This is a genomic window from Yoonia sp. MH D7 (genome assembly GCF_054439475.1).
Genome location: NZ_JBTJCF010000001.1, coordinates 3,250,264 through 3,294,065, shown reverse-complemented (window position 1 = coordinate 3,294,065; position 43,802 = coordinate 3,250,264). Strand labels below are relative to the sequence as shown.

The 43,802-nt window shown below is 56.3% G+C and carries 37 protein-coding genes (1 of these 37 running past the window's edge); 22 read left to right on the top strand and 15 right to left on the bottom strand.

Translation table 11 applies throughout. The features are described 5' to 3' along the window. The 5 genes from ACXLHR_RS16365 to ACXLHR_RS16345 form a co-directional block, all read left to right on the top strand. A partial coding sequence (locus tag ACXLHR_RS16365; protein ID WP_458792433.1) for a hypothetical protein occupies nucleotides 1–289 on the top strand: 289 nt, incomplete at its 5' end. A 200-nt stretch (nucleotides 290–489) separates the two neighbouring features. Continuing rightward, nucleotides 490–1,083 (top strand): membrane protein YczE, encoded by a 594-nt coding sequence (gene yczE / locus ACXLHR_RS16360; protein ID WP_458792432.1) that lies wholly within the window; start codon nucleotides 490–492, stop codon nucleotides 1,081–1,083. Nucleotides 1,084–1,310: 227 nt separating this feature from the next. Further along, a complete protein-coding gene (locus ACXLHR_RS16355) occupies nucleotides 1,311–2,045 on the top strand; it encodes a pseudouridine synthase (RefSeq protein WP_458792431.1) in 735 nt (244 codons plus the stop codon). Between the two features lie 110 nt (nucleotides 2,046–2,155). Next, nucleotides 2,156–2,350 (top strand): hypothetical protein, encoded by a 195-nt coding sequence (locus tag ACXLHR_RS16350; RefSeq protein ID WP_458792430.1) that lies wholly within the window; start codon nucleotides 2,156–2,158, stop codon nucleotides 2,348–2,350. A 121-nt stretch (nucleotides 2,351–2,471) separates the two neighbouring features. Continuing rightward, on the top strand, nucleotides 2,472–3,638 hold the full coding sequence (locus tag ACXLHR_RS16345; protein ID WP_458792429.1) for an APC family permease: 1,167 nt from the start codon (nucleotides 2,472–2,474) through the stop codon (nucleotides 3,636–3,638). Nucleotides 3,639–4,060: 422 nt separating this feature from the next. On the opposite strand, the gene bluB is transcribed toward ACXLHR_RS16345, so the two are convergent. From bluB to ACXLHR_RS16325, 4 genes are all read right to left on the bottom strand, one after another. Continuing rightward, nucleotides 4,061–4,684 (bottom strand): 5,6-dimethylbenzimidazole synthase, encoded by a 624-nt coding sequence (gene bluB, locus ACXLHR_RS16340; protein WP_458792428.1) that lies wholly within the window; start codon nucleotides 4,682–4,684, stop codon nucleotides 4,061–4,063. Nucleotides 4,685–4,798: 114 nt separating this feature from the next. Further along, nucleotides 4,799–5,368, bottom strand: a complete 570-nt coding sequence (locus ACXLHR_RS16335) for a DJ-1/PfpI family protein (RefSeq protein ID WP_458792427.1) — start codon at nucleotides 5,366–5,368, stop codon at nucleotides 4,799–4,801. Nucleotides 5,369–5,908: 540 nt separating this feature from the next. Beyond that, on the bottom strand, nucleotides 5,909–6,943 hold the full coding sequence (locus ACXLHR_RS16330; RefSeq protein ID WP_458790674.1) for an IS110 family RNA-guided transposase: 1,035 nt from the start codon (nucleotides 6,941–6,943) through the stop codon (nucleotides 5,909–5,911). A gap of 206 nt (nucleotides 6,944–7,149) precedes the next feature. Then, on the bottom strand, nucleotides 7,150–8,301 hold the full coding sequence (locus ACXLHR_RS16325) for a benzoate/H(+) symporter BenE family transporter (RefSeq protein ID WP_458792426.1): 1,152 nt from the start codon (nucleotides 8,299–8,301) through the stop codon (nucleotides 7,150–7,152). On the opposite strand from ACXLHR_RS16325, the gene ACXLHR_RS16320 reads away from it, so the two are divergent. Then, the gene (locus ACXLHR_RS16320; protein WP_458792425.1) at nucleotides 8,300–8,446 is read left to right on the top strand and encodes a hypothetical protein; all 147 of its coding nucleotides are present in this window, start codon (nucleotides 8,300–8,302) and stop codon (nucleotides 8,444–8,446) included. The two genes, ACXLHR_RS16325 and ACXLHR_RS16320, sit on opposite strands and share 2 nt — an antisense overlap. A gap of 355 nt (nucleotides 8,447–8,801) precedes the next feature. Here the strand turns inward: ACXLHR_RS16320 and ACXLHR_RS16315 are convergent, their stop codons facing one another. From ACXLHR_RS16315 to ACXLHR_RS16305, 3 genes are all read right to left on the bottom strand, one after another. Further along, nucleotides 8,802–11,093, bottom strand: a complete 2,292-nt coding sequence (locus ACXLHR_RS16315; protein ID WP_458792569.1) for an Ig-like domain-containing protein — start codon at nucleotides 11,091–11,093, stop codon at nucleotides 8,802–8,804. A 117-nt stretch (nucleotides 11,094–11,210) separates the two neighbouring features. Continuing rightward, nucleotides 11,211–13,478, bottom strand: a complete 2,268-nt coding sequence (locus ACXLHR_RS16310; protein WP_458792424.1) for a beta strand repeat-containing protein — start codon at nucleotides 13,476–13,478, stop codon at nucleotides 11,211–11,213. A 782-nt stretch (nucleotides 13,479–14,260) separates the two neighbouring features. Then, a complete protein-coding gene (locus tag ACXLHR_RS16305) occupies nucleotides 14,261–16,543 on the bottom strand; it encodes an adenosylcobalamin-dependent ribonucleoside-diphosphate reductase (RefSeq protein ID WP_458792423.1) in 2,283 nt (760 codons plus the stop codon). 201 nt (nucleotides 16,544–16,744) lie between these two features. On the opposite strand from ACXLHR_RS16305, the gene ACXLHR_RS16300 reads away from it, so the two are divergent. Then, nucleotides 16,745–17,173 carry a DUF1489 family protein gene (locus ACXLHR_RS16300; RefSeq protein ID WP_458792422.1) on the top strand — a complete coding sequence of 143 codons (429 nt, stop codon included), beginning with the start codon at nucleotides 16,745–16,747 and terminating at the stop codon, nucleotides 17,171–17,173. 73 nt (nucleotides 17,174–17,246) lie between these two features. Here ACXLHR_RS16300 and hisG read toward each other — a convergent pair whose 3' ends face one another. The 3 genes from hisG to hisS are packed head-to-tail and all read right to left on the bottom strand — an operon-like array spanning nucleotide 17,247 to nucleotide 20,496. Then, nucleotides 17,247–17,936 carry an ATP phosphoribosyltransferase gene (gene hisG / locus ACXLHR_RS16295; protein ID WP_458792421.1) on the bottom strand — a complete coding sequence of 230 codons (690 nt, stop codon included), beginning with the start codon at nucleotides 17,934–17,936 and terminating at the stop codon, nucleotides 17,247–17,249. Then, a complete protein-coding gene (locus tag ACXLHR_RS16290) occupies nucleotides 17,936–19,015 on the bottom strand; it encodes an ATP phosphoribosyltransferase regulatory subunit (protein ID WP_458792420.1) in 1,080 nt (359 codons plus the stop codon). The genes hisG and ACXLHR_RS16290 overlap by 1 nt, the downstream gene beginning before the upstream one ends. Continuing rightward, the gene (hisS, locus tag ACXLHR_RS16285; RefSeq protein ID WP_458792419.1) at nucleotides 19,015–20,496 is read right to left on the bottom strand and encodes a histidine--tRNA ligase; all 1,482 of its coding nucleotides are present in this window, start codon (nucleotides 20,494–20,496) and stop codon (nucleotides 19,015–19,017) included. Before hisS ends, ACXLHR_RS16290 begins: the two co-directional genes overlap by 1 nt. A 116-nt stretch (nucleotides 20,497–20,612) precedes the next feature. Between hisS and ACXLHR_RS16280 the strand changes: the two genes are divergently transcribed. Continuing rightward, nucleotides 20,613–20,816: a SlyX family protein gene (locus ACXLHR_RS16280; protein WP_458792418.1), complete on the top strand. Its 204-nt coding sequence runs from the start codon at nucleotides 20,613–20,615 to the stop codon at nucleotides 20,814–20,816. Between the two features lie 27 nt (nucleotides 20,817–20,843). Here ACXLHR_RS16280 and ACXLHR_RS16275 read toward each other — a convergent pair whose 3' ends face one another. Continuing rightward, on the bottom strand, nucleotides 20,844–21,587 hold the full coding sequence (locus ACXLHR_RS16275) for a hypothetical protein (protein WP_458792417.1): 744 nt from the start codon (nucleotides 21,585–21,587) through the stop codon (nucleotides 20,844–20,846). A 90-nt stretch (nucleotides 21,588–21,677) separates the two neighbouring features. Further along, a complete protein-coding gene (gene dnaE, locus ACXLHR_RS16270) occupies nucleotides 21,678–25,178 on the bottom strand; it encodes a DNA polymerase III subunit alpha (protein WP_458792416.1) in 3,501 nt (1,166 codons plus the stop codon). On the opposite strand from dnaE, the gene ACXLHR_RS16265 reads away from it, so the two are divergent. The 8 genes from ACXLHR_RS16265 to ACXLHR_RS16230 all read left to right on the top strand — a co-directional run bounded on the left by ACXLHR_RS16265 (nucleotide 25,177) and on the right by ACXLHR_RS16230 (nucleotide 34,772). Next, nucleotides 25,177–25,617 (top strand): ArsR/SmtB family transcription factor, encoded by a 441-nt coding sequence (locus tag ACXLHR_RS16265; RefSeq protein WP_458792415.1) that lies wholly within the window; start codon nucleotides 25,177–25,179, stop codon nucleotides 25,615–25,617. The genes dnaE and ACXLHR_RS16265 overlap by 2 nt on opposite strands. 172 nt (nucleotides 25,618–25,789) lie before the next feature. Beyond that, nucleotides 25,790–27,145: a xanthine dehydrogenase small subunit gene (gene xdhA, locus ACXLHR_RS16260; protein WP_458792414.1), complete on the top strand. Its 1,356-nt coding sequence runs from the start codon at nucleotides 25,790–25,792 to the stop codon at nucleotides 27,143–27,145. Beyond that, nucleotides 27,142–29,430 (top strand): xanthine dehydrogenase molybdopterin binding subunit, encoded by a 2,289-nt coding sequence (gene xdhB, locus ACXLHR_RS16255; protein WP_458792413.1) that lies wholly within the window; start codon nucleotides 27,142–27,144, stop codon nucleotides 29,428–29,430. Before xdhA ends, xdhB begins: the two co-directional genes overlap by 4 nt. A 67-nt stretch (nucleotides 29,431–29,497) precedes the next feature. Then, a complete protein-coding gene (locus tag ACXLHR_RS16250; RefSeq protein WP_458792412.1) occupies nucleotides 29,498–31,015 on the top strand; it encodes an ABC transporter ATP-binding protein in 1,518 nt (505 codons plus the stop codon). Then, nucleotides 31,002–32,084 carry an ABC transporter permease gene (locus ACXLHR_RS16245; RefSeq protein WP_458792411.1) on the top strand — a complete coding sequence of 361 codons (1,083 nt, stop codon included), beginning with the start codon at nucleotides 31,002–31,004 and terminating at the stop codon, nucleotides 32,082–32,084. The genes ACXLHR_RS16250 and ACXLHR_RS16245 overlap by 14 nt, the downstream gene beginning before the upstream one ends. Continuing rightward, the gene (locus ACXLHR_RS16240; RefSeq protein ID WP_458792410.1) at nucleotides 32,084–32,998 is read left to right on the top strand and encodes an ABC transporter permease; all 915 of its coding nucleotides are present in this window, start codon (nucleotides 32,084–32,086) and stop codon (nucleotides 32,996–32,998) included. The genes ACXLHR_RS16245 and ACXLHR_RS16240 overlap by 1 nt, the downstream gene beginning before the upstream one ends. Before the next feature lie 46 nt (nucleotides 32,999–33,044). Beyond that, the gene (locus ACXLHR_RS16235; RefSeq protein WP_458792409.1) at nucleotides 33,045–34,127 is read left to right on the top strand and encodes a BMP family ABC transporter substrate-binding protein; all 1,083 of its coding nucleotides are present in this window, start codon (nucleotides 33,045–33,047) and stop codon (nucleotides 34,125–34,127) included. 186 nt (nucleotides 34,128–34,313) lie between these two features. Next, a complete protein-coding gene (locus tag ACXLHR_RS16230) occupies nucleotides 34,314–34,772 on the top strand; it encodes a tRNA (cytidine(34)-2'-O)-methyltransferase (protein ID WP_458792408.1) in 459 nt (152 codons plus the stop codon). Nucleotides 34,773–34,774: 2 nt separating this feature from the next. Here the strand turns inward: ACXLHR_RS16230 and ACXLHR_RS16225 are convergent, their stop codons facing one another. After that, entirely contained in the window at nucleotides 34,775–35,818 is a 1,044-nt protein-coding gene (locus tag ACXLHR_RS16225; RefSeq protein ID WP_458792407.1) for a YeeE/YedE family protein, read from the bottom strand. Between the two features lie 254 nt (nucleotides 35,819–36,072). Between ACXLHR_RS16225 and ACXLHR_RS16220 the strand changes: the two genes are divergently transcribed. Then, entirely contained in the window at nucleotides 36,073–37,143 is a 1,071-nt protein-coding gene (locus ACXLHR_RS16220; protein WP_458792406.1) for an NAD(P)/FAD-dependent oxidoreductase, read from the top strand. 106 nt (nucleotides 37,144–37,249) lie between these two features. Here the strand turns inward: ACXLHR_RS16220 and ACXLHR_RS16215 are convergent, their stop codons facing one another. Next, nucleotides 37,250–39,745 carry a GcvT family protein gene (locus ACXLHR_RS16215; protein ID WP_458792405.1) on the bottom strand — a complete coding sequence of 832 codons (2,496 nt, stop codon included), beginning with the start codon at nucleotides 39,743–39,745 and terminating at the stop codon, nucleotides 37,250–37,252. 214 nt (nucleotides 39,746–39,959) lie between these two features. Here ACXLHR_RS16215 and panC point away from each other — a divergent pair, with 214 nt between their 5' ends. The 3 genes from panC (at nucleotide 39,960) to ACXLHR_RS16200 (ending at nucleotide 41,904) form a co-directional block, all read left to right on the top strand. After that, nucleotides 39,960–40,763: a pantoate--beta-alanine ligase gene (gene panC, locus ACXLHR_RS16210; protein ID WP_458792404.1), complete on the top strand. Its 804-nt coding sequence runs from the start codon at nucleotides 39,960–39,962 to the stop codon at nucleotides 40,761–40,763. Further along, nucleotides 40,760–41,572 carry a 3-methyl-2-oxobutanoate hydroxymethyltransferase gene (gene panB / locus ACXLHR_RS16205; RefSeq protein ID WP_458792403.1) on the top strand — a complete coding sequence of 271 codons (813 nt, stop codon included), beginning with the start codon at nucleotides 40,760–40,762 and terminating at the stop codon, nucleotides 41,570–41,572. Before panC ends, panB begins: the two co-directional genes overlap by 4 nt. A 176-nt stretch (nucleotides 41,573–41,748) precedes the next feature. Beyond that, nucleotides 41,749–41,904 carry a hypothetical protein gene (locus ACXLHR_RS16200; protein ID WP_458792402.1) on the top strand — a complete coding sequence of 52 codons (156 nt, stop codon included), beginning with the start codon at nucleotides 41,749–41,751 and terminating at the stop codon, nucleotides 41,902–41,904. Between the two features lie 52 nt (nucleotides 41,905–41,956). On the opposite strand, the gene ACXLHR_RS16195 is transcribed toward ACXLHR_RS16200, so the two are convergent. Continuing rightward, nucleotides 41,957–42,943 (bottom strand): 2-hydroxyacid dehydrogenase, encoded by a 987-nt coding sequence (locus tag ACXLHR_RS16195; protein ID WP_458792401.1) that lies wholly within the window; start codon nucleotides 42,941–42,943, stop codon nucleotides 41,957–41,959. A gap of 112 nt (nucleotides 42,944–43,055) precedes the next feature. Here ACXLHR_RS16195 and ACXLHR_RS16190 point away from each other — a divergent pair, with 112 nt between their 5' ends. Both ACXLHR_RS16190 and ACXLHR_RS16185 read left to right on the top strand, forming a co-directional pair. Then, nucleotides 43,056–43,556, top strand: a complete 501-nt coding sequence (locus ACXLHR_RS16190) for an SH3 domain-containing protein (protein WP_458792400.1) — start codon at nucleotides 43,056–43,058, stop codon at nucleotides 43,554–43,556. A gap of 4 nt (nucleotides 43,557–43,560) precedes the next feature. Then, nucleotides 43,561–43,802: the beginning of a cation diffusion facilitator family transporter gene (locus ACXLHR_RS16185; RefSeq protein ID WP_458792399.1), read on the top strand. The gene runs 664 nt beyond the window's last position; 242 of the gene's 906 nt are visible here — the first part of the coding sequence; the start codon lies at nucleotides 43,561–43,563; the stop codon falls past the right edge of the window.

Sequence of the window (43,802 nt, the reverse complement as noted above, 5' to 3'; positions counted from 1 at the left end):
CGGTTCGTCGAAGCGGTCACTGGTGCAGCCGCAGCGAAGGTCGGAAAAGTCCGCAGGCTATAAATCCGACCACCCCCAAATTTCGCGGTCGCAGCGAATGGCCGGTCTGACGGGCCGCACTGCGGCATGGCCGAGCGTGGGCGAACGGCTGCTAAGGGCCGCTCGTGCCACCAATCAAAGCCACGATCGGGTGAATGCTGCGCTGCATCCGATGGCGGCAATGAGCCTATTTTTACGAATGCAGCGGTGTGCAGGATTTTGGCTGCTGTGTTTCGACGAAGCAACCTGAAGGATGAGAACCACAACACTGGAACTGTATGCTGAGCAACATAGCTAGGACGCGTGTTTTGCGAATGTTAGTCTTGCCCTGTCCTGCCCAAACGGGCACAAATCTTACTCATTTAACAATTTTGCGTGGATCCAGCTTTGAGTTTTCTTTCAGTCACGTCCGTTCCAAAGCTCCGATGGAGTTCGCCATCGGCTCTCACAATGAAACCGCCATTGGCGTCAGTCGCATTTCTCGTGATTGGCCTGGTAGTATTTGGCCTTGGAGAAGCATTGCTGGTCACAGCCGGCGTTGGCGTGAGTCCCTGGACCGTATTTGCGGAAGGCGTGACCAATATGACAGGTTGGAGCTTGGGGTTTGCGAGCTTTATCATCAGCGCATGCGTCTTGGTCTTGTGGATTCCACTCAAGCGAACACCTGGGATCGGAACGATCCTCAACGCGATCATAATATCGTTGGTCCTGGAATACGTGCTGCCCTATTTGCCAACATTTGAGTCGTATGTTGCGAATGCCATGCTGGCACTGCTTGGTGTGTTGGTGACCGGGTTCGGCGGGGCGATTTACCTGATCGCAAACTTAGGCCCAGGGCCTCGAGATGGTCTCATGACCGGTCTTCAGGCAATCACACATCAACCCATCGCACTCGTGCGCATGTTTCTTGAGTTGACTGTCGTTGCGATCGGTTGGGCCTTGGGCGGCACGCTTGGCTTGGGCACGGTTTTCTTTGCCTTGGGTATCGGACCAGCAATGGCAATTGGGATGCAGATTTTACAACTTCGCAGCACCGCAGATTAACATCTGCCGAAAGGGCGAGAAACTTGGTGCGGGTTATCGCCGATCAATGTCGCCTTAGAGCCCATTATGTCGAATGCCGCGGAGCGTACAAATGTGCCCTTCAAAAAGAACACAAATTTCATTAAGTTCACCGTGTTCCCTATCAACTGCCCCTCAATCCTTCTGCCCCACCCCTCGGTTGGATCCTCATCTCCGTTATCGGACCTCTAATTGAGGAGCAAAGAACAATGGCCAAGATTTCAATCTCGCGCGTCGACAAGCTCCTGTCTTCTATGGGCTATGGGTCGCGCAAGGAAATGGCGCAAATGGCTAAGGCCGGCGGTTTAATCCTGGACGGCGCTGAACTGCTGGACGTCACTAAACGCATCCCAGTCACTCCAGACTTGACGACCCGGATGAAGATCGACGGCGAGGCGCTCGATCCCGTCGCGGGCATGGTGATCCTTTTGAACAAGCCTTTGGGCATGACCTGTTCCCACAAGGAAGGCGGTGCATTGGTGTATGACATTCTACCCCAGCGCTGGAAATCGCGTAATCCGGCGATCTCGACCATCGGTCGTTTGGACAAGCAGACGTCCGGTCTTTTGTTGCTGACCGATGATGGCGACCTGCTGCACCGTGTCATCAGCCCCAAACGCCACGTCAAAAAGACCTACCGCGCCAAGCTGGCCCGCCCGCTCAATGGCACCGAGGGCGACTTGTTTGCCTCGGGCCATTTGATGTTGGATAACGAGGACAAGCCGCTGGCGCCTGCCGAATTGGAAATGATTTTGGGGACCGAAGCTATACTCAGTGTGACCGAGGGCCGATATCATCAGGTCCGCCGCATGTTCGCTGCCACCGGCAACCACGTCGAGGAACTGCGCCGCGAACGTCTGGGCGGTCTTTCACTTCCTAAAAGCATGGTTCCCGGTCAGTGGAAGCTGTTGAGTGAAGAAGAGATCGCCTTGATCTTTCAGTAGGCCAAAGGCGGCGTGATCTCGCATGAGAGACTGAATGACACCTAAGTTTGTGGAGGTCATGCCTTTGGTTTCTCTGTGGTTAAACCTCAGCTAGGGCAGTGGAGCAGCCGTTGGACGGCCTACTGCGAACGTCGGCCAAGTCCGCCTTGTGTGAGTTCAAGTCGGCTGAAATGCTGCACCCTGCACTAATGTCCGCAATGCGGGTTGCTGGGGCGGCATTCGAGTACCCTCGCGAACGGCAGCAATGGGCCGGTCCACGTTTGGGGCGTGCGATGGGTCTGGCGAATATGCTGCGATCGATCTAATGGCGACAGAGAGCCCTCTTTACCGATTTTCTGCGGCATGGCGAAGGTCGTCAATGATTGAAGCGTCGCGCAACGCCGATTGCTGTATCGCTTCCCACCTGCCCCCGATAAACATGCGATTATGCTGAATGTGTTTATTGTTCTTTTCACCGTCCTCGCTGGCGGAGTGCTACTCTATCCTAAGCTGGCCAATTGCCAGGTTTGGCGTGCAGCGATCACCCCATTGGCTTCGATTATCGGTAGCGGGTTTCTGGTGCTCGGACCAATCCTGAATGCCTCGTTCGGTCAATACGCACCCCTGATCATGGCGGCACTCTGTGTCCTTGCCTACGCCTTCGGTGGCGCAATTCGATTCAATATTGCAAGGCTGGCACAGATCAATAGTGTGCGCAGCAAAACAGAAGACAGGTTAGAGGCGATTGCGTCTTGGGCCTTGGCATTCGCCTACATCATTTCAGTTGCATACTACTTGAACCTGCTTGGATCATTTACGGTCAGCCTGATCCCCTTTGATGAGCCCTATTATGCGAAGCTGGTAACAAGCGCAGTATTCTTGATCATCTTGATTGTCGGATGGACACGGGGGTTCCACGCTCTCGAGCGGATGGAACAAATCTCTGTTGGGGTGAAGCTATCGATCATCATCGGGCTTCTTTTTGGCCTTGGATGGTTCTTTGTGCAAAAAGCCGCGCTGGGTGGCCTTGTCGCCAATCCGCCGACGGTTGGCGGATGGCAAGCCTTTGCATTGACAGCCGGATTGTTGGTCACGGTTCAGGGTTTCGAGACGTCACGCTATCTCGGAGATGAGTATAGCGCGCACATCAGGATAAAGTCGATGCGTCTTGCACAATGGACGGCGACGGCCATCTATATGATCTATATCCTCTTGCTCAGTTACGTCTTTCTACCAAGCGGGTTGGAGCTTGATGAAACTGCCATTATTGACCTGATGGCAACCGTCGCGCCCATCCTGCCATGGCTTCTGATTGTCGCCGCAATCAGTGCTCAATTCAGCGCTGCTGTTGCCGATGCAGGTGGGTCTGGTGGGTTGTTGAGCGAGTTAACAGCCAAGTATATATCGCCGCGCGGTGGTTATACTGTTTTGTGTGCAGCTGGTTTGTGCCTGACATGGACCATGAGCGTGTTTGAGATCATCAGTTATGCTTCTCGCGCCTTCGCGCTCTACTACGCGCTCCAGGCATGTATTGCGGCAAAGGGCGCGTTTTACGAGGATACGAGCAGTCGCAAGGGGATAGCATTCGCAGTGTTGGGGTTGGCCGGATCCTAATAGCCGTTTTCGGATCAGCGGTAGAATAGTCTAAAGCGGACATCGGTGCAGGTGCGGCGAATTCACACTTAGTCCGCATTGTGTGAATCCAGACGACACTCGATTTCGCGATTGCGGCGAAAGTCCGCAATGACGGGCCGCACTTCAGCATCTTGAGGTGGACGTGAACGGCAGGTTTGGGCCGTCCGTAACGACGTGATCTGGACAGAACCGTCTTAATGCTGCGAGGCGGAGAATGGGAGGTGAGAGCCCACTTTAACAAATGCTGCGCGTTGCACGATTGTCCGCTATCATGAGGCCTTCCAAAAACCTCCAACAACCACTTAGGTTTTGAACGGGGTTATTGGCAGCGTCAATCGGGGCGGTTTTGGCGTGTTCCAAAAAGGAGCTTATTGGGGAGATTTTAAGAAACGACCATGATGTCATTTTATCTGCCACGAATGTCTCGTATTCTTCTGCCAGTCAACTTCATGCAACAACGATGTGTCTGAACTCTTTTCAGGATAGCCCAGACATAAGTAGGCAGTCAGCGACCAGCTGGGCGGGACAGTAAGCGTCGCTGCGACTTCTGCAGGATCCAAAATAGAAACCCAACCCATTCCGATATTCTCTGCTCGTGCAGCAAGCCATAATGTATGTATGGCCATCACGGTTGAATACGTTAATGTTTCGGGCATCGTTTGTCGTCCTAGACCTTTTCCTTCTTCAACTTTCTTATCTGTGAACACAGCAAGATGAACTGGCGCCTCGCGTAAACCAGCCAGCTTAAGCGCATGATAACTCTGTCGCTGGCCAGCCGTATAGGATTCCGCCGCTAAAGAGTTACAGGTTTCGAAATTCGCAATGATGTCCTCTCGCAAATTAGGTTTTTCTACCTGCAACACGCGCCAAGGGCGTGCATTCCCAACGGAGGGAGCGCAATCCATCCTCTGTCGTAGCTTTTCAAGAAGTTCCGTATCTATCGGATCCGTTCGAAAGTGCCGGACATCGCGCCGCCACCTAAGTAGGTCGTCAAACGCAAGACGATGCATGTCAGTAAATTCCACAGTTGCGGCCCTCGCTCTTCAGCGTAGGCCTAACAATATTTACAACACCTGAAAAGGTGTTCCAAAAACGAGCGTTTTTGAGAAGCCTGAAGGACTCTCTCGCCATTAACACGTTTATGCGTGTTCAGCAGCCATCATACCTTTGAACTGAGCTAAGGTTTCTTTCGGTAAGCCAGCAGCTTCAAACACAGCAGCAGTGAAACTTGCTGGTGCTGTGCCGGGTGCGGTAATTAAACGCCCAGACGAAATTGCTGACGGACTCGCCTGATAATGCGTATCCCCCGCATAGTCAGCCGCGTTTTGCTTTAGGAAATCGGCATCGTTTGAAGTATGCGGCGCATCATTTAGTAAACCTGCACGAGCTAATGCCAACGTTCCGCCGCATATGCCTGCAATATATGTGCCGCTCTCATGCAGCGTCTTGAGGAAATCGCTAATATTTGGCGCCTTTTCTGTTTCCCAGACAGTGCCACCGACGACTACAGCTACGTCTGGCTGCCAAGCTGAAAGCGCATCTAAGTCCTGAGAGACAACAGCGGTAAGCCCTCCTTGGGAAGTCAATTGCCCAGCTTCAGGTGAAAAATATTGCACATCCAGTCCATAAAATGGACCACCAGTTCCACCAATCAAAGCATATTCCCAGTCTGCGAACCCTTGCGTGAGAACGACTGCAATTTTTGCCATGAACATATTCCTTATCTGGTGCTTAATTGGAACATAGAGGGAACACTTAACCTTCGCAATGCCCATCTAGTTCGGTAGTTTTAGACTTCTTTCAAATCATCAAAATCCTCCCAAAAACGACCGTTTGTTGAACGGCCCGACTAACCCGACATTAACGCACGTGCTGCAATTGTCGGCTAAGTCCACACAGTGTGAATTTGCTGATCACCTAGTTTAGCAGGCGCAGCGAATGTCTCCTTCCATGGGCCGCACCGCAGCATAGTTGTGGGCCGCTTAAAGTCGGCTTCTCTAATTGGGCGTTTGGGTCAAGCTCATTTTCCTTCTTTCTTTCTTCCGGGTCTTTGTCACTCATCCGGGTCACGCTTCTCTTCGCAGTCTGGTTGATGCCGTGATGGCACCGCTGCACGCATATGTCGGATCGGACGTGGAGAGCCTTGCTTTGGGACGCGCTTCACGTTGCGCAGCAGACATTTTCGGCTTCTTCCACGAACCTCGTCCGGTGAGGGACGACCCCGTTAGGATTGGTGTTTGGGCTTTAGGTCATGCCTTGCCCCCCACTTGGTCCTGACGGAATTCTGTGCCATCTATCCACATCCGGTGGAGCAAGACGGCGAGTTTACGTGCGACAGCTACAACGGCGCGACGACGACCCTTGGTGCGCATTAGCCGCATACCCCAAGATTTGATCTGCGATCCGGCCATCGTCCGCATCAGCAAAGCGTTTGCAGCTGCATACAAAGTTGCGCGAACGTCTCTGTCCCCCGCTTTCGATATACGACCAGGATTGTCGTGCTCACCTGACTGATATCGTCGCGGTGTTAGCCCAAAATGCGCGCCTACAGTTCGTGACCGTTTGAAGCGCGTAGGATCGTCCACAGCGGCTTTGAAGGTCAATGATGCAATCGGTCCAACACCCGGAACGGTCATCATTCGCATACAAACCTCATCCTGGCTGGCGGCGCGTTTGACACGCCGATCCAGTTCCAGAAAGTGCTGATACAACACAACACGTGCATCTAATAGTGGCACCAAGGCATGGGCCAGAACGTCATCCATCTCGATCATCGGTCGGACAACACCATCGAAACTGCCGTGCTGCACAGTCTTGGGCAGACGAATGCCAAATATCTTTAATAAACCGCGCACTTCATTGGCTAGATCCATTGTCTTCTTTAGCAATGCCTTGCGCGTGCTAAGCAAGGCACGGACGCCATGGGCCTCTCGGCTCTTCATATGTACCGGGCTGAACCAGCCCGTGCGTAGCACTTGAGCTATCCCGCGAGCATCATTCTTGTCAGTTTTATTCCGCATTGCTGATAGCGCCGCATTGACCTGTCGCGCCTCCATGCAAACCACATCGAAGCCTTCTGCTGTCAAACCGAAGTACAGGTGCTGGCTCATCGTGCCCGCTTCAAAGCCCACCCGTTCAATCGGATGTGCGAACTCAGCAAGGTACTTAGTGATATCGCTGATCTCGCAGGGCAGCTCTCGTTCAAGAAGCACTTTTCCTCTGCCATCAACAATGCAAAGCGCACAGGATCGAAGCGATACGTCTATTCCGGCAAAATATTCCATCTTCTTTCTCCCTTGTTCACAGTCATCCTGTGATCTTATCGGGAGCTCGACCTCAGAACAGAGGGTAGCCCAATTACGCATGCTTTGGGCCGTCCTTACTGGGGGCTGAGGCACCTAATGGGAAAAATGCTGCAATCCGGCAGAAAGCCCAATGTAACCAATGCTGCAAGATGCACGAATGTCTGGTTTCATTGAATGAGGTTTGACTATTGATCGATTGCCCGGGTCGTTATCGATTTTGCCAGCCAAATGAGCGCACCAACAATAACACCCCAAAATGCCCCGCTTACACCGAACAGCGTCATGCCGCTTGCTGCAATTAAAAACGTGAGTGATGGCGCTTCCAACTGGGTGGGCTCACTGAAGGCAGCCGAGATCGAGCCAACCAAAGCTGGGATAAGCGCAAGTCCAGCCACCGCAGTGATGAGAGCGAGCGGCGCAAGGCTGGCCAAGGATGTTACAAGCGCTGCGGCGAAGGCCAGTAAAACATAAACGATACCTGATGTGATCGCAGCCCAATAGCGGGTAGTCGGATCACGGCCTGCGTCCTCACCTGTCATCATTGCTGCTGTGATCGCGGACATATTGACGGGGATCGACCCGAACGGTGCAAACGCGAGGCTTATTAGGCCAGTGTTTCGGATCAGCGGCTGCCGCTCAACTGCGTAGCCATTCAGCTCCAATACAGCAAAGCCGGGGATGTTCTGTCCCGCCATTGTCACCAGATAAAGCGGCAGGGCGACGGAAAAGAATGACTGGATCGTAAAGATCGGCGCGACGGGGGCAACGGCCGGCAACCATGCTATGTCTGCTTCAATGGTGTTCCCCGACGTATCAACGGCGAAATAGAGCACCACAAGGAACGCAATCATCGCGAACGGCATCGCGGCCAGCCTGTTCCATGCCAGCCCAATGAGCCACGCGACCAGCACCGGCAGGACCAATAATGGAATAGTGCCGAGCGCAAGCGCAGGAGCCAGGCATAGCTTGAGCAGAACACCTGCCAGCAACCCATTCGCGATAGGTTTCGGGATTGCGGCTACGATCCGGCCAAGGGCTGGAATGAAACCGGTTAGGACGATCAATCCGGCGCATAGGATCAGCGCACCGACAGCCTCGCCAAAACCACCCGGCAAAGTAGCTGTTGCCGCAAGAAAAGCGGCGCCCGGCGTGGACCATGCCACGGCAGCGGGAATACGCGTCACGGCAGGCAGCCAGATGCTGCCAATCCCCATGCCCATGGTAGCAAAGAACAGTCCGGTCGCAGCCTGCCCATCGCTGGCACCCATCGTCGTAAGCCCCGCAAGCACAATGGCGAAGGACGCTGAATATCCTACAAACGCAGCGAGCAGCCCCATGGAAATTGCAGGTATTGAACGGTTCTGGAACATTGGATTGAAAGCCCATTTTGGTTTTTCGACACTTTTTCAGAGTTCTGCTGAATCTTCCATAGCAGTCATTCATGAACGCAAGTCAGACGGAAGCTTCTTCCGCAGTGTGTGAGTTCGACCATCCACCGTTTTGGCACGCTCAGCGAATGTCCGGTCTAACGGGCCGCACCGCAGCATGCCCAACGACGAGCCAATGTCGGCAATGGGCCGTGAGCGTCGATCGAGACAGGGGGCGGAAACCGGAACGTCGCTGCGTTTGCAATGTCTCAGGGGAAGCCCCGCGAAATCTGCAGTTCATCGAGCGGTCAAACCCAAGAGTGCTGCGACCTGTCGAACGGCGGCATTGAGCCCACAATGAATGATGTTGCGGAGTGAACTAATGGCAGCTTAAACGTTTTGTCCTCCATGGTTCTTTTCAAAACAGTTTAGCAACCGGACCGAGACGTTTTCGTCTCGATCCGACCTATTCAGAACTGCGTTTCAAAGCCGATGCTTACGCCATAGCTTTCGTAGTCACCGGCCCCGATCCCGTCATAGTGACTTGTCAGAGAGAAGCTTTTGTTGACAGACAGGCTTCGGTTCAGGCCGAGTTCAATGCGTGCGCGACTACCTTCGAAATTGGGTGTGACCGTGGAAGCAAAGCCGCTTCCGCTGACGTGTGACCAGATGCCCGATGTCCCACCCCAAATTTCCAGCTCTCCGTCTCTGACGGCGAGGTTATGACGGAAATCGATCCCGATTTCTATCTGGCCCAGTGCAATGCCCTGTTTAGCAATCGCGTTACCCAAACCGTCGGTGTAATTTTGTTGATCGTCGGTGGTGTAAGACGCATCCATGAACGGGCTGAATGTCGTCGTGTCGTAGCGAATGTCCCCCGCGACCTTCAACTGCGCAAGCATCCTTTTGGTCTTGAAGTTATCCTCATAGGTGTCGAATGGCCGGATTTCATTGCGCGTTTGACCGTAAAGCAACCGCCCCTCATAGTAGAGAGCTTGGTTACGTTCGCGTGCAACGAAGTATGGGCCGACCATCCAACCCGTGCCTGCGACAGACGCCGCGCCGGTATCTTCGTCCATGTGGTCAAATTGTAGCATCGCTCCGACGAGCAAGTTCTCATTAACAGTGTGGTGGCCACCAACAGCCCCAAACACGTAGCGGCTCTCACTGTCACCGTCGTTGATCCATGATCCGTTGGCCTGCACCCAGATCGGGTATTGTTCACCGGACGCAAAATCAAAAGACCCGTTTCCGCGCGAGGCGGTTAGATCAAGAGTTCTGCTGGTGTTGCCCGACAGGAAACCGATCAAGCTCGGTTGGCTGCTGACAAGTTGGTTGGCACGACTCTGCATATAGCCCGCAATAAGCTCTTGTGTGTGCTCCGCGGTCTCATTGGCGATGCTGACCGTATTCGAGGCTAAGTTACCGTTGCCCCTGGCATCAGAGGCAACATCCCTCGGGACAAACAGGGTGACATCTCCAGTTCCAGTGGCCAGCAACGTCGCGGCATAGATCGCGCCGGAGCCGCTTATTCCAGTCACTGTCGCATTCATCGTAGTTATGTCCGACGGTTCAAAACCTGTGACGCTTTCCGAGAATGTCACCGTTACTGTCAATACTTCGGCGTCACTAAAAGACGTAGGAGCCCCTGTGATGCTGACCGTAGGTCCTGTGCTGTCGTGGGTCGCGGTGACTTCGGTGGAGGCAGTGTTATCATTTCCTGCCGCGTCAGTGAAGGTGGCGGCGGCGACCGAAAGCCGGATCTCGCCGTCCGCACTCGGTGTCAGTGTCGCGATATAGCTGCTGCCCGAGCCCGCGAGCGCCGCACTGGCGTTGGTCAGCGTCAGGTCTTCAAACTCAAAGTCTGTCGCCGCTTCGGACAAGGTGATCGCGGCGGTGTAGGTGCCGTTGCCGGTTGCCGTCAGTGCGCCAATGCTGACCGTAGGCCCTGTGCTGTCGTGGGTCGCGGTGACTTCGATGGAGGCAGTGTTATCGTTGCCTGCCGCGTCAGTGAAGGTGTCGGCGGCGACCGAAAGCCGGATCTCGCCGTCCGCACTCGGTGTCAGTGTCGCGATATAGCTGCTGCCCGAGCCCGCGAGCGCCGCACTGGCGTTGGTCAGCGTCAGGTCTTCAAACTCAAAGTCTGTCGCCGCTTCGGACAAGGTGATCGCGGCGGTGTAGGTGCCGTTGCCGGTTGCCGTCAGTGCGCCAATGCTGACCGTAGGCCCTGTGCTGTCGTGGGTCGCGGTGACTTCGATGGAGGCAGTGTTATCGTTGCCTGCCGCGTCAGTGAAGGTGTCGGCGGCGACCGAAAGCCGGATCTCGCCGTCCGCACTCGGTGTCAGTGTCGCGATGTAGCTGCTGCCAGAGCCCGCGAGTGTCGCAATGGCGTTGGTCAGCGTCAGGTCTTCAAACGCAAAGTCTGTCGCCGCTTCGGACAAGGTGATCGCGGCAGTGTAGGTGCCGTTGCCCGTTGCCGTTAATGCGCCAATGCTCACCGTTGGAGCCGTGCTGTCATAGGTCGCGGTGACTTCGGTGGCGGCAGTATTATTGTTGCCTGCCGCGTCAGTGAAGGTGCCGGCGGCGACAGAAAGCCGGATCTCGCCGTCCGCACTTGGTGTCAGTGTCGCGATGTAGCTGCTGCCCGAGCCCGCGAGTGTCGCACTGGCGTTGGTCAGTGTCAGGTCTTCAAGCGCAAAGTCTGTCGCCACTTCGGACAAGATGATCGCGGCGGTATAGGTACCGTTGCCGGTTGCCGTCAGTGCGCCAATGCTGACCGTAGGCCCTGTGCTGTCGTGGGTCGCGGTGACTTCGATGGAGGCAGTGTTATCGTTGCCTGCCGCGTCAGTGAAGGTGTCGGCGGCGACCGAAAGCCGGATCTAGCCGTCCGCACTCGGTGTCAGTGTCGCGATGTAGCTGCTGCCAGAGCCCGCGAGTGTAGCAATGGCGTTGGTCAGCGTCAGGTCTTCAAACGCAAAGTCTGTCGCCGCTTCGGACAAGGTGATCGCGGCAGTGTAGGTGCCGTTGCCCGTTGCCGTTAATGCGCCAATGCTCACCGTTGGGGCCGTGCTGTCATAGGTCGCGGTGACTTCGGTGGCGGCAGTATTATTGTTGCCTGCCGCGTCAGTGAAGGTTGCGGCGGCGACCGAAAGCCGGATCTCGCCGTCCGCACTTGGTGTCAGTGTCGCGATGTAGCTGCTGCCCGAGCCCGCGAGTGTCGCACTGGCGTTGGTCAGTGTCAGGTCTTCAAGCGCAAAGTCTGTCGCCACTTCGGACAAGATGATCGCGGCGGTATAGGTACCGTTGCCGGTTGCCGTCAGTGCGCCAATGCTGACCGTAGGCCCTGTGCTGTCGTGGGTCGCGGTGACTTCGATGGAGGCAGTGTTATCGTTGCCTGCCGCGTCAGTGAAGGTGTCGGCGGCGACCGAAAGCCGGATCTCGCCGTCCGCACTCGGTGTCAGTGTCGCGATGTAGCTGCTGCCAGAGCCCGCGAGTGTAGCAATGGCGTTGGTCAGCGTCAGGTCTTCAAACGCAAAGTCTGTCGCCGCTTCGGACAAAGTAATCGCGGCGGTGTAGGTGCCGTTTCCGGTTGCCGTCAGTGCGCCAATGATCACCGTGGGGGCCGTGGTATCGACAACAACGAGGTCTCCAGCAAGGAAACTCATTGTGTAGTTTGCAGCGGAAAACCCGTTGCTTCCAGTGATCCCAGTAATGACGATGTCGTCGGTATAGGTCCCTACTACGGCGTTGCTATCGGCTGCATTCGCCGATGTCATTGTTGCTTGGCTGATCTGCTCACCGTTGGGCAGCAGCGGAGCGATGAAGGCCGTATCGTCGAGCGTAAGCGTTTCGCCAAACTCCTTGGACTGTGTGCTTGCGGTCACGGTGATGGCGCGCGGGGTTACGGTGAGATCACCAGAGATATAGCTGATGTTATAATTGCTCGGGTTGAAACCACCCACCCCACTGGCACCACTGATCGTGATCTCGTCAATATATGTACCAACATCCACTGTCCCCGACGTGTCAATGCTACTGGCACTGCTGGAGATCACGGTATCGATGCTCTCGCCGTTGGGTGAAATCGGAGCGGTGAAAGCGGTATTGTCCAGCGCAAGTGCATCCCCATAGCTTTTGGACTGCGTGTCGGCAGTCACAGTGATCGCACGAGGAGTTATGATGAGATCACCAGCGACATAGGTCACGGCATAGTTGCTAATATCAAAGCCCGAAGACCCGTTTACCGAGCCGATCTTAATATCGTCAGTATAGGTGCCAACATCCGCAGTTGAGGGGCCGCCGGTGCTACCTAGAAAGGTCGCGGTGTCGATGCTGTCGCCGTTCGGGAGCGCCGAAGTCGTGAAGGCGGTATTGTCGAGAGCAAGTGTATCCCCATAACTCTTGGATTGCGCGTCGGCTGTGATGGTGACCGCACGTGGGGCCACCGTAAGGTCAAACCTGACGTCCGACGCGGCGGAATAAGTTGCGTTTCCGGCCTGAGAGGCGGTGACGGTGCAAGAGCCCGCGCTTAGCACATTACTACCGTTAGATGCGAGAATGTTTGTACATTCTGACAGATTATAACTCACTGGCAGCGCGGAGGATGCTGTCGCCGTGAAAGTCACGCTGTTGCCATAGGTCGCAGTGACCGGCGCGGCCGTGATGCTCTGGCTGGTGTTCGTCTGCTGAAAGGTCAGGGTTCCGCTGTTAATCGTGTAATCGGGATCTCCGAGGTCGTCATTACTGTCGGAAAAACCGACTTTCCACGTTCCTGAGGCATCCCTGGGAGTAGAAAATATAATCGTCTTGTTCGTCGATGCTAACACGCCACCACCTGAAGGAAGCCCCATGTCACCTCCGGATATTGTAATAGGAGCCCCACTTGGCGGCGTAATTGTGAGACGTGTCTCGCTCGGAGCCGAATCCACAAAGTGCTGTACCTCCATAGACACCTGCAACTGAGTAACGGTGCCAGTGCCAAGCATCACAGTCCGTTCGACTGTTGCAGGCGGCGTCACAGAAATGCCCGCCAGATCAATTGATCCCAAATTCGTCTGGGCGAGCACCGGCCCATTTGCAAAGGCGAACAACATGAACAAACAGCTAAACAAAGTGATGATGCTGCGGGGGATGGAGAAATAGGACATGTTGGGTTTTCCTTGGAGCTGCAGATCGCCGGATCATTGGCCAACACTTCTGGCATGAGCAAGGAGATTTTGTGGCAGTCGCGTGTTGATCCCCACCTGTGGCAAATTTAATAGCTCAGAAACCCACAGGAATCATGGCGAACACATCAACATGGCCAACGGCCATTGCGGTTTTAACACCTAAGGCTTCGATCGGCCCTCTCCAAAAAATACCAATACTGGTGAAAAAATTGGACATTTTTCGTGGTAGATTTTACAGAACACCGCCCTTCTAAGTTGAGCGATAGGGCCAGTTCGGGGGTGGAAAAAGCTTAAAATAGAACGCCTGTCCGCTTTCAAAGGCCCGCTTCAGATAAGACGGAGTTTTTCACCAGTATCCACAGTTTTTGGACGGTTCGCTGAACCGGCCATTGGTCCACCTGCAGCGAAGGTATGGAAAGGTCGGCAGTCTGAATTTGGCCATCTCAGTTTTTGCAGTTGCAGCGAATGGCCGATTCGACAGGCCGAACCGCAGTATTGCGATCATGAGCAGGAGGTCTGCAATGGGCCGTCCCTTGGGGCCAATCAAAAGCTAACGCCGCACCCTTTGGCGCGGCGAAACTTGCTTTTCTTGGGTATGCATAGGTCTGTCCGCGACAACGAACCCATAAGGTGTTGTTATAAAACACTTAACCCAAATATGGATTTTTCAGTGGACACTTACCTTGTTTTTGATGGACAAAAAATCGGCCATAATGGACATTTAATGCTGTGTTTTACACCTAACTGAACTTAGTATTTCATCAGGAACACTTAGAATACCCGCACGACCCACACGTCATGCACCCTTCCACCATGCGCACCCCGTACTCGCCGCACGACGAACAGGCCTTGCCCTTGGGCTTTCCGCCAATCGCGACAACGTCGGCTTGGGGGTCAGATTTCAGACCCATGCCTTCGCCCGCCAAGAAACCCGTCGCGACCATGTGCTTTTCGATCACACCACCAATTGCGGCCAAAATCGACGGCACATATTTGCCTTTAATCCACGCACCACCCCGCGGATCGAACACCGCCTTCAGCTCCTCAACCACAAACGACACATCTCCACCGCGACGGAACACCGCCGAAATCATACGCGTCAAGGCAACCGTCCAGGCAAAATGCTCCATATTCTTGGAGTTGATGAACACTTCAAACGGACGACGATGCCCTGCGATCACCACATCATTCACGGTGATGTAAATCGCATGCTCCGAGTCAGGCCACTTCAACTTATACGTTGCACCATCCAACTCGGTGGGACGATCCAGCGGCTCGGTCATGTAAATCACCTCTGCGCCTTCATCGTCCACCAGCAATTGCGCGGGAACCTCGGCAGGGGTTTTGTCCTCTGACACCGACAAAACAGACCCCGTCACATCATTGGGGCGATACGTCGTGCAGCCCTTACAACCCTGATCCCAAGCGGCCATATAAACCTCTTTGAACTCATCAAAGCCGATATCCTCAGGGCAGTTGATTGTCTTGGAAATCGAACTGTCGATCCACTTTTGCGCAGCTGCCTGCATGCGAACATGCTCGAGCGGCGCCAATGTTTGCGCGTTAACAAAGTAGTCGGGCAAAGGCTCGTCGCCTTTCAAATCACGCCACATCTGCACGGCATAATCAACAACTTCTTCTTCTGTGCGCGACCCGTCTTTCTGCAAAACCTTACGCGTGTAAGCGTAGGCAAACACGGGTTCGATGCCCGACGACACATTGCCCGCATAAAGTGAAATCGTCCCGGTCGGAGCAATCGAGGTCAGCAATGCGTTGCGAATACCGTGCTTGCGGATCGCGTCACAGACATCTGCATCCATGTTCTGCATCGCACCAGAGGCGAGAAATTTCTCGGCATCAAATAGTGGAAACGCACCCTTTTCCTTCGATAATTCCACCGAAGCCAGATACGCAGCGCGGGCAATCGCGTGCATCCATGTATCAGTTTGGGCCGCAGCCTCTTCCGACCCATAGCGCAGGCCAACCATCAGCAAGGCATCGGCCAGACCCGTCACGCCAAGGCCGATACGGCGTTTGGCTTGCGCTTCGGCTTTCTGCTGGGGCAGTGGGAACAGCGAGGTATCCACCACGTTATCCATCATGCGCACCGCAGTTGCGACCAGTTCCTGCATCGCAGCCACATCAAGGCCCGCATTCGCCTCAAACGGGTGCGCCACCAAACGCGCCATGTTCACAGAGCCCAGCAAACAGGCCCCATAAGGCGGCAATGGCTGCTCGCCGCAAGGGTTCGTCGCAGCAATCGTCTCGCAGTAATTCAGGTTGTTATCTTGGTTGATCCGGTCGATGAAAATAACACCCGGCTCGGCGTAATTATAGGTGCCGGTCATGATCGCATCCCACAAATCGCGGGCCTGCACAGTACGGTAAACCTCACCCTTAAACACCAGATCCCACGACCCACCAGCCTTCACCGCTTCCATAAACGGATCGGTAATCAGCACGGACATGTTGAACATACGCAGACGCGCAGGGTCGGATTTTGCGGTAATGAAATCCTCCACATCGGGGTGATCACAACGCATTGTCGCCATCATCGCACCACGGCGCGAACCCGCAGACATGATTGTGCGGCACATCGCATCCCAGACATCCATGAACGACAGCGGGCCAGAGGCATCCGCAGCAACCCCTTTCACCGCAGCACCTTTCGGGCGCACCGTCGAGAAATCATAACCAATGCCGCCGCCCTGCTGCATCGTAAGCGCGGCCTCTTTCAACATATCGAAAATACCGCCCATACTGTCAGGCACTGTGCCCATCACAAAGCAGTTGAACAATGTGACCTGACGCGCCGTGCCCGCACCTGCGGTAATACGGCCCGCTGGCAAATATTTGAAATCCTCCAAGGCATCGTAAAACTTTGGCGCCCATGCTTTCGGGTCCGCCTCGGCCTCGGCCAAAGCATTCGCAATACGCTCCCACGTCTGCTCGACAGTCGCGTCAATCGGCGTACCGTCAGCTTCCTTGAAACGATATTTCATATCCCAAATTTGTTCGGCGATAGGGGCAGCAAAACGGGTCATAGGCAGGCCTTCTTTTGTGGTCAGAGGTGCAGAATAGAACTACACAGATTCGGAAACGGGCAAAGCGGGTCGGTATTGAACACCATGTATCCACTACATGTGGTAGCGTAAACGAGAAACTCACATATATGTTGAAATTATTTAGCCGCGTTGATATCCCGCCACTATGACCTAGCTTACACCAGGTTAAATGAGGATTCTATGGCAACCGTTCACCTACTCAAACTTTCCGTCGGCACCGATGACATGGCGGGGCTTGCTGCGTGGCAGGCCATGCCACAAGTGCAAACGCCCGACGGCTACCCGCAACACGTCACGCGCATGTGGCCCAAACGGGGCGACGAAGTGCTCAACGGCGGTTCCATCTTTTGGGTGATCAAAGGCATCATTCAATGCAGACAACGGATCATCCGCCTTGACGAACGGATCGGCAACGACGGCATCCGGCGCTGCGCAATCGTCAGCGATCCACAACTGGTCCGCGTCGCAGCAACCCCAAAACGTGCCTTCCAAGGCTGGCGCTATCTGAAACCCGCAGACGCACCCGAAGACCTACCCGACGGAGTGCAAAACGAAGAATCCCTGCCACCGGAATTGTCAAAAGCACTGGCAGCAATCGGCGTGCGCTAAACCCGCACATATTCATTGCGAGCTATACGCCCAACTATCCTCGTGGGCTACACGCCCAACCATCAACTGTGGGCTACACGCCCAACCGATCTTCCAATTCCAACAACGTCTTACGCTGCTGATCCGTCCAACCATCGCGCTTACCACGAAACAACGTGGCCTGTGAGGCATGGATCAAGCCATCATGGATGATCTTCAATCCATTGGCGCGCAGCGTTTCGCCAGTAGAGGTAATATCGGCAATCGCTTCTGCGGTCTCGTTCTTGACCACGCCTTCCGTCGCGCCCTGACTATCGACGAGCTGATAATCCGCCACACCACTGTCACGCAAAAACTCGCGCACCAGACGGTGATACTTGGTCGCAATCCGCATGCGAAACCCGTGCTTGGCGCGAAACGCCGCCGCCGCCGCATCCAGATCATCCAGCGTATCCACATCAACCCAGGATTGCGGCACAGCAATAATCAAATCCGCACCACCAAAACCCATCAACGCAATCTCGTGCACGCGAGTCTCCCAATGGGCCAACTTTTCCCGCACCAAATCAGAGCCGGTCACACCCAAATGAATACGGCCCGCCGCCAACTCACGCGGAATTTCACCCGCCGACAACAGCACCAGTTCAACACCGTCAATGCCATCAACAACACCAGAATACTCGCGCTCTGACCCCGCCTTGCGCAAGGTCACACCGCGCGCGCCGAACCAGTCAAACGTCTTTTCCATCAAACGGCCCTTGGACGGCACACCCAATTTCAACATCACACCGGCTCCTTCAACAACAGGCACAAATCCGGGCGCACAACTCCGCCCACGGCAGGCAACGTCGTGCCCTGCCCCAAAACAGCAGTCAACGCATCATAGCGACCACCTGTCGCCACAGGAGGCAATTCAGGACGATCTATCGCACTAAAGCCGAACACAAATCCGTCGTAATACTCCAACGTCGTGCGACCATAACTGGCTTCAAACGGAAGGGCATCAACATCGACACCTCGCGCGGACAAGGCATCCAAACGCGCAGCAAACACCGCAACTGCCGACCCGATCGCAGGCATATCCACCGCAATATCGCGCAGGACGCTCAACGCATTAGGCGACACTTCGCGGACCGACAACAGCGCATCAATCAACCCCAATTCTTCATGTGAAATCGGCGCCGCTTGCGCATCGACACGCAAAACATCAACCCGCGACTGCACCTCTTCGCGACTGCGCAAACCCACAACAGGCCCCGCATGCTCGAACGGATCATCAGCAGCCAACAGCGCGACTCGGCTCGCAGGTGGCGGCGTGCGACCGCCAAAACGATCAATCAACGCGCGGAACCGACGAGGTCGCCAAATGTGCCGCGCCAATGCCGCCTTGCGCGCATCTGTCGTGCGCAACCCGCGCACCGCTGCTTTTAAAATCCCCAGATCACCCGTCGCGGCATGCACTGGCAGACCTTCTAGCGCCCCCGCAATCGCGGCAAACACATCGGCATCGGCCTGCGCAGGATTGTGGCCATCAAACACCTCAAACCCCACCTGCAAAAACTCGTTAGCACGGGCTTCATCATACTCTTGCTTACGAAAAACAGGGCCCGCATAAGTATAGCGCGCAGGGTCCGCACGGCTCACCATATGCATCTGCACAACTGGCAGCGTGAAATCAGGCCGCAACATCATCTCACCGCGCAGCGGATCACCCGTCACATATGCCCGCCCGCGAATATCCTCGCCGTAAAGGTCCAGCAACACATCCGCAGGCAGCAAAATATCCGTCTCAACAGGCATCGCCCCCGCCGCAACAAACACATCCGAAATGCGCTGCGCTTCGTCCTTAATCGCTGTGCTCATTAGCCCTGCCCGTCCAAAATCTCACGCACACGTCCGACCAGATCACCACGCGCCACTTCATACTGTGACGGGCGATCTTTCCATTCCTCAAGGGTCGCATTCTCGGCAATCTTCGCGCCCAAAATCAAATCCTTGATCTGCACAACACCTTTGTCAAACTCGTCACCACCCGCAATAATCGCAACAGGAGAGTTACGTTTATCCGCATATTTCAACTGGTTACCAAAATTCTTGGGGTTGCCCAAATATACCTCGGCGCGAATTCCCGCATTGCGCAATTCTGCAACCATACCTTGATAATCCGCCATACGGTCGCGATCCATCACCGTCACAACAACAGGCCCAACAGCCGTCGTATCCAACCGCCCCTTCGCCTCAAGTGCCGCCAACAGGCGATCCACGCCAATCGAAACACCCGTCGCAGGCACCTCTTGGCCAGTAAACCGCTTCACAAGATCATCGTAACGACCCCCACCAGCCACAGATCCAAAGTTCCGCGCACGACCCTTGTCGTCCAACACCTCAAACGTCAACTCAGCCTCAAACACAGGCCCGGTATAATAACCCAGCCCGCGCACAACGCTCGGATCAATCTCGATACGATCAGGTCCATAACCACCCGCCTCAAGCAGGCTGGCAATCGTCTCCAACTCGTCAACGCCCTCGGCACCGACAACAGACCCAGACACCAATTCGCGCAAACGGGCGACCGTCTCGGCGCCCGTATCCCGCTTGGCATTCATAAAGCCCATGACAATATCGGCCTCAGCATCACCCAAGCCCGCACCTTTGGTAAAATCACCACTGGCATCCTTGCGACCTTCGCCGATCAAGGCGCGCACGCCGTCCTCACCAAGACGATCAAGCTTATCAATCGCCCGCAAAACAATCCCGCGCTCGGCCTCTTTGTCATCACCCGACAGCCCAGCAACTTCCATCACACCATTCAAAACCTTGCGATTATTGACGCGCACAACATAGTCGCCGCGCTCAATCCCAACCACTTCCAAACAGTCCGCCAGCATCGCACAAATCTCGGCATCAGCCGCCACAGATGACGCCCCAACGGTATCCGCATCACACTGATAAAACTGGCGAAAACGACCCGGTCCCGGCTTCTCATTACGCCAAACAGGTCCCATCGCGTAACGGCGGTAAGGGTTCGGCAAATCATTGCGGTGCTGGGCATAGGCACGGGCCAACGGCGCGGTCAGATCATAGCGCAGCGCCAACCAATCTTTGTCCTCTTCCAGCCACGCAAACACACCCTCGTTCGGGCGGTCCACATCAGGCAAAAACTTGCCCAGCGCCTCAACAGTCTCAACAGCAGACGTTTCCAGCGCATCAAACCCGTAACGATGATAAACACCCGCAATCTTGCGCAACATTTCAGTGCGGGCTTCAACCTGCGCACCAAAATAATCATGAAAACCCTTAGGCGTTTGTGCCTTTGGGCGGGGTTGTTTCTTGTCCTTGGCCATCATCGCCTCGCGTAAAAATCTACCATATGCGCCCGCGTCTACACCCCTGCGCCCATTGGGGCAACGCTATGTTTCGGGGCTTCCCCGCGCCAATACCCGCGTGCTATGACAGCGCCATGACAGACATCACACATCTCGAAGAAAAAATCGCCCACCTGACACGGACCGTCGAAGACCTGTCCGACATCGTGGCAGCGCAGCAAACCGCGCTCGACAAAGCAACGCGCCGACTTGCGATGCTGATGGAGCGCGAAGCAGGGCGCGAAATGGATGCAGGCGGATCAATTCCCTTGGCCGATCAACGCCCCCCACACTGGTAAATTAACGGGATAGATTACTGGGATAAATCAGTGATCCGACGGCCCCATCGCCACAACCCCACCATCATGTAGCAAGATATTCGACCACGTCGGGTTCGACCCGAACTGCTCGTAGGCGGTGATAAACGTCGTGCTCCGCGCTAAACGATCCAGCTTGGCACCGCAGGGCGAACCATGCCCCACACGGCAAAACGCCGACTTCATCGTTTCATAGGCTGCGTCGGTTACATTATAAGCAACATCACGATTAGTCGGCATATACCGCACCACCTCATGGGTCCCGATATCGCCCATCAAAGAGGTCGCGGCGGTGAACTGACGTGCGCAATTATCTTTGAAACCAGTGACATAATGTGTGCGCAATCCGGTCTGGGTGGGCGCGCTATCATAAAGCGAATAACCCGCGTTTTCATCCACTTTCGCGCCTAGATCACCGGACGAAACGCTACAATTGCGGGCGATCTGACCATAAGGCAGCTTCGTGCCCACAGCCACCTCTTGCGCATCGGGGCCGCTACGCACCTCTACGCCGGGGCCCTGTGTGGGACCGCCAAACATCCGGCCAAAAAACCCTGCTTTTGGCGTCTCAACCTGTGCCACAGCGCGTTCAACAACGGCGCTGGACACATCTTCGCCCGTCGCCCCGGCCAAGGCCATCGACACATCATCATCTGCCAAAGACACGTCCGACAATAGCGGAATTGCCGGATCGGGGCTGCATCCCGCAACACCAAGCATACAGATCAGAATCAAACCACGGCTCATTGTCACAAGCGCCCCCCGTTAGGTATTGGGAGGGTGTAACAACCCGAACCCGCCCCGTCCACGTATCAAAAAGGTCACGATGCGGCATTTCGCCGATCAGATTTCCTCGACTTCCATCACGCCGTTCAACGACTTAAGCGCACCTTTGATTTGTGGGTTCACAGGGTAATCCTGCCCCAAATCAATCTCGACTTCACCGGGCAAATCAGGGTCTAGAAGACAGAAATACACCGGACCACGGCCACCACGCACTTTGTCACGCATCGCGTTTTCTAAAATCGTCGCAACCGATCCAATGGCATCAGGGCTCTCCAAAAACACCCGCAATCCCGAACTGCCCGCATCCGCCACAGCCGTATCAATCGGCGAAACCGAACGGCCCAGCAACTTCAACACATCGGCCTCCATCGTGGCCTCACAGGCAATCACAACCTGACTGCCAGTCTCCAGATGATCGCGCGCGGCTTCCAATGTATCAGAAAACAACGTGACCTCATATTGGCCGGTAGGATCAGACAATTGCGCAAAAGCAAACCGATTACCCCGCGCCGATTTGCGCTCCTGACGACCCGAAACCGTGCCTGCCATTTTCACGATACAGGCCCCACGCGCAGCCTTCACCATGACCTCATCCAACGTCAAAACCTGCTTGCGGCGCAACGCGGCCATATAATCATCCAGCGGATGGCCCGACAGATAAAACCCGATCGCCTTGAACTCTTCTGCCAAACGCTCGGCTGGCAAAAAATCATCGCCCCCCGCCAAACGTGGCTCAGGCAAATCATCACCCGCCTCACCAAACAACGACACCTGATTTGACGACTTTTGGTCATGGATCGCCGCCGAATACCCGACCAGCGCATCAAGACTTGAAAGCACACGCCGACGGTTGGGATCAAGCACATCAAACGCACCAGCCCGCGCCAGCATTTCCAACGGACGCTTGCCCACGCGCTTGATATCCACACGCCGCGCAAAATCAAATAACGTCACAAACTGCTTCTCGCCGCGCCCATCGACAATCAGCTTCATCGCCTCAACGCCCACGTTCTTCAACGCGCCCAGCGCATACACCAACTTCTGATCTTTCACATCAAATGTCGCCATCGAGCGGTTTACACAAGGCGGCGTATAACCAATCTTAAGACCCTTTTTGACCTCTTGAAAATACGTGGCCAGCTTATCCGTCAGATGAATATCGCAGTTCATCACACCCGCCATAAACTCGACAGGATGGTTCGCCTTCAACCACGCGGTCTGGTAACTGACCACCGCATAGGCCGCTGCGTGCGATTTGTTAAACCCATAGTTCGCGAACTTCTCCAAAAGGTCAAAAACCTCAGAAGCCTTCTTCTTATTAACGCCATTCTCCATGGCGCCCTTCTCGAACTTGGGCCGCTCCTTGGCCATTTCCTCGGCGATCTTCTTACCCATCGCACGGCGCAACAGGTCAGCGCCGCCAAGGCTATAGCCCGCCATGACCTGCGCAATCTGCATAACCTGTTCTTGGTAAACAATAATCCCCTGCGTCTCGGCCAACAAATGGTCAATCGACGGATGCACGGATTCAATCTCTTTGACCCCGTTCTTGACCTCACAATAGGTCGGAATATTCTCCATCGGCCCCGGACGATACAGCGCCACGAGCGCCACAATATCCTCGATACAGGTCGGCTTCATGCGCTTAAGCGCATCCATCATGCCGCTGGATTCCACCTGAAACACCGCAACAGTTTTGGCGCTGGCATAAAGCTTGTAAGACGCCTCATCATCCAGCGGGATCGTACCAATGTCGTTCAACAAACCCTCGGGCGGCATGAACAACGTAGTGCCATCGGCCGCCTGATGCAGCGGACGTCCCGATTTCACCACCAGATCAACCGCATTTTGAATAACCGTCAGCGTCTTCAGGCCCAAAAAGTCGAACTTGACCAACCCCGCCTGCTCAACCCACTTCATGTTGAACTGCGTCGCAGGCATATCCGAGCGTGGATCCTGATAAAGCGGGACCAACTCATCCAACGGACGGTCGCCAATCACAACACCCGCCGCGTGGGTTGACGCGTTGCGCAACAGCCCCTCGACCTGCTGGGCATAGCTTAACAACCGCGCGGTCACCTCATCGTTCTTCGCCTCTTCGCGCAAACGCGGCTCGTCGGCCAAGGCTTTCTCGATCGAAACCGGCTTCACCCCCTCTACAGGGATCATCTTACTCAGGCGATCCACCTGCCCATACGACATCTGCAAAACACGGCCCACATCACGTACCGCCGCCTTGGACAAAAGCGCACCAAAGGTAATGATTTGCCCAACCTTATCGCGGCCATATTTCTCCTGCACATACCGGATCACCTCCTCGCGGCGATCCATGCAAAAATCGATATCAAAGTCGGGCATCGAAACACGTTCAGGGTTCAAAAACCGCTCGAACAGCAAAGAATATCGTAGCGGATCAAGGTCGGTAATCAACAACGCATAAGCCACCAACGACCCCGCACCAGACCCCCGCCCGGGCCCGACAGGAATGCGGTTATCCTTGGCATATTTGATAAAATCGGCAACGATCAAAAAGTAGCCGGGAAACCCCATACCCTCGATAATCCCCAGCTCGAAATCCAAACGCGCCTGATATTCCTCCAGGCTCACCGCATGGGGAATAACCGCCAAACGCGCCTGCAAACCCTCGTTGGCCTGCCTGCGCAATTCCTCAATCTCGTCATCCGCAAACTTCGGCAAAATCGGATCGCGCTTATAAACCTTGAACCCACACCGCTTAGCAATCTCGACGGTATTTTCAATCGCTTCCGGCAGATCGGCAAATAACGTCGTCATCTCGCGCGGCGACTTGAAATAATGCTGCGGCGTCAGGCGGCGGCGCGGCTCTTGCTGATCGACGTAAGCGCCGTCAGCAATACACATCAACGCATCATGCGCCTCGAACAACGATGCTTTCGGAAAATATACATCATTCGTCGCGACCAGCGGCAAGCCCTTCGCATAGGCCATCTCGATAAAACCCTGCTCGGACAAACGCTCCGCCTCCGGCAAACCGTCACTATCAGGATGGCGCTGCAATTCGACATACAACCGATCAGGATAAGCGGCAGCCAAACGGTCCATCAACGCCTCGGCTTTGGGCCTCTGCCCCTGTCGCAAAAACCGCCCTACCGGCCCATCAGGGCCACCGCTCAAACAAATCAACCCACCCGAATACCGCTCCAAATCCTCCAACGTGACCTGCGGCAACAACCCGTCCTGATGCAAATACGTGCAGGAATTCAGCTTCATCAGGTTCATATACCCGGCTTCCGACTGGGCCAATAAAACCACCGCGGCAGGATCCTCGGGGCGCTTCCCCGGCTCGACAGGCACGAACCCGACATCAATCTGACAGCCAATAATCGGCTGCACACCGGCCTTTGCGGCGCCTTCGGAAAACTCCAAGGCACAGAACATATTGTTGGTATCGGTCACAGCCACCGCAGGCATAAACATATGCGCCGCCATTTCAGGCAGTTTTTTGACATGAACAGCCCCCTGCAACAGGGAATATTCAGAATGTACGCGCAGGTGGATGAATCGGGGATCATTTGACATGCGGCCAACTTACGGGCTGCGCCGCGCGGGGCCAAGCGGCACTTTGCTCTTGCAGGCACTTGATTTGTTAGCGACCCTGCTAACCTACGAAAGGCGATTCCCTGCTATGCACAAAATGACACCCCACCTCGACGCCTGTTTCGCAGCCCTCAGCGACCCAACCCGCCGTGCCGTCATCGAACACCTTGTGCGCAGCCCCGCAACCGTCAGCACCTTGGCCGCACCACACGCCATGGCTCTGCCGACCTTTATGCGCCACCTTTCGGTGCTGGAAAAATGCGGCCTCGTGCGATCGGAAAAAACTGGCCGCGTGCGCACCTGTCACATCGAAGCCTCGCCCTTGTTAGAGGTTCAAGGCTGGCTCGCTTGGCAACGCCTGTTGTGGGAAAAGCAACTCGATGAACTCGATCAACTGCCGCTTTCGCTGGACCCACAATAATACGACAGCCAGTGTATCCCCACCAAAAACCGCACCTTAGCGTTCAAAACTTTACGAAAAAGCTTGCTTTCGAAACACAGCGCGGGTTTCATCACCCAAACGGAGGCTCGCGTCTACGCCGCATCGACGTCATCCATGTCCCGATTAAACCAGTACCGCGGCAGGTTAACCGATGAAAGTTTCGTTTCTTCTGAACGGGAACACCGTGGAAGTGGAAACACCGGCCACGCAAACCCTGCTAGACTGGCTTCGCATTTCCCAACACCTCACTGGCACGAAAGAAGGCTGCAACGAGGGCGACTGCGGCGCATGTTCCGTTATCGTCACCGACGCCCATTCCAAACGCGCGTTGAACGCCTGCATCCTCTTGATGCCACAACTGCACGGCAAATCCGTGCGCACCGTTGAAGGCATTAGCGCGCCGGACGGCACCCTGCATCCGGTGCAACAGGCTATGATCGACCACCACGGGTCACAATGCGGGTTTTGCACGCCTGGATTTATCGCCTCGATGGCTGCGGGCCACGCCAACGGGCGCACCGACCACGACGATATGCTTGCGGGCAACCTGTGCCGCTGCACCGGCTACGCTCCGATCATTCGCGCCGCAAAAGCATCAGAGGACATGCCCGTCCCCACATGGATGAAAGAAAACGTCGCACCAGCCCCCGAGGTGCCCTTTGCGCCAACCTCCCTCAATGACATCGCCGCTTGGTATGCCGCCAACCCCGACGCGACCATCATCGCTGGCGCAACCGACGTGGGCCTCTGGGTCACCAAACAACTGCGCGATCTCGACAAGGTAATCTTTCTGCACCGCTGCACCGAATTGCAACAAATCACGCAAACCGACACCCACATCACATTCGGCGCGGGCGTCACCATGTCCGACGTCCATAACGCCCTTAAACCGCTGCACCCCTCCTACGCAGAAATGGTGCGGCGCTACGGCTCGGAACAAGTCCGCGCTGCGGCAACAATTGGCGGCAACATCGCCAACGGCTCGCCCATCGGCGACAACCCACCCGCGCTGATCGCACTCGGCGCAACACTCCACCTACGTCACGACACCAAAAGCCGCACAATCCCGCTTGCCGACTTCTTCATCTCTTATGGCAAACAAGATCGCGCAAAAGGCGAACTTGTGACAGGCGTGACAATCCCCAAATCCGCCCCTGACCTGCGGGTTTACAAATTATCAAAAAGGTTCGACCAAGACATTTCTGCGGTCTGCGGCGCCTTCAACGTGACGATAAAAGATGGAAAAGTGCAATCTGCCGTCATCGCATTCGGCGGCATGGCCGGCACACCTGCCCGCGCCACCCATGTCGAATCCGCCCTGCTCGGCCAACCGTGGACCATGGAAACCGTGCAAAATGCCCTGCCCGAATTCGCAGACGACTACACCCCGATGTCCGACATGCGCGCCAGCGCCGACTACCGCCTAGAGACCGCCGCGAACATGCTCATCCGCTACTTCAGTGACCTCGCAGGCCACCCCACTTCCATCCTCGAGGTGCAGCCATGAGCGTTCACAAATCCCTGCCGCACGATACAGCCCCCCTGCACGTCCAAGGCAGCGCGCGCTATATCGACGACATCCCTACCCCCACTGGCACACTACACTTGGCTTTCGGGCTCAGCGAAATCGCAAACGGCACGATCACCGATCTCAACCTCGACGCAGTGCGCGCTGCCGCTGGGGTCGTCGCCGTTTTTACCGCCAGCGACTTGCCGTTTGATAACGACGTATCGCCCGGCGCGCATGACGAACCACTGCTGTCGACAGGCGAGGTCCACTACCTCGGCCAAGCAATCTTTATGGTCGCGGCGACCTCCCACTTGGCCGCGAGAAAAGCCGCGCGTCTCGCCAAAACCACCTACACCGAACGCACGCCAATCCTCACAATAAAAGACGCCATCGCCGCCAACTCCCGCTTTGAAGACGGCCCGCGCATCTGGTCAAAAGGCGACGTCGACACCGCACTCACCTCTGCCAAACACCGCCTGCAAGGCAGCATCGACATGGGCGGCCAGGAACACTTCTACCTCGAAGGCCAAGCCGCGCTCGCCCTGCCGCAAGAAGGCGGCGATATGATCGTGCACTCCTCCACCCAACACCCGACCGAAATCCAACACAAAGTTGCAGAAGCCATCGGCGTCCCGATGCACGCCGTGCGGGTCGAAGTGCGGCGCATGGGCGGCGGTTTTGGCGGCAAAGAAAGCCAGGGCAACGCGCTTGCCGTAGGCTGCGCCATCGCAGCACGCGCCTTAGGATTGCCCTGCAAAATGCGCTACGACCGCGACGACGACATGATCATCACCGGCAAACGGCACGATTTCCGCATCGACTACGACATCGGCTTTGACGACCACGGTAAACTCGCTGGCGTCGATTTCACGCAACTCACCCGCGCAGGCTGGGCACTCGATCTGACCATCCCTGTGGCCGACCGCGCCATGCTGCACGCCGACAACGCCTACCTCTTGAACCACACGCGCATCACCTCGCACCGCCTCAAAACCAACACGCAAAGCGCCACTGCCTACCGTGGTTTCGGCGGCCCCCAAGGTGTGCTTGGCATAGAGCGGGTGATGGACCACATCGCGGCCCACCTGAACCTCGACCCCGTTGCCGTGCGCCAAGCCAACTACTACACCCACATGGACAGCGCCGACGCCACCAACACCACCCCCTACGGCATGAAGGTCAACGACTTTATCCTGCAAGACATCACCACCGCCCTGCTTACCTCCGCCAACTACACCGAGCGGCGCAAATCCGTCGACGCATGGAATGCCACCAACCAGATCTTGAAAAAAGGGCTTGGCTTTGCGCCCGTCAAATTCGGCATCTCTTTCACCCTGACCCACCTCAACCAAGCGGGCGCACTGGTGCACGTCTACCAAGACGGCTCGATCCACCTTAACCACGGCGGCACTGAAATGGGGCAAGGGCTGTTCCAAAAAGTCGCGCAAGTCGCCGCCTCCCGCTTTGGCGTCTCTATGGACACGATCAAAATCACAGCCACTGATACCGCCAAAGTCCCCAACACCTCCGCGACTGCCGCCTCGTCAGGGACCGACCTCAACGGCATGGCCGTGCAAAACGCCTGCGACACCATCATTGCACGTATCGCTGAAATCGTGGCGCAAACCCACGGCGGCAAACCCTCCAACGTCACCTTCAAAAACAATCAGGTCACCGCAGGCGACATCACCCTCACCTTTGCCCAAGCCACCATGCTGGCCTACACCAACCGCGTCAGCCTCTCGGCCACGGGATTCTACAAAACCCCCGACCTCGCGTGGGACCGGATCAAAGGACAAGGGCAACCTTTCTTCTACTTCGCCCAAGGCGCTGCCCTCACCGAAGTCGTGATCGACACGCTCACCGGCGAAAACCGCATCCTGCGCTGCGACATCCTGCACGACGCAGGCACCTCGCTTAACCCCGATCTGGACATCGGCCAAATCGAGGGCGGCTACGTGCAAGGTGCGGGCTGGCTCACCACAGAAGAACTGGTCTGGGACGCAAAAGGCATGCTTAAAACCCACGCTCCCGCGACCTACAAAATCCCCGCCTGCTCTGATAGACCCCGCATCTTCAACGTAACGCTCTGGGACAAACCCAACCCCGCCAATACCGTCTACCGGTCCAAGGCCGTCGGCGAACCGCCCTTCATGCATGGCATTTCGGCCCTCATGGCGCTGTCGGACGCGGTTGCGTCTTGCGGCAATACCTACCCCTCCCTCAACGCACCAGCCACAGCCGAACGCATCCTCGCTGCTGTCAAAAAGGTGCGCACATGAATAGTATCACCATCCAATTTACCCGCACCGCAGGACCCGCCATTACACGCCCAAAGGACAAAACCGCATGAGCCTTCTGACCGTCAGAAACCTGACCAAAGCATACCCTGGCGTCATCGCCAACAAAGACGTCTCGCTCCAAATCGAACAAGGCGAAATTCACGCGCTTTTGGGCGAAAACGGTGCGGGCAAATCCACACTGGTCAAGGCGATCTACGGTCTGGTCAAACCGGACGCGGGCAGCATGACGCTGAACGGCAAACCCTTCGCCCCCGCCGAGCCGCGCGCCGCACGGGCTGCAGGGGTTGCGATGGTTTTCCAGCACTTCTCGTTATTCGACGCATTGACCGTAGCGGAAAACATATCGCTCGGCCTAGAAAATCCCCCCCCACAGGCCCAAGTTGCCGCAGACGTCCGCCGCATCTCCGACCAATACGGCCTACCGCTTGATCCCGACCGCACTGTCGGCGACCTATCCGCAGGCGAACGGCAACGGGTCGAAATCATCCGCTGCCTGCTGCAAGATCCCAAACTCCTGATCATGGACGAACCGACATCCGTCTTGACCCCGCAAGAGGTCGACATTCTGTTCCAAACCCTGCGCAAACTCGCCTCCGAAGGCACATCAATCCTCTATATTTCACACAAACTCGAAGAAATCCGCAGCCTGTGCGATAACGCCACCGTGCTGCGCTTGGGAAAAGTTGTTGGCGCGTGCGTGCCCCGCGATACCTCGGCACGCGACATGGCCGAACTGATGGTCGGCACCATCCTGCACGTCCCCGAAAAATCCGACAAACCCAAAGGCGACGTCATCCTCACGCTCAGAAACCTGACGGCCAAAGCCCCGCACCAGTTTGGAACCGCTCTGCGCGACATTTCACTTGAAGTGCGCAAAGGCGAAATTCTGGGCATCGGCGGCGTGGCAGGCAACGGACAAGACGAACTCGTCGCAGCTCTCTCCGGAGAAATGAAAACCGCCCCCGACATGGTGCAACTTACCGGCCATCCCATCGGCCACCTCGCGCCAAACCCCCGCCGCGCACTCGGACTTTGCGCCGCCCCCGAAGAACGCAACGGCCACGCTGCCGCCCCCGACATGAGCCTGATCGAGAACGCCCTACTGACCGGCGCCACGCGCAAGAACCTGACTAAAAACGGCTTCCTGCAATGGGACAAAACGCGCACATTTGCCCAAGAAATTATCAGCACATTCGATGTGCGCACGCCCGGCGCCTCTAGCGCGGCACGTTCGCTTTCTGGCGGTAACTTGCAAAAATTCGTCATCGGCCGCGAAATCCTGCAAAGCCCCGATGTGCTGATCATCAACCAACCGACATGGGGGGTCGATGCTTCTGCTGCGGCCGCGATCAGGCAAGCGATCATTGACCTCGCCGACGCAGGCGCCGCCGTGATCGTCATTAGCCAAGACCTTGACGAACTGATGGAAATATCCGACAGATTTGCAGCGCTTAACGAAGGCAGGCTGTCCGACCCACGACCCGCCCAAGGGCTGACAATCAAAGAAATAGGGCTGATGCTTGGCGGCGCACACGATATGGAGGTCGCACATGTTGACGCTTGAAAAACGGGCCAACCCGTCAAAAGGTTGGACATTGGCCACCCCAATTCTGGCCGTTATCCTCACGATGTTTTTCGGCGGCATCCTGTTCGCGACCTTGGGCAAGAACCCGTTTGAAACCATCCGTACGATCTTTCTTGATCCGCTCTTCTCCGAGTTCGCATGGTATTACCGCCCGCAACTGCTGATAAAAGGCGGACCGCTGGTGCTGATCGCAATCGGCCTCTCGTTCGGCTTTCGCGCGGGTGTGTGGAATATCGGGACCGAAGGTCAATACATCATGGGCGCCCTCTTCGGCGCAGGTGTCGGACTTGCATTCTACCCCACCGATGCTTGGTTCATCTTCCCGCTCATGGTCCTCGCAGGCGCTATCGGCGGCACCCTCTGGGCTATGATCCCGGGCATCCTGCGCGTCAAATTCGGCACCAACGAAATCCTCGTCTCTTTGATGCTCGTCTACGTCGCCGAACAAATACTGGCCTCCATGGCACTCGGCGCAATGCGCAACCCCGAAGGGATGGGCTTCCCCGGCTCGCGCAACCTCTCGCAATACCCCTCTGCGGCTAACTTGGAAATCATCTCGGGTTCGGGCATGCACTGGGGCGTTGTCGCTGCTTTCATCGCTGTGATCTTCGCCTACATCACCCTATCGCGACACATGTTCGGCTTCCAAGTCCGGCTCTCTGGCCAATCACCACGCGCCGCCGCCTTTGCAGGCGTGAACCCCAAGGCTCTCGTTCTCATCTGCTTGGGCATCTCTGGCGGTCTTGCAGGCCTCGCTGGCATGTTCGAAGTGTCGGGCCCCGCCGGTCAGGTCAGCATCGATTTCAACGTGGGCTATGGCTTCACCGCGATCATCGTGGCGTTCCTCGGGCGCTTACACCCCGTTGGGATCCTGCTTGCAGGCGGGCTAATGGCGCTGACCTATATCGGCGGCGAAATCGCCCAATCCAACCTCGGCCTGCCGGGTGCGGCCATCCAGTTACTGCAAGGTATGCTGTTATTCTTCTTGCTCGCGGTCGACGTGCTGACCAACTACAAAATCAAATTCGGCGCAGGAGAACTGGCATAATGGACCTATCCTCAATCAACCCGATCCTTCTGCTCGCCTCGCTTATGGTCGCCGCAACCCCGATCCTTCTCGCCGCAATCGGTGAACTCGTCGTCGAACGCTCGGGCGTCTTGAATCTCGGCGTAGAGGGCATGATGATTACAGGGGCCGTCTGCGGATTCGTGGTGGCAGTGAACACAGGCTCGCCGTGGCTCGGCTTTATCGGGGCCGCAATCGGCGGCGCAATCCTGTCCCTGCTCTTCGGCTTTCTCACCCAATACCTACTGTCAAACCAAGTCGCCACAGGCCTCTCGCTTACCCTCTTCGGGCTTGGCCTCTCGGCTCTGATTGGCCAAGGCTACATCGGCGTGAAAGCACCAAGTTTCCCCGACATCCACGTCCCGCTCTTGGGCGATATCCCCGTCATAGGCCCGATCATCTTCCAACACGACCCGATGATCTACGTTGGGTTAATTCTGGTGGCCGCAACATGGTATTTTCTGAATAAAACACGCGGCGGATTGATCCTGCGAGCAGTGGGCGAAAACCACGACGCGGCCCATGCACTGGGCTACAAAGTGGTGCGGGTACGGATGCTTGCGATCGCATTCGGCGGCGCTTGCGCAGGCCTTGGTGGCGCTTACCTGTCACTGGTGCGCGTCCCACAATGGACCGAAGGTATGACCGCAGGCGCAGGCTGGATCGCGCTGGCAATCGTCGTTTTCGCCAGCTGGAAACCACTGCGGCTTTTACTCGGTGCCTATCTTTTTGGCGGGGTGACTGTTCTACAGCTCAACCTGCAAGCAGCGGGGCTCGCAATCCCTGTAGAATACCTTTCCATGTCGCCGTATATTGCCACCATCGTCGTTCTGGTCATCATGTCGGCAGGACGCGCACCAGGTTCACTGGGCCGCATTTTTCACGCCTCACGCTAGGGGCAAACTCGCCAGACCAACACTGGCACCAACGGGAGAAAAGACCTTGAAAAGAAGATCACTACTCGCAACGACCGCAGCATCAGTTCTGATTGCATCACTTGGCACCGCAGCATTTGCACAAGACAAAACCAAAGTCGGCTTTATCTACGTCGGGCCAATCGGTGACGGCGGCTGGTCACATGAACATAACCAAGGACGCTTGGCCATCGAAGAAGAATTCGGTGATGCGATTGAAACCGTCTACGTCGAAAGCGTGCCAGAAGGACCAGATGCAGAACGTGTCATGACACAAATGGCGCTTGGCGGCGCAGACCTGATTTTCGCAACATCTTTCGGGTTTATGGACCCGACAATGAACGTTGCCGCAAAATTTCCTGACGTGAAATTCGAACATGCCACAGGTTTCAAACAGTCTGACAACGTGGCGACATACTCGGCACGTTTCTACGAAGGCCGCGCTGTGCAAGGCCACATTGCTGGCTCGATGACCGAATCCAACATCATCGGCTATATCGGCTCCTTCCCGATCCCCGAAGTTATCCGCGGCATCAACGCAGCTTATATTCAGGCAAAAGCCGTAAACCCTGACGTCGAATTCAAAATCGTCTGGGCCTACACATGGTTTGATCCAGCTAAAGAAGCAGAAGCAGCCACCGTTCTGATCGAGCAAGGCGCAGACGTGATCTTGCAGCACACAGACAGCACGGCACCACAAGCCGCAGCGCAGGCCGCTGGCAACGTGATCACATTCGGTCAAGCCTCTGACATGTCCGAATTTGCACCACACCCACGCGTCTCTTCGATCATCGACGACTGGGCACCCTACTACATCGCACGCACCAAGGCTGTCATCGACGGCACTTGGACCAGCGGCAACACTTGGGACGGCATTGGCGCTGGCATGGTAGCCATCGGTGAAATCTCCGACGCGGTGCCAGCCGACATCAAAGCTTCCGCAGAAGCCCTGCGCGACAGCCTTGGCGACGGCTCCTACCACGCCTTCACAGGTCCGTTGAACAAACAAGACGGCTCTGCATGGTTGGCTGAAGGCGAGACTGCAGACGACGGCACACTGGCAGGCATGAACTTCTACGTCGAAGGTCTTGTCGGCGACATCCCGCAGTAACCTGCACTCACATCACACCACAAAGGCCCGTCAGCAATGGCGGGCCTTTTGCGTTGGACACAAGACTCTACTAACGCGACGATAGCTCCGCCTGAAAACTTGGCACTGTCGCACAGGGCTCGGGTAGGCTACTAGCAACAAACCCCGCCCACAAACGTCGAAAGTTACCGGATGTCCGCACCCCACATGAAAATTGTCCTCGTGACACCTGAAATTCCGTGGAACACGGGCGCCATCGGACGCACCTGCGTGGCACTCAACCTCGAACTGATCCTGATAAAACCCTTAGGCTTCTCACTCGACGAAAAATCCGTGCGCCGCGCGGGCACCGACTACTGGCACCACGTTCACCTCAGCGAATACGATAGCTGGGACCAGTTTCTTGAGCTGCGAAAACCACCGCGCGACCACCTCTACTTCTTTGAAGAAAACGGCGCAGAAAGCGTCTATGCCCCCACCTACCAAGACGATTGCTACCTCGTCTTCGGCTGCGAATCCAAAGGGTTGCCCCTCGCGATCCTAGATGACCTGCAAGACCGCATTTTCCACCTGCCAATGCACAACAAACAAGTCCGCTCGCTCAACCTCGCCAATGTGGCCACCGCTGTGATCTACCAAGCGATGCGCACACAGTTGGGCGGTTAGGCTTACGCCAAGGCCGGCACGCCGACCCGCGTGGTGACGCGCGACGCCAACACGCCGCCCGCCACAATACTGACCAGCGCCAGCAACGCCGCCACGCTTAACGTCGCCGATCCGCTCAGGCCCGCACCCACCGTGCAACCACCCGCTAGAACCCCGCCAACACCCATCAACGCGGCGCCCAGCGCATAGCGCACAAACTGCTGCGGTCCTTCAAACCCTTCCAGCTTCAACCCCCCGCGCAGCAATCCACTGAAAAAACTGCCCAGTAGCACGCCACCGATCAAGCCGGTGCCAAATCCGGCGGGAATAGAGGTCGACGCAATGAACCAGAACAACGTGTCAGTCCACGGCAGGGTAAACGCGACCGATTGCACCGTCAGCGGATCAAACTCGTCAAACAACAACACACTCGTCGCCGACCAACCCACAACAGCCGTCAGGCCAATCAACACGCCCGCAATTCCGTCACGCAACTTTGGGCGGTAACGGTTCACCAGATATAGCGCCGCCGCAATCACTAAAGCCGCCGCAATCGGCGCACCCAGCGGCAAGCTAGCAAACGATCCAAACGGCAGCGGCACAGTCACTGCACCCAACGCCGTGCGCAACGGTGCAAACACACCCTTGATCGTCGCATGGGCGACAAACGCAAAAATCATCAACACCGTAACCGCGCGCATATTGCCCGTCGCACTAAGAACGGTCAGCCGCGACACACACCCACGGGTCAAAATCATGCCCGCACCAAAGGCGAGCCCGCCCACAATAATCGCTAGATAGGGCAGGTCCAGATCAAGATATCGATGCCCGTCCAGCGCCACAAACCCCAAGATATCCGCCACCAGAAACCCGGTAATTGCGGTCGCCAGTGCAATCAGCCAAACCGCTGCCGCAGGTCCGCGCTCTGCATTCTGGCCCGCAATCGAGCGACGCAAACAGAATCGCGACACCTGCGCCGCAATCCCGAAGACCAGCCCGATCACCAGACCAAAAATCACCTGCAACGTCAGGGCATCTAGCCCGAAACCAAAACTCTCCAACAGCATCGCGAAACCCTCAATAAAGCACTCCGCAGGATATCAATTCCGATTGCACAAAAGTCAAACCAGCCAATCAGAACAATTTCCCAATAATGCTAAAATTTCGCAACACTTTCCCGATTCCGGCCAAAACCCATCCTCATCAATCTGACGCAGCAGCCACAACGACACCGCTGTCCCTCATCCGCAATCTTCACGAATTCTGCAGGATCACGACACCAATGCTTGCACCCCTCAAAACCTCATGCCAACATCACCGCATGACAGATTTCATCATCATCGGTGGCGGCGTCGCGGGCACCTCAGCAGCCGCCTACCTTTCATCACTCGGAACGGTCCTGTTACTAGAGACGGAACCCAACCTCGCATACCACGCCTCAGGGCGTTCTGCCGCGCTGTTCGAGGAAAGCTACGGCAAACCGGCGACCGTTGTGCTGAATGCCGCATCGCGCGACTACCACGTTGAAAACAATATCCTTACGCCGCGCGGCCTGATGCTCGTTGGCACACCAAACGACGCTGATACCTTTGACGCCGAACACGCCCAGATGGGTCTCGACGCGATGACCATGTCAGAGGCCAAAGCTATGGTGCCGATCTTGAACACGACCCATATCGACCGCGCAGGCTACCACGCCGATGCATGGGATATGGACACCGATTTGCTGATCCAGACCTTTGTGAAAACCATCCGCAAAAACGGCGGCACCATCCAGACAAAATCCGCTGTCACAGACATCGCAAAAACAGCGTCAGGCTGGACTGTCAGCACAAAAACAGAATCCCATTCCGCCGCAATGTTAATCAACGCAGCAGGACCATGGGTCGACTACATCGCCCAAATGGCGGGCATCACACCCATCGGCTTCAAGCCGCTGCGCCGCTCTATGGGACGCATCCCCGCACCGGGCGGCTTTGACGTCTCGACATGGCCAATGATCTTTGCCGCCAAAGAGGCGTGGTATGCTAAACCCGACGCAGGCGCGCTCATCGTATCCCCTGCCGAAGAACACCTGATGGACCCGCACGACGCGTTTGTCGACGACATGGTTCTCGCCGAAGGCATGGCGCGCTACGAAGAATGTGTGACTGAACCCGTAACCCGTCTGGTCGCATCATGGGCAGGTTTGCGCACATTTTCTCCCGACCGGACCCTCGTGATCGGCCCCGACCCGACCCACCCCACTTTCATCTGGTGCGCAGGTCAAGGCGGCTATGGCATGCAATCCGGCCCCGCCGCAGGACAACTTCTCGCCGACCTCGTCAACAACGCCGCCCCGCGCATCGACGACGCCAGCGTTACAGCCCTCTCACCCGCAAGGTTCCGCTAAACGCGGAACCCCGGGGGGTGCGCTGCCATCAGACATGAAAACCCCTCCAAGACGTATGATCTCGAAGGGATTATGCTTCCAACAAATAAGTATGCTATCGGCGCAGCTACCCGTCCATGCGGATCGTCGCGTTTTTCGGATCATAGGGGCTATCCTCGACAATCACCGCAGGCCACAACTTATCCAGCATCTTGACCTGCACCTGTGTGCCAACTTCGGCCAACGCAGGGGCCACATACCCCATGCCAATCGATTTCTCGAACGCGACAGAATAGCCGCCCGACGTCAAACGGCCAATGCGGTTGCCATTCATATCATAAAGCGCCTCACGCCCCCACGGATCGGCGTCATCAGGCCCGTCAATCAGCACGGTTACACATTTCGACCGCACCCCCTTGGCAACCATCGCATCCTTGCCATGAAACTCTTTACCCATATCAATGAACCGCGGCAAATCGGCCTCAACTGGCGTGGCATCACGGCCCAGCTCAGTGCCAAACGCACGGTAGGATTTCTCCTGACGCAACCAGTTTTGCGCACGCGCACCAACCAGCTTCATGCCATGTTTTTCACCAGCCTTCTCCAGCAGATCAAACAGGTAATTCTGCATCTCCATCGGATGATGCAACTCCCAACCCAACTCGCCCGTATAAGCCACGCGGATCGCGTTCACAGGACACATGCCCAGCTCGATCTTTTTGGCCGACAACCAAGGAAAGCGCTTATTGGACAGCGCCGTTTCAGGCTCCGCATCCTTAATCACATCCATCAAAACCGCGCGGGCTTTTGGCCCCGCAATCGCAAACACTCCCCACTGGGTCGTCACGTTCTGCACATCAATACGACCGAACTCAGCCTCTTTATCTTCCACAGCCTTACGCAAGAAATCGGCATCGTACGCCGTCCAAGCCCCTGCGGACACCAGATAATATTCATCCTCCGCCATCCGCACAATCGTATATTCCGTGCGGGTCGTGCCGTGCGCAGTCAGCGCATAAGTCAGGTTAATCCGGCCAATCTTCGGCAGTTTATTCGTCGTAAACCAATCCAAAAACGCCGTCGCACCCGCCCCCTTCACCACATGTTTCGTAAACGCCGTAGCATCAATCAGACCAACGCCCTCACGGATAGCCTTGGCCTCGTCCACAGCATATTGCCACCAGCCACCACGGCGGAAACTACGCGCCTCATGGTCATCAAACCCCATCGGCGCATAATAATTCGGACGCTCCCAACCATTCACAAACCCGAACTGCGCACCACGCGCGGCTTGACGATCATACGCAGGCGCCGTGCGCAACGGACGACACGCAGGGCGCTCCTCATCAGGGTGATGCAATACATAAACGTGGTCGTAACATTCCTCGTTCTTGCGCGCCGCATACTCGGTCGTCATCCAGTCGCCGTACCGCTTGGGATCAAGCGACGCCATGTCGATCTCGGCCTCCCCCTCAACCATCAACTGCGCCAAATAATACCCCGTACCACCCGCAGCAGTAATGCCAAACGAGAACCCCTCAGCCAGCCACATGTTGCGCAATCCAGGCGCGGGTCCGACCAACGGATTGCCATCAGGCGTATAGCAAATCGGTCCGTTGAAGTCGTCCTTCAAGCCACTCTCTTCACACGACGGAATCCGGTGGATCATCGCCATATACTGCGCCTCGATCCGCTCCAGATCGAGCGGGAACAGATCAGCGCGGAAACTATCAGGCACGCCATATTCAAAACACGCAGGGGCCCCCTTTTCATAGACCCCCAAAATCCAGCCACCACGTTCTTCACGCACGTACGACTGCGCATCGGCATCGCGCACCACAGGATGCTCGACATGCCCCTCGGCACGGAACTTCACCAGATCAGGGTCTTGATCCATAACAATGAACTGATGCTCGACAGGGATCGCTGGGATCTTGATCCCCAGTTTGCGCGCCGTCGTCTGCGCATGGTTCCCTGACGCAGTCACAACATGTTCAGCCGTAATCACAACAGTCTCGTCAGACGGCACAAGGTTCCCGCCCTTCTCAACCATCTTCACACAAGTCACTTCCCAATGTGTGCCAGTCCAATGAAACGCATCCGCCTGCCACTTACGCTCGATCATCACACCACGTTGACGGGCCCCCTTCGCCATCGCTTGGGTCACATCCGCAGGGTTAATATACCCATCCGTCTGATGATACAGCGCGCCCTTCAAATCCTCGGTGCGGATCAACGGCCACTTCGCCTTGATCTGATCAGGCGTCATCCACTCATACGGCACATCACAAGTCTCGGCTGTGGACGCATACAACATAAACTCGTCCATCCGCGCGTCGGTCTGCGCCATGCGCAAATTCCCAACCACCGCAAACCCCGCATTCAAACCCGTCTCGGCCTCCAACGCCTTATAAAACTCGACCGAATATTTATGAATATGCGTGGTCGCAAACGACATGTTAAACAACGGCAACAATCCCGCCGCGTGCCACGTGGACCCCGACGTCAACTCATCGCGTTCCAAGAGCATCACATCATCCCAGCCCGCCTTGGCCAGATGATACGCAATCGACGTGCCAACGGCACCACCACCGACAACAAGAGCTTTGACATTGGTTTTCATGGGCTGCGATTCCTCTGGGACTATGCGTTACCGCCAATTTGCGCAAAAACGCATCCCAACACCAGAACCAGCCGACCAGTCAGCGCACAATAGCGACAGCAGCCGCAAAAACGACCTAGACTGCACAAGCACCCGCTGTCTATTAATCGCTTAACCACTCAGACAGGGCCACAAGATGAAGATTTGCCGCACCGTCCAAGACATTCGAAACACCATGCGTGACCTACGTCGGCAAGGCAGCGTTGGCCTTGTCACCACCATGGGCGCACTGCACGCGGGCCACATGGCACTGGTCAAAGCAGGCACAGACGCGCATCCCAATGTGGTTGCGACGATCTTCGTGAACCCCTCACAATTCGGCAATCCCGCCGACCTCGAAACCTATCCGCGCACAGAAGACGCCGATCTGGCCATGCTACGCGCCGCAGGCGTGGCCGCGGTCTTCCTGCCCGACGTGCATGAAATCTATCGTGCAGGCGACGAAACTATCGTGGAAACCACAGGCCTCGCCAATATGCTGCAAGGTATCACACGGCCCGGCCATTACCGTGGCGTTGCAACAGTCGTGACCAAACTCTTTAACATCATCGGTGCAGACGCGGCCTACTTTGGCGAAAAAGACTATCAACAACTGGCGGTGATCCGGCGCATGGTCCATGATCTGCACCACCCTATCGCAATCCACGGCGTCCCAACCGTCCGCGAAGCAGACGGCGTCGCGATGTCCTCGCGCAACGTGCGGCTTACTCCGGAACACCGCGCAGCAGCCCCCATCCTGATCACCGCCCTAACCGCCGCAGAGGCACTGCTCAAATCCGGCGAAACCGCCCAGACCGCCAGCGCCGCAATCCTCGCGACAATCGGCACAGAACCCCTTGCGCACACCCCCGTGGTCGATATCGTAGACTCAACCACTTTCGCCCCCGTCACTGGCAAACCAACCACCTCCGTGGGGATCATGGTGTCAGCACAATTCGGCGAAATCCTACTGATCGACCAAAAGGAAGTCACACCATGAGCGTTCAAACCGAGCAAATCCGCCGCAACACGGTGCCGCAAATCGCAAAACGCAAAGGCGGCGAACCAATCGTGTCCCTGACCTCTTACCACGCGCACACGGCCGCCATCGTTGACAAATACGCCGACTTTATCCTTGTGGGCGATAGCCTTGGCATGGTCATGCACGGCATGGATAGCACCGTGGGCGTCCCGCTTGACCTGATGATCATGCACGGCAAAGCTGTTGTGCGCGGCACCAAAAAGGCGCTGATCGTCGTCGACATGCCCTTCGGCTCTTACGAAGAATCCCCCAACATCGCCTTTCGCAACGCCGCCAAAATCATGAAAGAAACCGGCTGCGGCGCAGTCAAACTCGAAGGTGGGTCACGCATGGGCGAAACCATCAAATTCCTGACCGAACGCGGCATCCCCGTCATGGCCCACATCGGCCTGACACCACAATCGTCACACGTCATGGGCGGTTTCAAAACCCAAGGACGCGATGAAGACACATGGGCCGCACATATTGCCGACGCGCACGCGGTCACTGACGCAGGTGCCTTCGCAGTCGTCCTTGAAGGCATGGTTGAACCACTCGCGGCAAAAATCACCAAAGAGATTGCAATCCCGACCATCGGCATCGGCGCATCTGCGGACTGCGACGGACAAATTCTGGTGCTCGAAGACATGCTTGGCATGAACCCGTGGACCCCAAAATTCGTGAAAGTGTACGGCGACCTCGGCCCGATGATCGAAGACTCGGTCAAACGTTACGCCGCCGACGTCAAAGACCGCTCGTTCCCGTCCGAAGACGAGGTGTACCGCTAAATCCACACGGCCTTTCTATCTATAGTCAGCTCCGCATCCAAAATATCTAAATATGCCACCCGCGTTAAACGTTTGACGGGGAAGAGTATTTCTTCTTTCCCCTCTCGCAATTCGCCACAAGATGTGCTATATATTGGCTACCACTCACTAGAAGTGGACTATTGAGGATAACGACAATGGCCCGAACAACCGTGTTCGCGTTCGTCATGATGTCGGTTTTGGGCGCCTGTACGGACGCGCAGGGCAAGCATATATCGACGCGCGACGACAATTCCATGCTGCGCTTTTCTGCGTCTAACTATGTCCTCACCCTAGAGGATAACGCACGCTAGACGGGCCTGCAGCATACATAAATAGATCGGGCCCCACGGCCCGACCATACCCTTATAACATCGCTGGAACGACCAAATCTGGCGGACGATGCCCATCGGCAAACGTCTTGATGTTGATGATTACTTTTTCACCCATCTCAATCCGGCCCTCGACGGTCGCAGACCCCATATGCGGCAGCAGCACAACATTCGGCAGCTCTTTCAAGCGCGGATTGATATCGCTCGCATTCTCGAAAACATCCAGTCCGGCCCCCGCCAATTCACCATTACGCAACATACGGGTCAGCGCGTTTTCATCCACCACCTCGCCACGCGACACGTTGATCAAAACCGCATCCGGCTTCATCAACTTCAAACGGCGCGCATTCATCAAATGAAACGTCGACGGCGTATGCGGACAACTTACCGACACCACATCCATACGGGCCACCATTTGATCAAGGCTCTCCCAATAAGTCACATTCAGCTTTTCCTCGACCTCAGGGCGCAAACGCTTGCGATTGTGATAATGCACCTGCATACCAAAGGCCGCAGCACGGCGCGCGACAGCCTGACCAATACGGCCCATGCCCAAAATCCCCAAACGCCGGCCACCAATACGGCCACCCAACATCGCGGTCGGGCTCCAGCCCTGCCATTCACCACTTTGCATCACACGCAACCCCTCGGGAATACGCCGCGTCACCGCCAGCATCAGCGCCATCGCCATATCTGCCGTATCATCCGTCGTCACACCGGGCGTGTTGCTCACCTGAATCCCGCGCTGACGGGCGGTCGACACATCAATGTTGTCCACTCCTGCACCGTAATGGGCAATCAAACGCAGTTTCTCGCCCGCACCCGCCAATAAACCCGCATCAATCTGATCGGTAATCGTCGGCACCAGCACGTCAGCGGTCCGCATCGCCTCGGCCAAGGCCTCGCGGCTCATCGGCAAATCGTCATCCCGCAGTTTGACATCAAATAACTCGCTCAACCGGGTCTCGACAACATCCGGTAATCGTCGCGTCACAACAACACTTAGCCGTTTACCTGCCATGAAACTCACTCCCCTGCTTTTCAAATCAGCACTTAAATGTCAGGTTGCAAGAAAGCGACGCAAGGCACAAGAACCGATGCGCGCGAAATGCAGTGATAAAGGCGATCAGGCAATGTTTTCATTGGCAAAATGGGTATGTGTGGCACTGTTATGCGCAAGCACCGCAGTCGGTCAGGACGCCAGCACAATCGGCCCCGAAACCAATCTGCCGATGCCACGCTTCGTCTCGCTCAAGGCGTCCGAGGCCAACGTGCGGCGCGGCCCGTCCCTGACCCACAGAATCGACTGGGTGTTCAAACGCAGAAACATGCCACTGCAAGTGGTCGCAGAATACGGACACTGGCGGCGTGTGATTGACCGCGAGGGCTTGGGTGGCTGGGTGCATTACACCATGATTTCCGGCACCCGTACTGTGATCGTCGACCAAGACCACCTGATCCTGCGCGCCCGCGCCGATAACGCCTCTCGCGAAAACGCCGAACTGGAAGCAGGCGTCATCGCCAAAATAGAGGAATGCGCCCTGCAATGGTGCCGCCTCAACGCAGAGGGCTATCGCGGCTGGGCGCCAAAATCCACGCTCTGGGGCATCACCGACACTGAAATACTCGACTAAGCACATGAGCCTGAACACTGATACCCGCCTCAACCTCTCGGCCGGCACGCTCTCTGTGACTGTGGCGCTGATCCTTGTGATCGGCAAACTCTGGGCGCTGGGGCAAACCGGCTCGCTGGCGATTGCTGCGACATTGGCCGATAGCGCGATGGACCTGATGATGTCGCTTGGCGGTTTGGTCGCCATTGCCTACGCCGCCAAACCCGCCGACGACGATCACAACTTTGGCCATACCAGCGCCGAAGA

Bases quoted from the DNA above. Each gene is read 5' to 3' on its own strand.
- ACXLHR_RS16250 (WP_458792412.1), top strand. From the start codon at position 29,498: ATGAGCCTTCTGACCGTCAGAAACCTGACCAAAGCATACCCTGGCGTC.
- ACXLHR_RS16195 (WP_458792401.1), bottom strand. From the start codon at position 42,943: ATGGCAGGTAAACGGCTAAGTGTTGTTGTGACGCGACGATTACCGGAT.
- xdhA (WP_458792414.1), top strand. From the start codon at position 25,790: ATGAAAGTTTCGTTTCTTCTGAACGGGAACACCGTGGAAGTGGAAACA.
- ACXLHR_RS16215 (WP_458792405.1), bottom strand. From the start codon at position 39,745: ATGAAAACCAATGTCAAAGCTCTTGTTGTCGGTGGTGGTGCCGTTGGC.
- hisS (WP_458792419.1), bottom strand. From the start codon at position 20,496: ATGGCCAAGGACAAGAAACAACCCCGCCCAAAGGCACAAACGCCTAAG.
- ACXLHR_RS16330 (WP_458790674.1), bottom strand. From the start codon at position 6,943: ATGGAATATTTTGCCGGAATAGACGTATCGCTTCGATCCTGTGCGCTT.
- ACXLHR_RS16300 (WP_458792422.1), top strand. From the start codon at position 16,745: ATGGCAACCGTTCACCTACTCAAACTTTCCGTCGGCACCGATGACATG.
- ACXLHR_RS16320 (WP_458792425.1), top strand. From the start codon at position 8,300: ATGGAAATTGCAGGTATTGAACGGTTCTGGAACATTGGATTGAAAGCC.
- panC (WP_458792404.1), top strand. From the start codon at position 39,960: ATGCGTGACCTACGTCGGCAAGGCAGCGTTGGCCTTGTCACCACCATG.
- yczE (WP_458792432.1), top strand. From the start codon at position 490: ATGAAACCGCCATTGGCGTCAGTCGCATTTCTCGTGATTGGCCTGGTA.
- dnaE (WP_458792416.1), bottom strand. From the start codon at position 25,178: ATGTCAAATGATCCCCGATTCATCCACCTGCGCGTACATTCTGAATAT.
- ACXLHR_RS16240 (WP_458792410.1), top strand. From the start codon at position 32,084: ATGGACCTATCCTCAATCAACCCGATCCTTCTGCTCGCCTCGCTTATG.
- ACXLHR_RS16335 (WP_458792427.1), bottom strand. From the start codon at position 5,368: ATGGCAAAAATTGCAGTCGTTCTCACGCAAGGGTTCGCAGACTGGGAA.
- hisG (WP_458792421.1), bottom strand. From the start codon at position 17,936: ATGTTGAAATTGGGTGTGCCGTCCAAGGGCCGTTTGATGGAAAAGACG.
- ACXLHR_RS16345 (WP_458792429.1), top strand. From the start codon at position 2,472: ATGCTGAATGTGTTTATTGTTCTTTTCACCGTCCTCGCTGGCGGAGTG.
- panB (WP_458792403.1), top strand. From the start codon at position 40,760: ATGAGCGTTCAAACCGAGCAAATCCGCCGCAACACGGTGCCGCAAATC.
- ACXLHR_RS16305 (WP_458792423.1), bottom strand. From the start codon at position 16,543: ATGACCCGTTTTGCTGCCCCTATCGCCGAACAAATTTGGGATATGAAA.
- ACXLHR_RS16265 (WP_458792415.1), top strand. From the start codon at position 25,177: ATGCGGCCAACTTACGGGCTGCGCCGCGCGGGGCCAAGCGGCACTTTG.
- ACXLHR_RS16220 (WP_458792406.1), top strand. From the start codon at position 36,073: ATGACAGATTTCATCATCATCGGTGGCGGCGTCGCGGGCACCTCAGCA.
- ACXLHR_RS16200 (WP_458792402.1), top strand. From the start codon at position 41,749: ATGGCCCGAACAACCGTGTTCGCGTTCGTCATGATGTCGGTTTTGGGC.
- ACXLHR_RS16190 (WP_458792400.1), top strand. From the start codon at position 43,056: ATGTTTTCATTGGCAAAATGGGTATGTGTGGCACTGTTATGCGCAAGC.
- ACXLHR_RS16325 (WP_458792426.1), bottom strand. From the start codon at position 8,301: ATGGGGCTGCTCGCTGCGTTTGTAGGATATTCAGCGTCCTTCGCCATT.
- ACXLHR_RS16280 (WP_458792418.1), top strand. From the start codon at position 20,613: ATGACAGACATCACACATCTCGAAGAAAAAATCGCCCACCTGACACGG.
- ACXLHR_RS16225 (WP_458792407.1), bottom strand. From the start codon at position 35,818: ATGCTGTTGGAGAGTTTTGGTTTCGGGCTAGATGCCCTGACGTTGCAG.
- ACXLHR_RS16245 (WP_458792411.1), top strand. From the start codon at position 31,002: ATGTTGACGCTTGAAAAACGGGCCAACCCGTCAAAAGGTTGGACATTG.
- xdhB (WP_458792413.1), top strand. From the start codon at position 27,142: ATGAGCGTTCACAAATCCCTGCCGCACGATACAGCCCCCCTGCACGTC.
- ACXLHR_RS16290 (WP_458792420.1), bottom strand. From the start codon at position 19,015: ATGAGCACAGCGATTAAGGACGAAGCGCAGCGCATTTCGGATGTGTTT.
- ACXLHR_RS16230 (WP_458792408.1), top strand. From the start codon at position 34,314: ATGAAAATTGTCCTCGTGACACCTGAAATTCCGTGGAACACGGGCGCC.
- ACXLHR_RS16310 (WP_458792424.1), bottom strand. From the start codon at position 13,478: ATGTCCTATTTCTCCATCCCCCGCAGCATCATCACTTTGTTTAGCTGT.
- ACXLHR_RS16355 (WP_458792431.1), top strand. From the start codon at position 1,311: ATGGCCAAGATTTCAATCTCGCGCGTCGACAAGCTCCTGTCTTCTATG.